The sequence below is a fragment of the Pseudomonas sp. BGI-2 genome, assembly GCF_004310295.1.
Lineage (GTDB): Bacteria > Pseudomonadota > Gammaproteobacteria > Pseudomonadales > Pseudomonadaceae > Aquipseudomonas.
In genome coordinates this window covers 1-57,671 of record NZ_SISB01000045.1, presented here as the reverse complement: position 1 = coordinate 57,671, position 57,671 = coordinate 1, and the positions used below count along the sequence as shown (strand labels likewise).

Genomic DNA, 57,671 nt, shown 5'->3' with positions numbered 1-57,671 from the left:
AAACACAGCGGGATGAAACCAGCGTCATGATGCCCATGGTGGCAGCATCCAGTTCGATCAGCAGTGCATGTGAGTGGATTCGACTTCGTCAAAGCGATCAAGGCGACCGGTCGCAAACAGCTGATCATCGCCGGCGTCGTGACCGACGTTTGCGTAACCTTTCCGACGCTGTCGGCCCTGGCCGAGGGGTTTGAGGTGTTCGTGGTCACGGACTCTTCCGGCACTTTCAACACCACGTGCAACAGGTTGCGTGGACCCGCATGACGCAAGCGGGTGCGCAAATGATGAACTGGTTCTCGGTAGCCTGCGAGTTGCAGGGCGACTGGCGCAACGACATTGAAGGCTTGGGCAATCTGCTGTCCCAGCGCATTCCGAACTACCGGAACCTGATGATCAGCTACTCGGTATTTACTGCGCGCCAGGCTTAAAGCCTTACTCGCAAAAACCAAAGCCCGCTTTAGCGGGCTATTGGCATGGCGTAAAGGTGAGCCTCAATCGAATTTTGAATATTTTTAATTAGGCAAGAAACGCAATCGAGTCGGCCCGACTACTATCGAAAAAGTTTTCTTTCAGTGTGAAATAACCATGTCCATTACCGGATAGCGCCACCGCTCCTCAATCCTTGCATCATCGGCGCGATAACCAAGCGCAATAACGAGCGGAATAACAGATCCCCGCGGAAGTCTCAGGAGCCTGGCAACCTGAGAGGCAGAAAAACCTTCCATGGGACAGGAGTCGATGCCTTTCGCTGCCGCCGCAAGCATCAGTGTCTGCGCAGCGAAGATGGCATTGCGCGCGGCCCACTGCCGACCGCCGATATGACCGATGGGAATCAGGGACAAAGTGGGCCGAATCAGTGCCGCAAGGAGAACAAGCGGTGACCACAGTGCGGAAGAACCTACTCCAAGGATTTTTTGAAACATCCCAACTTGTTTTCGGTAATAAGCTTTTGAGTCTTGTTCCAGCGTAAGGGAGCTTTCAACATGCGCGAGTTGCGCTCGGGCTGTACGTAGTCCTAACGCGGGATTGGCCACAACGACAATAAAGTCTGCTGCTGATGCGGCTGCTTTCTGTCCGTTGCAGGCCGTTGCGATACTGGCTTTCAAGGCCGGGGCTCGAATCCAGTGCAGCTCATAAGGCTGCATATCCCCGCTTGAGGGTGCAAAAGCCGCTTCAGCGAGCAGCGCATGAACCTCATCCTCTGGGATGGGAACGGAGTTGAATTTGCGAATCGTTCTGCGAAAACGATTCGCAGCCTGGAAGGCGTCCCAAGGACGTACGAAGTCTTGTGTGTTCATCGTTCAAATATCTCAAGGACAGAAGGCGCGTTGTGTTTTCACCCCTCAAATCGTAAGTTAAAGCTTATATTGTAAAAACTCATGTTCTGGGGCCTTCCGTGAGCAAAAGCCGATCGACCGTCAACCCCAGGAAAATCCCCTCCCAAGCGCGTTCTCGTGCCACGGTCGATGCGATTATTCAAGCGGCGACTTGCATTTTGACCAAGGTTGGCTGGGAGGGTCTGACAACAAACGCAATTGCCGAGCGTGCCGGCGTCAATATTGGTTCGCTGTACCAGTTCTTCCCGAACAAGGAGGTGGTGATTGCCGAGTTACAGCGGCGTCACGCCGTGGCAACGCGTGCAGATCTGTTAGAGGCGTTAGAGGTCTTGCCGCACCAGCCCTCTCTTCGAGGCGCGCTGACGCTTATTGTCGAGATGATCGTCAATGAACACCGCGTTGCGCCAGCGGTACACAAAGCCATTCACGAAGAGTTGCCGCGCACGGTACGACACCTGCCGGAGGACAATGATCAGCTTCGCAGACAGTTCTCGGATGTACTAAAACCGTTTATGAGTCACGTGCCTGATCCTGATCTGTCGATCTATCTGATGAGCATTGCAGCGCATGCAATCATCCACACCGTGACTGCTGACCAGCCAAAACTGCTTGGGCATCCAGGTTTTGTTACTGAGGTGGTGATCCTGCTGGAGAACTATCTATGCCGGAGTCAGCTGCAAGATGAAACGCACACACCTGTGAGGTCGCAGACTGACGCCAGTGCACGCCCAACGCTTGCCTCCAGGCCTGAGACATAAACGTTATCGACAAAGCGGTTTCGACTAGAAGCGCGCTACTTTCGCCGGAGCCCACCATTGAATGGCAACGTGCCGATTTTGTCTCGCCCGTGCCTCGCGCATGCACTCTGCGTTACTTGCGAATAACGTTCCAGCTTGTTGAACGAGTTTGCGCCACTCGGTACTGGTAATCAGGCCCTCGCACTCCATGTCGTCAGCAGACCTCAATAGCCTGTCGTACCTGTCCTCTGCATCGATGCGGTTTTCGGAGAGTGTAAAGAGCTCTTGCCAGGTTGTTAGGGCCAGCCTTCTTCGCGCCTCTTTCATCATGCTCCCCCCGGTTGTCGTAGGAAGTAGATATCAACAGCGCTCACGCGTTCAATTTAACTTGACTGCATCCAAAGAGCGCCGGCTATGTTCGCCAGCGAACAGACGAACAGCCCTCCAAGTCTCCACACTGAAGCTGAAAAGCTACGTCCACCAGGCGCTGCTCGGGGCTGGCGCACTGCGTTGGCGCACCTATCAAAACGCACGCAAATGCAATGCGTTTTCAGGCTCAAGACCTTATGAACAGCATATGGACACGCATACAGAAGGTATTTTCCCGCTCGTCCGGCTTTTGGCGAAGCCGACAGTTTCCCCGACCCCGATTCGAATACGAGCCCATATTGCGCTCGGAGCTATTCAGCGCCGACCAGATGGCCAGTCACGGCATCGCCCTGGCCGGGCAGCATCGCCTGACCACGCTGTCCGCACGGGATTCGATGCTGCACAGGCTCGATGATAACGAGGAGCTGCTCAAGCGCAGCTGCACGGCGCTGTCCAACGCGCAACTGTCCAGCCGACGCGTGACTCCGGCAGCGGAATGGCTGCTGGACAATTACTATCTGGTCGAGGACCACATCCGCACCGCCAGAACGCACCTGCCCAAAGGCTATAGCCGTGAGTTGCCACGCCTGATCAACGGCCCGTCTGCGGGGCTTCCTCGAGTCTATGACATCGCTCTGGAGACCATCTCCCATGGTGACGGTCGAGTCGATGAGGAAAGTCTGAGCCGCTTCATTCTTTCCTATCAGACAGTGATGCCCCTTGCGCTGGGCGAACTGTGGGCGATACCGATCATGCTGCGTCTGGCGCTGATCGAAAACCTGCGGCGAGTGGCCTCGCGGGTGATGGCCAACGCCGATGATCGCAATCTGGCTGATGACTGGGCCGAGCGCTTGATCGAAACCTCAGAACGAGACATCAAAAACGTGGTGCTGACCGTTGCCGACATGGCCCGCTCCGCACCGCCGATGACCCCCGCCTTTGTCGCCGAATTCACCCGCAGCCTGCAGGGCCAGAACGCAGCCCTGGCTCTGGCGCTGAACTGGATCGAGCAGATGCTGAGTGAGACAGGCTCCAGCATCGAACGTCAGGTGCAGCTCGATGCGCAACAACAGGCGGCGGATCAGGTGTCCATCGGCAACAGCATCGGCAGCTTGCGCCTCTTGTCCGCCACTGACTGGCGCGAGTTCGTCGAGTCGATGAGTCATGTCGAACAGATTCTCAATGAAGACCCGGCGGCGATCTACCGGGCGATGGATTTCAAAACCCGTGACAGCTACCGGCATGTCATTGAACGCCTTGCTCGAAGAAGCCCCCAGCACTCGGAAATCCAGGTCGCCCGCGCCGCGATCAATCTCGCTGCAACCGGAACCGCCTCAGTCTCTTGCGAGTTGCTGGCCCGCCATGTCGGGTATTACTTGATTAGCGCAGGGTTGCCGACGCTGGAGCGACGGCTCAACGCCCGGGTACCGCTTCATGAGCGCTGGAAACGGTTATTGCAGCAGTCACCATTGATGTTTTATCTGGCGCCTGTGGCTTTTCTGACGCTCATCTTCGCCTGGCCTCTACTGGCCTCTGCGCAGCGCGACGGGCTGCCCGATTCAGCGCTTCTGATGATGGCGATTCCATGCCTGATCATGACCAGCCGACTGGCGATCAGCCTGATCAATTGGCTGGTGACTTTCAGTATGTTGCCGACAACTCTGCCGAAAATGGATTTCGCCAACGGTATTCCCGATGAGGCGCGAAGCCTTGTAGTGATCCCGACGCTTATCGCCAGCCCGACAGATGTGGACGAATTGGTGGAAGGTCTTGAAGTGCGGTTTCTCGCCAACCGCGACAGCAACCTGTATTTCGCGTTGCTCAGCGATTTTCTGGATGCGACTGAAGAGTCACAGCCGCAAGACGCCGAGTTGCTGACACGGGCCCGCCGTGCAATCACCCTGCTCAACCGAAAATACGCGGACGGACTCAGCGACCGATTCTTTCTGTTGCATCGGCCGCGTCGCTGGAACGCGAGCGAACGCGTATGGATGGGTCACGAGCGCAAACGCGGCAAGCTGATTGAACTCAACGCCCTGTTGCGCGGCAATGGACTGGATCGTTTCAACGCCATCGTCGGCGACATCACACCATTGCGAGGGGTGCGTTATGTGATCACGCTGGACACCGACACCCTGCTGCCGCGCGATGTCGCTCGCCAATGCGTGGAGGCCATGATGCACCCGTTGAATCGTCCGTTGTTCGACAGTGCGGGCGAGCAAATCATTTCCGGGTACGCGGTGTTGCAACCGCGAGTGGGCATCAGCCTGACCAGCGCCACGCGGTCGATCTACGCCCGCCTGTTTGGCAGTGATGCCGGCGTCGATCCCTACACTCGGTCGGTATCGGACGTTTACCAGGACCTGTTCCAGCAAGGCTCCTTCATCGGCAAGGGCATCTACGACGTGGACGCGTTCACCTGCGCTCTGGAAGGTTGCTTGCCGGATAACCAGATTCTCAGCCACGACCTGATCGAAGGTTGTTATGCACGATCCGGCCTGCTCAGCGACGTGCAGGTCTACGAGCAATACCCCTCGCGCTATGGTGCCGATGTCAAACGACGGCATCGCTGGGTCCGCGGTGACTGGCAACTGCTGCCGTGGACACTACCTTGGGCGCGCAACGCCGATGGCAAATGGGTGCGCAACAGACTGAGCGTCATGGCACGCTGGAAGATTCTGGACAATCTGCGACGCAGCCTGGAACCGCTAGCGCTGTTGCTGATGTTTGCATGGGGGTGGTTTGCCAGCAGTCAGCCATTGAACTGGACCCTGACAGTCATCGGTTTGATGGTGATTCAACCGTTGCTTCGCGCGGTGACCGATCTGATGCAGCCTCCCGCCGATGTGCCCTACGGACAATACCTCAGGGCGCAGCTGGGTGATCTGGCACAGGATCTGGCCCGGGCGTGTCTGACGCTCGCCTGGCTGCCTTTCGAGATGTTCTACAGCGCCGATGCAATCCTGCGCTCGCTCTGGCGAATCGGCTTCAGCAGGCGCCGGCTTTTGCAATGGCAGCCCTCGCGCGAGGTGGAGCGCACCACCGATAATCAGCTGCTTGGCCTCTATCGCCAGATGGGGATCGCGCCGGTGTCGGCCCTGATCTCACTGGCCCTGCTGGCGAAGGATCCGCAGACGCTGGCCATCGCCAGTCCGCTGCTGTTGTCGTGGCTAGCGGGCCCCTGGATCGCTTGGTGGCTCAGTTCGGCACCCAGGCAGTCGGAGTTCGCACCGTCGACGGCGGATTTGCGCTTCCTGCGAGTGCTGGCGCGCAAGACCTGGGCATTCTTCGATCAATACGTCGGGCCTCAGAATCACTGGCTGCCGCCGGACAACGTGCAGGAAGAACCCAGGCCTGCCATTGCCCACCGCACCTCGCCGACCAATATGGGCATGTCCCTGCTCGCCCACCTGGCCGCTCACGATTTCGGCTACTTGAGTACCGAACGGCTGCTGTCCCGGCTTGCGGCGTCGTTGGACAGCATGGACGGACTGGAGCGTTATCGGCAGCACTTCTATAACTGGTACGACACGCAGACCCTCGAGCCGTTGCGTCCGCATTACGTCTCCACCGTCGACAGCGGGAACTTGGCGGGACTGCTGCTGACCTTGAGCACCGGCATTGCGCAACTTGCGGACGCCCCAATGTTCGGCCCTACCGTGATCAAGGGCCTGCGCGATACCCTGGATATCCTTGCAGACTCCCAGCGCGCCGCGGGCGCGGATGAAAACGCCCTGAACCAATTGAGTGAAGGCCTTGAACATGCCTCGCAAGCGGCGACCACCGAGGCGCTGGCAGACCTGCTACAAACGGCTCACATCACGATCACAAGCAAGCTAGCGGACACCGACAAGGAAAGCCTCTACTGGCGAGAAGCGTTTGCCCGTCAATGCATCGACTGGACAGAAGAACTGCAGCGCTATCAACTCCCTGCCCGCCTGGTCACGGCTGAGTCGCCATGCACCTTGCGCCAGTTGGCAGGTCTGAACCCCGCCGACTGGACCGTCGACCATCATCCTCAAATCGAGCGGGTGCGCAGTGACGCCGGGAAGCGTCTGGAGACCCTGGAGCGTCTGGCGCTATTAGCGACGTCGTTGGCGCAGATGGATTTCTCGTTGCTTTACGACAACCAGCGTGACCTGTTTGTCATCGGTTACAACGCCGAGGAGCGCAGGCTCGACACCGGTTACTACGACCTGCTGGCGTCCGAGGTGCGGCTGACCAATTACGTGGCCATCGCTCAAGGACAAATCCCCCAACGTGCCTGGTTCACCTTGGGAAGGCTGCTGAGTGAAAACGCTGGCGTACCAACGTTGCTGTCCTGGTCGGGCTCGATGTTCGAATACCTGATGCCAATGCTGGTGATGCGCAACTTTGAGGGCAGCCTGCTGGACCAGACTTGCCGCGCCGCCGTGTCGGTACAGATCGAACATGGCAACAGACTGGGCATTCCCTGGGGCGTTTCGGAATCGGGTTACTCCACCGTCGACGCGCACTTCAATTATCAATACCGCGCCTTCGGCGTTCAGGCCCTGGGGCTCCAGCGCGGGTTGAGCAATGACGTCGTGATAGCGCCCTACGCCAGCGCCCTGGCGTTGATGGTCGATGCCGATGCGGCCTGCAAAAACCTGCAACGCCTTGCCCAGGGCTCCTCTGGACGTTTCGGTCTGTATGAAGCAGTAGATTACACCGAGGCCCGCTTACCGCGCGGCCAACACTTCACCGTAGTTCGGTCGTTCATGGCTCACCACCAGGGCATGAGCTTGCTGGCCTTGACCAGCCGACTGCTCGATCAACCCATGCAACGGCGATTCGAGGCCGACCCGGCGTTGCGATCAGCCCTGCTGCTGCTACAGGAGCGCGTACCAAAAGCCGCCGCGCCGTACCTGCAAACCACACAGTCGCCCGTACTCGGCGATGTTGGCCAAAGCAAGGACACCGGGCTTCGGGTGTTCACTGATCCAGGACGCAAACGTCCGGCCGTGCAATTACTCTCCAACGGTCGCTACCACGTCATGCTGACCAGCGGCGGCGGTGGATATAGCCGGCACAATGAAATGGCCGTCACCCGTTGGCAGGAGGACACCTCACAAGACAATTGGGGGATGTTCTGCTACCTGCGCGATGTCCAGACCAACACGGTCTGGTCGGCGGCGCATCAACCGACGTTGCATAAACCTGAGAGCCATGAGGCAATCTTCTGCGATTCCCGTGCAGAGTTCCGTGCGCGCAACCTGGATTTCGACACGCATCTGGAGATTGTTGTCTCACCTGAAGACGACATCGAACTGCGCCGCCTGCATGTCACAAACCTAGCCTCATCGGCCAAAACACTGGAGATCACCACCTACGCCGAAGTCGTGCTGACATCCCCAGCCAGCGACGCGATGCACCCGGCATTCAGCAAGCTGTTTGTGCAGACCGAATTACTGCCTGCGCTTCAGGCCATTGTGTGCAGCCGCCGCCCCCGCGCCAGCGATGAACCAACGCCGTGGATGTGCCATTTGCTGGCGGCACACGGGGTGGACATTGATGCGATCTCGTACGAAACCGATCGCGCCCGGTTCATCGGCCGAGGACGCAGCCTTGTGTCACCTGCCGCCCTTGATGCCAATTGTCAGCGCTTATCAGGAAGTGCAGGCCCTGTGCTCGATCCGGTGGTCGCGATTCGCTGCAGGATTACCCTGCAACCCGGCCAGCAGGCCACTATCGACTTGGTCACCGGCGTAGCCGACAACCGTGACGGCTGCCTCTATCTCATCAACAAATACCGCGACCGCCACCTCGCTGACCGGGTGTTCGACCTGTCCTGGACCCATAGCCAGGTGCTTCTGCGTCAGCTCAATGCCTCGTTGTCCGACGCCCGTCTGTTCGAGCAGATGGCCTCGTCGTTGCTGTATGCGAACGCCTCGATGCGCACCGACAATGCGGTGCTGATTACCAATCGCCGCAATCAGCCGGGACTCTGGGGTCAGGCCATTTCCGGCGACCTGCCCATTGTTTTGCTGCAGGTCCAAAGCCTGGACAACATCGCCTTGGTGCAGCAGCTGATTCAGGCCCACGCCTACTGGCGACAAAAAGGCCTGGTGGTCGATTTGCTGATCTGGAACGAAGATCAGGCGGGTTATCGCCAGCAACTGCAAGACGCGATCATGGGCCTTATCACCTCAGGCAGTGAAGCCACTCTGCTGGATCGCCCGGGCGGGATCTTTGTGCGCCCCGCGCAGCAGATGTCGAATGAAGATCGCGTGCTGTTCCTCTCGGTTGCCAGGCTGGTGCTGAGCGAAGATCTGGGCAGCCTTGCCGAACAGATTCACCGCCGCAAAGTATTGCCGGTGCACGCGTCGTTTGTTGCGACCCGCAATTATCAGGCTCGGTCGGCATCGGTACCACCTAGCCCTCCCTCGCTGCTGCTGAGCAACGCATACGGCGGCTTCAGCGACGATGGCAGTGAGTACATCATCGACGGGCTGGCGACCCATCCGACACCCGCGCCCTGGGTTAACGTGATTGCCAATGCACACCTGGGCACGGTGGTCTCGGAAGCCGGCAGTGCCTATACCTGGGCCGAAAACGCCCACGAATTTCGCCTGACTCCCTGGCACAACGACCCGGTCACCGATCGCAGCGGCGAAGCCATTTACCTGCGTGATGAAGAGACCGGGCACTTCTGGTCTGCAGCGCCTCAACCCTGCCCCGGACAAGGCCCGTACCGGACCCGTCACGGTTTCGGTTACAGCGTGTTCGAACATGAAGAAGATGGCATTTACAGCGAGCTGTGGATCTATGTGGCGCTGGATGCGCCGATCAAGTTCTCGCGGCTGTTGCTGAGCAACCGCTCGGGACGCAGCCGATCATTGTCAGTCACTGGGTATGTGGAATGGGTACTGGGCGATCTGCGCAGCAAGTCGGCGATGCATGTGGTCACCCAATCGGATCCCGCCAGCGGAGCCTTCTTCGCCCGCAACGCTTACTCGGTGGAGTTCTCCGAGCGGGTGGCGTTCTTTGACACCGACACCGTCGATCACGGTGTCAGCGGTGACCGTACCGAATTCATTGGCCGCAGTGGCACCCTCGCCTCACCGGCGGCGATGCAGCACGCCGGGTTGTCCGGGCGCATGGGGGGCGGTGTGGACCCTTGTGCCGCCCTGCAAGTGTCGGTTGACCTCAACGATGGCGACAGCAAGGAAGTCATCTTGCGCCTGGGGGCTGCCTCTTCCAGCAACTCCGCTACCCAGCTGGTGCAACGCTATCGGGGCAGACTGGCGGCCGCAGCGGAGCTGCAGAAAGTACGGGAACACTGGCGCTCATTGCTCGGGGCTATTCGTATAGAAACGTGCGCGCCTGCGGTTGATGTCATGATCAACGGTTGGTTGATGTATCAGGTCATCGCCTGCCGTTTCCAGGCCCGAAGCGGCTACTACCAGTCAGGGGGCGCCATCGGTTTTCGCGATCAGTTGCAGGACAGCATGGCGATGATCCATGCCGATCCGGCAGCCATGCGGGCGCATCTGTTGCTGTGCGCCGGCCATCAATATGTGGAAGGCGACGTGCAACACTGGTGGCACCCGCCGATGAATCGAGGGGTTCGCACTGCCTGCTCCGATGACTTTTTATGGCTGGTGGCCGCCACCAACCGCTATGTTGAAATGACCGCAGACGTGGGTGTACTGGAAGAGACCGCCGGGTACCTGGAAGGACGTCAACTCGGGGCCGGCGAAGAGTCCTACTATGACCTCCCCGGGGTGTCGCACCTGCGAGAGTCCCTGTATCGACACTGCGTGCGTGCCATCGAACATAGCCTGCGTCGCGGCGATCACGGACTGCCGCTGATGGGCTCCGGTGACTGGAACGACGGCATGAATCGCGTCGGCCATCTGGGTGCAGGTGAAAGTGTCTGGCTGGGTTTCTTCAGCTACCAGGTGTTGGAGCAATTCGCGGTGACCGCCCGCCTGCACGGTGATCACGAATTTGCCAAGCGTTGCAGCGACGGCGCGGTGACACTGCAACGCAACCTCGAACAAAGCGCCTGGGACGGCGCCTGGTATCGCCGTGCCTGGTTCGATGACGGGCAACTGCTCGGCTCGGCGAGCAATGAAGAATGTCGTATCGATTCCATTGCTCAAAGCTGGTCAGTGCTGTCAGGGGCCGGCTCTGCGGTGCGCCAGATCCAGGCCATGCAGTCTTTGGATGAGCATCTGATCAAACGTGACATCCGCGCCGTGTTGCTGCTTGATCCTCCGTTTGACAAGGGCGCCCTGGACCCGGGCTATATCAAGGGCTACGTGCCTGGCGTGCGCGAGAACGGAGGTCAGTACACCCATGCTGCCGTTTGGGCGGGCATGGCGTTTGCGCAGTTGGGTGAAGCCGGCAAAGCGTGGGAACTGTTGAACCTGATCAACCCCGCCGACCCTGCCAACAATGCTCAAATCGACACCTATAAGGTTGAGCCCTATGTCATGGCCGCGGATGTCTACGGCGCCGCTCCCCATGCCGGGCGTGGTGGCTGGACCTGGTACACCGGTTCTGCCGGCTGGATGTACCGGCTGATAGTCGAGTCATTGCTGGGCGTACAACGCAGCGGCCGCACGCTTAGAATCGAACCGCTGATACCCGTCGATTGGCCGGGCTTTACCTTGCACTACCGCTTCGGCAAAACCCTCTACCATTTTGATGTGCGTCAGGGCAGTTCGACCTTCACCTCCATGACCCTCGACGGCCAGCCATTGCGTGACGCTACGCTGACACTGGATGACGACGGCCTGGAGCGTTGGGTTCGGGTGGATTGCCGCGCCCGATCACCCAGGCCTCAGGCGCTGGAATACGAGCGTGCCGCCGATGAGTAGACATTGATCACCAACCTTGGCGTGCATGGGAGTAACCTGAGCCGGCACACCCCTGCTCCGACACGGATGCTCTGCCATGCATGCCTCCCACGAACCAAGCGACAATCATCTGCTTGCTGCGCTACCGGCCGTAGACCTCCAGCGCCTTGTTCCGCATCTGGAGCAAGTCAGCCTGACGCTGGGCGATGTGCTGTATGAACCGGGCGACACCTTGCGGCACGTCTACTTTCCGACCGACGCCATCGTGTCCCTGCTTCATGTCACGGAAAACGGCTCGTCAGCCGAAATCGCCGTGGTCGGAAACGAGGGTTTGATCGGCATTGCGCTGTTCATGGGCGGGGAAAGCACCTCCAGTCGGGCGGTGGTGCAGAGTGCAGGTACTGCATTTTGCCTGCCTGGGCAAAAGCTCAAGAAAGAGTTCAACCGTCATGGTGATCTGCTCATGCTGATGCTGCGTTACACCCAGGCGCTGATCACCCAGATGTCACAGACCGCCCTTTGTAATCGCCACCACTCAATCGATCAGCAATTGTGTCGATGGCTGTTGTTGTCGCTGGATCGCCTGCATGGCAATCGCCTGAACATGACCCAGGAGTTGATCGCCAACATGCTGGGCGTGCGCCGCGAAGGCGTCACTGAAGCGGCCGGCAAACTGCAACGTCAAGGCGTCATCGAGTACAGCCGGGGCCAGATCACGGTCCTGGACAGAACGCGCCTTGAACAGCTCAGCTGCGAATGCTACCTGGTGGTCAAGACCGAAACCGATCGGCTGTTGCGTTACACCCGTCGTCAGGAGGAGTGATGCGTTCGAATTGATTGCCGGCGGCAATACCGGCTGTCCCTTAAACCTGTCAGCGAGCGGATATTGGTCCCGCTACATTGGTTCTCCTGCCCCGATTCATTTGAGTCTCGACCCAACACGATAGAGATCGCGTTTTAAAGCGCTGAGACGCGCGTACTTGACGCCTCACGCCGTTAAGTGGGAAAACGTGCGTGGCCCAAATGGAAGCGCTGGCTTACTTCACGCATCAAGGAAGACTCATGAAAACCCTATTGTGTTTGCTGATCGCCACCGGCGTTGGCGCCGCGCTGCAGTACGCCGGAATCCCCCACGGTCTGTTGCTGGGCTCGATACTCGCGAGCGCGTTGATCGCCAGCAACCTGCGATTTTCCCCCACTCTGCCCTTCGGTCTTGGCTACGTGCAAATCGTGTTGGGGATTGCGACCGGTCTGATGTTCACCTCCTGGAACAACCACACAGTGGCGGCCATGTTGCCCAGCCTCGGTTTCATGCTGCTGTGCCTGACGGTCCAGAGCAGCGTGGCCGGTTTCTGGTTGTTCAGAGTCTCGGGATGGAACCTCAAAGACTCCCTGTTATCCGTGTATCCCGGCGCACTCGCCGCCGTCTTCGACTTGATCGAGTCCGAACGCGCGTCCGGCAAAGTGATCGTCGTGCACCTGGTCCGACTGTTGTCGATCACCTTGCTGGTCAGTTTTTGCATTCCCGGGCATGTCGACGTGGCGCTTGTGCAGAGCAGCCCGCTGGACTTGAGCACGGCGCTGACCTTGCTGTCGCTGATCGCCATGTGCCTGCTGCTCGGCCGCTTGCTGTTGAGCGTCGGCGTGCCGGCACCGTTCATGCTCACCGCGATCGTCCTCACCGGCGCCTATATAAAGCTGGGCTACCTCCAGGCGTTCCACCTGCCGCAGTGGAGTGTCGATTCCGCCTCCGTTGTCATCGGCGTGCTGATTGGCTCGAAATTCAAGGACATCACCTTTGCCGAACTTGCCCGCCATGGCCGCGCCGGGCTGATCGCCGTCGGCCTGATGCTGGTGATCGCAGCGGCGTTTGCCGGCGTGGCCGGGCGGGCGCTGGGCAGCGATCCCTTGTCGTTGTGGCTGGCGTACATGCCGGGCGCTATCGAAACCATCGCCATCGTCGCGTTCAGTGGCGGGCTGAACGTGGTGTTCATCCTGACGCATCACCTGGTGCGGATGGTCGTGCTGCACTTTGCACCGGCGCTGATCGTCCAGGCGCGGCGCTGGCGGGCAGAGTGATTGCTTAGAACGGTAGATCGGCACTGAACGAGTTTCTTGCGCGCAAACTCGCAACGCCTCCCGATATGGAGGCGTTGTGCTTTTTGCTGACGGGAGGAAGGGACTAAACGGGAGAGATCGTGGCCAGGGCACCAATCAAAATGGTTAACACCAGAAATCCACCCAGGAAAATTGCCATCTTGCCCATAGGGCCTCCTACATAATGAGTTTACGGTGCAGTGACTGTGCGATTGCGGACCGTGCTGTCATTGTGAGCCGCTGACTGGGTGCATTACAGATGCAGATGGCGAAGGAAAATACGGATCAGAACGTTGATCGTGTAGCAGCTGTCGAGCAGCGCTATGTGGCGAGGGGGCTTGCCCCCGTTGGGTTGCGTAGCAGCCCCAAAATCTCGGCACCTAATGAAGATTTTTGGGAGTGCTCCGCACTCCAACGGGGGCAAGCCCCCTCGCCACATAGCCCCCTCGCCACAGGGTTGGTGATTTACGCTTTCGGCTCGACGTTATCCAACGCCTGATTCACCGCCAGTTCTCCCAGCATCACCACTTGGGTAATCCCCAGCAGGGTCTTGCGGTGTGAGTTGTCCAGCAATGCCGCAAAATTGTTGAGCATGGTGGTGGCCGAACCCAGTGATTCGCTGGCGTTGGTCAGCAGGGATTCGGTGTCGTACTTGGGGTTGGCGAGGAACATGGGTTCGGGTTCGTGGGTGCTGGCCATGATGTGAGCGCCCGGGTTGAGGTAGTGGTCGAGGGCGCGTTCGGCGGCGTCGTGGAGTTTTTTGGAATCGAGGGATTCGTAGGGGGATGCCGGATCGGTATCCGGTGGATTCGGCGTTGGCTTGAACATAGATGAAACTCCTGGAAGAACTAATGAGGAGCCATCACCCTTCGCTACCAAACGAGGGGTGGCGGCCATACGCGGGTTGGTAGACCGGTCCAGGAACCCGGCGCCCCCGAGGGAGCCCTGCGCATGGCCACCATAAAAACAGAGATTAAAACAACCTCTGCAAAAGGTGGCGCTATGCGTCTGGAATACCGGGCTACCAAACCCGATCACTGTTTTTCAGTGACCCAGCAACGATAAAACCCGTGCCCCAGACGCACAAGCCGGCGGATTCTGTCTTACGTGTAGGGGGTGGCGCAAGGCGTTGTAGCCTTGATGCAGTAACAGCAAGCTTCATTTAAACATGTCTGATTTTTCTGTTTAAACAGGCTGTAGGCGATACAAATTGAGAGTGTCATTTCAACAACCACCGCGACATCAAGCGGGTCGTCAACGGCATCAACCAATACACCATATTGAACGACACCAACCCCGCGACCGTAACCTTGAACAACCAGGTCGACAATCGCAGATCAGCCAGTTCAAGCACCACCGCCAACCCCCAAGGCAAAAACACCGTCAACGGCAAAACGATCATCCACGACAGTACCCATTGCTTCCATCGCGCAACAGCTACCCGCCCCTGCACCGGCTCAAACCAGAATTTCGAATCATCGTCTGTACGGTGATAATCCTGCCGCAACCAGGGCAAAGACTCCCCCAACAACGTATGACGCACTTGGGATTCCAGCCACGCCACGACATGCCCCTTGCTGACAAACCGCAAGATGATCGCGTAGCGCAGGTGCGAGCCAACAGGCTTGACCACATCCGTCGCCAGGTAACCCGGAAACTGCCGGTGAGCGTCGATGGCCTTGTTCATCCATTGCTCATACGACGCCTGATGCTGTGGATTGACCTCATGCACAATCACGCTGACGCCAATCTCGGCGTCAGCGCTCATGGTTGCTGCCGCCTGAGCATCGCCCGCTGGTAGATACGTTCGCGCGCCAGAATCATCGGGTCGATACTGGGTGCAATGCCGTCGGGCAAGCGCCCGGGATTGAAATCCAGGCGTTGCTGGGCGAGTTGTTGTTCCTCGACCGGGACAAGCGCATCGAGGGTCAGTATCCCCAGCTCGACTTCATCGTGGCTGCGCGACCAAGGGATCGAACCGTCTTCGATGGCATCCTCTTGCGCCGCCAGTTGCACCACCAGACGCAACTTCACAGATCCCCTGCCCAATCGTTCACCGATTTCATCCTGCAAATAATCGGTAGGCATCGCGGCGGCTTGCTGCTCGCTCAATGCAGGCTCTGCCCGCAACGGTTCAATCCGATAGCGACCGATGTGCTCTTCTCCCTGACGGTTGGTGAACACCAGGGCATTGATGCCAAAGTACTCGCTACTGGCGTAACTGCTCGGCGCGGGTTTGGGTGTCTGGAGGAAATGCTCGGCTCTGGGATGGCTGGCCAGAAAGGTTTGCAGCGGCAGTGGATCCGGCGGCGTGGCGACATTGGCTGCGATGCCTTGCAGAAAACTCAGGAAGTCTTCGGGCGTGGCCACCGGAAAGCCGTCGAACGAGTGGGTCACAATATCCGTGGAGACGCCGTCCGGCAGGGTGAAACGAACGGCCATTCCACGAGGACTGGCCATCGGGTCGCCGTCCTCGGTGGCAGGCACGCCGCTGAAGTTGGAGAACCTCAGCAACACCGGCACCGGCTGACCCTGCAAATGGGCCGCCCGACTTAATACCGGGGCTGATGGCGAAGCCATAAAGGTTCCGCTCAGCAACACACCCTTGGCATGGGTCGCGCGAAAGCCCGGGTGATGGCCGAACGTCGCGGAAAGCGCGTCAAGTAACGCGTCGTAAAGTCTGTCCTGGGACATGGAGATACTTCTCACATTATTCTCGTGGGCGGCAAAGGCAGAGGACGCGGTGAGCGTCCCTGCCAACAGCGCGCCGATCACTAATCGGGTTGGCCGCATCGGATTCAGCCTTGGCGCAGGCCGGGATTGAGGGCGATGTGTTTGTACTCGACAAAGTCATCCATGGCCGCCACGCCGTTGAGGCGCCCCTGCCCCGACTGTTTGAAACCACCCTCCTCAAACTCGTCATACACCACGGCCCAGTCATTGACCCACACCGTGCCCGCCTCCAGTTCGCGAGCCACCCGCAACGCGCGGTCGACATCGCGGGTCCAGACACTGGCCGCCAGACCGAACTCGCTGTTGTTGGCCAGTTCGATGCCCTCGGCTTCGCTGTCGAAGACTTGCAGCGTCAGCACCGGGCCGAAGGTCTCGCGCTGGACGATGGCCATCTCGGGGTCGCTGACCCGCAGCAGTGTCGGGCGATAGAACGCACCCTTGGCCAAAGGCCCCTCGGTCACCGGACCACCGCGAACGATGACTTGGGCTCCGGCGGTAATCGCCTCCTTCACGATTTGATTGACCCGTTGCACGTTAGGCTTATCGATCAACGGCCCCATCTCGCTGACCGGGTCCGCAGCGGGTCCGACGCGCACCGCTTCCAGCCGTGCGGCCAGGCGCTCGGTCAACGCAGTGGCGATATCCCGTTGCACCAGCAGCCGCGAACCGGTCATGCAGAACTGGCCGGCGAATACCGTCAGGGCTTTCACCAGGGTGGGCACAGCGGCCTCCAGATCGGCGTCGTTAAAGACCAGCATCGGCGTTTTTCCACCGAGCTCCAGGCCAAAACGCTTGAGGTGCTGGGCACCCGCCGCTGAAATCGCCCGACCGGTGCTGGTGCTGCCGGTAAAACTGATCACTGGAACCCGGGGCGATTCCACCAGATGGATGGAGCCCGCCGCGCCCTGCTCGCTGAACAGATTGATCACGCCGCGCGGCAACGACAGCGCCTCGCTCATGATCCGCGCCACCAGGCAGTTGGTCTGGGCTGTCTGCCCGGGCATTTTGATAACCGTGGTGCAACCCGCCGCCAGCGCCGGTGCCAGCGAACGAATCATCAGCACCACTGGCGAGTTCCACGGCACGATGATGCCCGCCACGCCTACCGCCTGACGAATCACCAGGGAAATCTTGCCGGGTTTGGGCTCGGCCGCACGCCCATATTCCGCACGCGCGAGGGCTGCGTAATAGCGCAACTTGGAGGGCACCATGCCGACCTCGAACGCGGCTTCGGGCCTGATCTTGCCGTTCTCCAGCGCCAGGGTATCGATCAGCTCTTCGGCGTTGCGTTCGAAGGCATCCGCCAGTTCCAGCAATACCTGTGCGCGCAAGTGGCGGTCATCTTTCCAGGGTGTTTCGGCAAACGCCCGTTGCGCGGCCTCAATGCCTTCTTGCGCTTCGTTCAAGCCGCCTTCGGCGTATCGACCAATCAGCTCGTAGGTCGCTGGGTCGATGGAGTCTTTGTAAACACCGGAGTCCAGCCATTGGCCGTCGATCCAGTTCAATACCGGGGTGCTGTTCATAGCGTCAGATTCCTGAGGGTCAAGCATAGAGACGGGCAATGTGCTCGGCTGTGGCAATCACGGTGATGTTGGTGGCGACCGAGGGCACGTCGGGGAAGATCGACGCGTCCACGACGCGCAGCCCCTGCACACCGATGACCCGCGCTTGCAGGTCGACCACCGCCCGCGCATCCCCCGGTTTGCCCATCGGCGCCGTCGAGGTCGGGTGGTGATAGGTATCGAGACTGGCTTTGACGCTGGCCAGCAAAGCCTCGTCCGAGTCGTTGCCTTGACCGGGGTTGAGCTCGGAATGGATCAACGTGTTCAACGGCCCCGTGGTTCCGATTTTGCGGGCCAGGCGGATGCCATCCAGCAGACGCTGGCGGTCCTTGGGCTCGGCAAGAAAATTCAGGTCGATGTTTGGTGCCACGAAAGGATCACGACTGGCCAGGGTCACCTTGCCCCGGGACAGTGGTCGGGTCAGGGCGACCGCGAGCACGAAGCCGACGCCGGTCGGGCTCTGATCATGAGGAAACAAGTGCGTGGCGGTGATGTGCAGATCCAGCTCGCCATTCTCGGCAGAACGGCTGTGCGTCCAGAGTTTGGCGCCGATGGCGGGCGACTGGCTGCCGATCGCGTCAGGCCTGGCGGCATAGGCGTTGTAGTAGAACGGGTGATCCACCAGGTGCTGCCCGACCGCCAGTTCGGCGACTTGTGGAATCTGCAAGGCATGCAGGTCCTCGCCAGGCCCAACGCCGGAGCGCAGCAGGATCGCGGCACTGCCATAGCTGCCAGCCGAAAGGATCACTTCGCCAGCCAACAACTTCTCACCGTTGGCCAACTGCACGCCGATCGCACGCGTCCCGTCGAACAGCACTTTGTCCACCAGGCTGTCGGTTTGGATATGCAGATTGTCGCGGGCACGCACCTCTTCGGTGAGATACGCCATGCCGGTGTTGACCCGCACGCCGTTGACGATGTTCATCGGGTACGGGCCCACGCCGTGGGCGTCAGCGCCGTCGAAGTCCTCGATTACGCGGTAGCCATTGGCGAAGGTCGCGTAGATGAACGCGCGCTGCATCGGGGTGACATCGGCCTTGCCGAGTTGATGCACCGGCAGCGGCCCTTCGTGGCCGTGCAGCGGGCTCGCACCGCCGCTGTGGGTTTCCAGTTTTTTGAACGACGGCAGCAGCTCTTCATAGCTCCAGCCCGGCAGATCCCACCGCTTGAAATCGGTGGCACGGGCGCGGATGGCCACCGCTCCGTTGATCGCCGAACTGCCTCCCAGCACCTTGCCGCGCAAGGCACCGATGGGGTGGTCGATGTAGCCCGGTCGGGTTTTGTAACCCCATTCGAACTCAGGATTGGCATTGGCACCGACAATGTCGCTGCTGGCAACGATCTCGGGGTAATTTTTCGGGCCGTAGCTATGGCCGGCCTCAAGCAATAACACCTGACGCGTGGTGTTCTCGCTCAATCGACGGGCCAGCACTGCGCCGGCCGAACCACCACCGACAATGATCACATCAACCGGTGCGCTGTCAGCGGCGCGCTTGCCGGCCATACCGCTTGATTCCAACGCCTGCGCCAAACCACTGCCCGCCGCCAACGTCGCAGCGGCCACAACTCCGCCGGCCAGAACCGCACGGCGAGCAGGATTGTTAAGGGTACTCTTCATCCGTCTTCTTCCCTGTCAGACGCCAGGATGCGTCTGTTGGGGAAAAGCATATGGAAGGAAGCGCCGGCTCATAAGCCGCTGAAAAACGATTCCACGTTTCGTTTTTCTCGAACGAAATCAACTTGGTGCCGGCGTGTGAGCCGAAAGCATTTGCTCCCACACTGGCGGGCTGCCGATCTGCTCGATCAGGAAGCTGGTCAGCGCATGCAGCTTGGGCGACGCGCGCTGGGATCGCCGGTAGACCGCCGAGATATTGCCGCCGCGAGGGGCATAAGGTGCCAGCACTTCTTTGAGTTCACCGGCCACAATCGCCTGCGCCGCGAGGAAGGTCGGCAGTATCGCCAGGCCCATGCCAGCCTTGGCGGCTTCCATGAGTTGATGGCCATTGTTGGTGCGCATCCGGCAGCGCACACGGAACGATTCCAGGGTGTTGTTCACTGGCAGCGTCCACATGCCGTGGGGCTCGCGATTCACATAAAGCATGGCGAAATGCTGGGACAACTCTTGTGGGGTTTGCGGTGTGCCGTGAGCGGCCAAGTAATCTGGACTCGCGCAGATGATGTGACGGTTGGGCGTAATGGTCTTGGCGACCAACGAGGAGTCAGGCAACTCCCCGATGCGGATGGCCGCGTCATAGCGCTCTTCGTGCAGGTTGACGTGGCGGTCATCGAACTCGATGTCCAGCCGCAACTCCGGGTAACGCACCGCGAAGGACGACAGAATCGGCGTCAAGTAGCGAATGCTGAAAGCCATCGGCGCTGCCAGCCGCAAGACGCCGCGCAAGCTCGATTGAAACGCCAGCACCGCGTCTTCTGCATCTTCGACGTCGGCCAGAATTCGCACGCAGTAGCGGTAAAACACATCGCCCGACTCCGTCAGCCGGGCCTGACGACCACGTTCCAGCAAGATGCTGCCCAGGCGTTTTTCCAGTTGCTGAATGCGCAAGCTGACCATTGATTTAGCGATACCCAAACGCCGAGCGGCTTCGGAAATACTGCCGGTGTCCACCACCATGACGAAAGAATGCATCTCGGACAGCTTGTTCAAGTTTTAGTAATCCAGAGAAAATCAGGGGCATACCCTGATGCAGATATTTGTGCGGCAATGCAATTTTTGTAGCAACTGGCGAAGCCTGCGTTCGGCTGCGAAGCAGTCGTAAAACCTGAGTTCGCGGTATTCCTGAAACACCGCATCGTCTGATTTCACGACTGCTGCGCAGCCGAACGCAGGCTTCGCCAGCTGCTACGGATCGCGATATGGCTTAACTCACTGGCATTAGGGCATGCCCTCCAGATGGGCATGCCTCCTCTAAGTTTTTATTATGTGAATCAGCGGAATTTTTTGATGGCATCGGCCAACTTTTCCGCCGTCATGATGACGGTCGGGTTCAAGTTGATCAGCGGGATCTCGGGGAAAATGGACGCATCAATAACGCGCAGTCCTTCGATGCCGTAAACGCGCCCTTCCTCATCCACCACGGCACCAGGGTCGTTCGGCAATCCCATCGGAGCCGTCGAACAAGGATGCTGCAAGGTGCCCACGCCTTTTGCCAGCACCGCACGGATTTGCTCATCGCTGTCGTCAGTCGCTGCGCCTGGATAGAGTTCTTCCACGATCAGGCTCTTGAGTGGTTCGGTGTTGGCCAGTTTCCGGGCCAGACGGAAGCACTCGATCATCCTGTTCATGTCCTCTTCACTGGTCAGGTGATTGAGTTCGATGACAGGTGCGTCTTTGGGGTCGCGACTGTTCAAACGCAGGCGACCGCGAGACGTGCAATGCATCAGTTCCAGACCCAGCGAAAAAGCGACACCGGTTGGACTGGTGGCGGGATCGAGCAGGTGTGAGGGAGAAATGCCGATGTCCAGTTCTTTGTCCGAACTGGCGTAGGAGGAATGAGTCCACAACTGCGCCCCCACCACCGGATGATCTTGCCCCTTCAACGCTTCTACTCCACTGAAGTTCATCCAGAAGAACGCATGATCGAGCAGTCGAACACCGACCGGCGCGTCTTTTACCAAGGGGATATCCAACGCTTCAAGGTCTGCCCTTGGACCGATGCCTGAGCGTAATAGAATGGCAGCAGACCCATAGGCGCCAGCGCTCAAAATGACTTCCTTGCCGTGGACTTTTTCACCGCCCGCCAACAGCACTGACTGGACCTTGCGGTCGTCAAACATCACCTTGTCTACGAGGCTTTGATCGAGGATCGACAGGTTCTGGCGATCGCGCACTTCACGCGTGAGGTAGGCCATCCCGGTGTTAACGCGTACGCCGTTGATCACGTTCATTGGATTAGGGCCGGCGCCGTTGTTGGCCTCGGGGTCATTGAAGTCGTCGACTCTGTTTGCGCCGCACGCCCATGCCGCCTCGACCATTGCGCGCTGGACCGGGGTGATGTAATCCAGTGACATCTGATGAATAGGCAGCGGACCGCTGCGGCCGTGCCATTTGTCTTCACCGTGGGCCGTGCGCTCCATTTTTTTGTAATACGGCAGCACCTCGTCAAAGCTCCAGCCTTTCAGGCCTTTGGCAGTGAAGCGCGCAAAGTCAAAAGGCAACGCACGGCAGGCGACGGCTCCATTGATGGCAGAGCTTCCGCCCAGTACTTTTCCACGCGGGGTGTAGACAGATTGCGGTTGCTCGACCGGCGTCGCGAAATAGCCCCACTCGTAACGCTGATCCGTGTTGGCGGCGATGATGTTGCTGTTGTAGATCTCTACCGGGTATTCATCGGGGTCGAAGGCTCGACCCGCCTCAACCAGCAGAACACTCAGTTTGGGGTCTTCCGACAATCGCGCCGCCAATACGGCACCGGCAGAACCGCCACCCAGAATGACGAAGTCGAATACCTTGCTGTGCACAATCATTTTCATATCCCTATTTATCCGGCGACTTTCATTTGCATTGCGGGTCATGTTCAGCGTGTGGTGTTGAGCGCTTCGGTAATGACCCTGGCCACGTCTGCAGGTCGAGACTGATGCGGCACATGACTGGTCGGCAGCGCCGTCGTTGTGGCGTTGATTTTCCGGGCGAGTGCGCGCTGCAGGTCAGGTGCAATCATGCGATCGCGCTCACTGACGATGTACCACGAGGGCTTTTGCTTCCAAGCGGCCACGCTAATGCGCTCGTCGAACGCTTTGGAGTTGATCGCGCCTTGCGTGGCAGCCATCACCCGGCCCTGCGCAGCGGGCACGTCCGGGGCAAAATCCTGCTCCATCCCTTGCTGCGAGAGCGACAGATACCCAGCCTTGTCGACCACGAACTCACGCATGCCCGGCGACGGCGGATAATCTTTGCCGACCTCGGCCGTGGTCTGCCCGACGTCAGGGGCGAACGCGGCCACATAGACCAGCGCCGCAACCTTGTCGTTTGCACCGGCCTCGGTGATCACACTGCCGCCCCACGAATGCCCGACCAACACGACGTTGCCCGGCGCTGCTTCAATAGCGCGGCGGGTTGTGGCCACATCATCGGCCAGCGAATTCAAACCGTTCTGCACGGCCCGTACCTTCACACCGTTGGCCTGTAGCAAAGTGATCACCTTCGCCCAGTCAGAACCATCGGCAAACGCACCGTGCACCAGCACCACGGAAGGATCGTTTGCAGCGTTGGCGCCCAGTGCGGCCAAACCCATAGACATGGCGAGAATCGTCCTGCGAAACATCTGAAGCTCCTTTAGTGAACCAACCGAACGGCGGCAATCTAGGCGCTTTGCTGTCGTGTGAACCAGTCCCGAAAAACGGGTTTCTCTTTCCCATCCATTGGACGATCGTTCTTGTATAGTTGGCCTCTTTTGGCCGAATGGATGCCGTCCGGTGCTCGACCTCAATGACCTTCAATACTTTGTGATGGTGGTGGACCACGGTGGCTTCGCGCCGACTGCACGGGCGCTAGGCATTCCAAAATCCAATCTCAGCCGACGGATTGCGTTGCTCGAAGAACGCTTGGGTGTGCGTCTGATCATCCGTAACACCCGCAGCTTCAAAGTGACGGAATTAGGGCAGACGTATTACGCCCATTGCCGTGCGATGCTCAAAGGGGCAGAAGCCGCTGAAGCGGCTGTGGCCATGACCCGCTCGGAGCCTGGCGGGTTGCTGCGCGTCACTTGCCCAACCGTCTTACTGGAAGAATGCGTCGGCGGCATCATCACGCGATTCATGGCCATGCACCCGCGTGTCGAGGTGCATCTGGAGGCCAGCGATCGGCAGGTCGATGTGGTGGCCGAGGGTGTTGACCTTGCACTCAGAGTACGCCCGCCTCCCCTTCAGGATTCGGACCTTGTGAACCGGGTCATGTCCCAGCGACCACAATGCCTGGTGGCCAGTCCTGCACTATTGAACCGCCTGGGTGAACCCCGAGAGCCGGAAGATTTGTCACGCTTCCCCAGCGTCCATCACGGCAGTCCGCAACGTGATTACAGCTGGACGTTGTTCCATCAACATGGCGGGGAATTTACGATTCAGCATCGTCCGCAACTGATTACCAAGGGACTGCCCATGCTGCGATGCGCGGCGATAGACAGTGTGGGTATTGCGCAGATGCCGATGTCGTTGGTGCATGACTTTATTGAGCGTGGGCAGCTCGTTGTGGTTTTGCCTGATTGGGCGCCGCGGACTGAGATGATTTATGCGGTGTTTGCGAGCAGGCACGGGATGCTGCCGTCGATGCGGGTGTTGATTGATTTTATGGTGGAGCAGTTCAGGTTGCTGGATGATCCGATGCGGGGGATGCGGGGGATGCGGGTGAGTCCGCTGGTTTGATGGTTTGTTTGCCCGCGAACTCAAAGTAACCGAATGCCAGACACAAAAAAGCCCACTGACCGTTACCGGTTCAGTGGGCTTTTTACTGCGTGACGCGTTGAAACAACGCCCTCCCGAGCCGCGCAGATGGACGCGCAATGATCAAAAAATCCGTGACCACTACGCGACAAGCTCAACGTAACTCGACTCCCCTCCTCCAGTCGCGCCCGACAACCAACCCCATACGAATGACAGAGTTGTACGCCCTGCCTGATCAACGCCGACCGTGCCACGAGACCAGCCGGCAAGAATCTCACCCTCCGTAGTCAAGCAATGATAAAGAAGCTCAATGGTATCGCGACCGGTCACGCGTCCGACTTGATTACCCGTGCGGATCCGACCACCTTGGTAAGTGCCCGAAATGGCATCTTCCTCAACATAGTAATGAAATACCGTGCCTGCTCCGGATAGCCCATGGGCGTTGCCCGCTACCGTAAATCTGCGATTGTTCAAACGCTCGCTGATTTGAGAAAAAGGAGTTTCCATAAATGTCGCGTCCTTTAGTCGATATGTTCCATTTCATCTTTCGATGGTCCTAACCTTTACCCGTTTGACCAGCTGCCCGTGAGTGTTCCCGAAAAGGTTCTCTCTACCGGCCCAACGAGAAAAACCGGTCCCACGCCATCCCATTGAACGGTGACTGTTCCGCCATCACATTCAACCTCAACGGAGTTGTCTAACAAGCCACGACGAATTCCATTAACAACGGCGCCACAAGAGCAGGAACCTGAACCGAGCGGAATACCGCCCCAGCGCTCCCAAATGCGCAACCGGATGTGTTTTCGGTCAATGATCTGGACGAAATGTACGTTCGTCCTGAGGGGAAACAGAGGGTTGGTTTCAATTGCCGGCCCGATAGTCGCTAAATCAATCGCCCTTAGATCATCCACAAAATAGGTGCAGTGCGGATTTCCCATGCTGCATGCAGCTGGATCACCCGAAAGTGGCAACACAACAGTATCCAGTTCCTGAGCCAGGGGAACGTCCGACCAGCCGAAAAGCGGGTCCCCCATGTTGACTGAAATGGCGCCGGTTGAGGTTCGTTGACAGGTGAGCAGACCACGGTTAGTTTGTAGCGCTATCGAATTGGAATTTGCTTCGCGCATCAGCATATCCGCGGCTCCCCGCGTTGCGCTGCCGCAAACATCCAGCGTGGAGCCATCTGCATTCCAAAACATCAAGCGCGCATCTGCATCATCGCAATCGAGCACCACTGCGAGTTGATTGAATCCGACGCCGCGGTTGCGATCACCCATTCGCCGGGCCATGGAGCTTGTCACTGGATTGGTCGAGTTTCGCGAGTCCACAACAACGAAGTCATCGCCATTTGCGTGCATCTTATGAAAACTCAGTGGCATAAATAGATCCTGGCGAGGAGACATTGGTGATTTAACGTTTGAAGGCGATCTAGCCCCATCAGCATAATTTTTTCAAGCTGTGTAAGAGCAAGCCTCTTCACCACAAAAAACTTGTCTACTTTCAGCATTTCGTAATCTGCAAGACTAGAATCCCAGGCACAAAAAAGCCCACTGACCGTCACCGATCCAGTGGGCTTTCTGATTCAGCTTCTACTTACAAAGCCATATCACTAGCAGCATTAGCCTTCAGCGCCTTCGCCTTATCAGCAGCAGCCGGAGCAGCAGCCGGAGCCACCACCTGACCAATCGCCGGCGGCGGAGTCAGCTGCAATACCTTCGCGGTGTAAGCCCACTCCTGCGCAACCTTCTCAGGACTGCCATTCAGCTGAGTGCCATAGCTCGGCACGATCTGATGCAGCTTCTCCTGCCAGGCAGGACTCGCAACCTTGTCCTTGAACACTTTCTGCAGCACGGTCAGCATGATCGGTGCAGCAGTCGATGCGCCCGGCGAAGCGCCCAACAGACCGGCAATCGTGCCGTCAGCGGAAGCCACGATCTCGGTACCCAACTTCAGCACACCGCCAGCCGCTTCATCACGCTTGATGATTTGCACGCGTTGGCCGGCTTGCCACAGGCGCCAGTCTTCGGCTTTGGCGTTCGGGAAGTATTCTTTCAGGGCGTTGAGGCGGTCTTCGTCAGACAGCATCAGTTGGCCGGCAAGGTACTCGACCAGCGGGTATTCCTTGATGCCGACTTTGGTCATTGGCCACACGTTGTGCGTGGTGGTGGTGGTCAGCAGGTCCAGGTACGAGCCTTCTTTGAGGAACTTGGTACTGAAGGTCGCGAATGGGCCAAACAGGATGACGCGCTTGCCGTCCAGGACACGGGTGTCCAGGTGCGGAACCGACATTGGCGGTGCGCCAACGGAGGCTTTGCCGTAGGCCTTGGCCAGGTGTTGCTCGGCGATGGTCGGGTTCTCGGTTACGAGGAACGAGCCGCCCACCGGGAAGCCTGCGTATTCCTGGGCTTCAGGAATGCCGGACTTCTGCAGCAGGTGCAGTGCACCGCCGCCCGCGCCGATGAACACGAACTTGGCGTCGGTTTCGGATTTGCTGCCGTCTTTCAGGTTTTTGTAGCTGACGCGCCAGGTGCCGTCTTCGTTCTTGATGATGTCTTGCACTTCGCTAGACAGTTTCAAGTCGAACTTCGGCGTGGTTTGCAGGTGCGCAACGAACTGGCGGGTGATCTCGCCGAAGTTGACGTCGGTGCCGATCGGGCTCCAGGTGGCCGCGATTTTCTGGTTCGGGTCGCGCCCTTCCATCATCAGCGGAACCCACTTCTTGATCACAGCCGGGTCTTCGGAGTACTGCATGCCGGCGAACAACGGGCTCGCTTGCAGGGCTTCGTAGCGCTTCTTCAGGAACTTGATGTTGTCATCGCCCCACACAAAGCTCATGTGCGGTGTGGAGTTGATGAACGACCGCGGGTTTTTCAGCACGCCTTGCTGAACCTGCCAGGCCCAGAATTGACGGGAGATCTGAAAGGCTTCGTTGATTTCAACGGCTTTCGGGATCTGTACGTTGCCCTTGTCGTCTTCCGGGGTGTAGTTCAACTCGGCCAGGGCGGAGTGACCGGTACCGGCGTTGTTCCAGCCGTTGGAGCTTTCCAGGGCGACGCCGTCGAGGCGCTCGATCATTTCCATCGAAGTGCCAGGTTCCAGCTCGTTGAGCCAGACACCCAGAGTCGCGCTCATGATGCCGCCGCCGATCAGCAGTACATCAACTTTCTTTGCCTCTTCCGCGTGAGCGGACGTGATCCCCATCGACAAAGCAAGCCCCAGCAGGGCCGTGTTCATTTTTTTAAACATGTGTAGCACCTATGATAAAACGCCATCCGCCCTTCCATCCTCATTCACGGAGCCCCGGGTTCACGACATTCAGGCAGGACGTCATGGGTGCTCGTACATAAGGATTGGAGGGTGGGCACACAAGGCCGACTGTCTGCATCGACCTCAGTTTATATGTCCCTACTGAACTGACTTTTTATCATTATTGGCTTCAGCTACTTGAGCGACATTGATCCTGTCGGCACGTCTCAAGGACGGGCAAACTGAATAGGTCAAACCAAGTTGGCGCGCAGAATATCACGGCTCGATGACCGCGCGCTTCCGAAAGGACTTATGAGTCTAGTCCAGACGAGGCTCGTTCGCCGCGTTCTGGCCCAAACGATTCAGCACAAACACCTTGGCGTTGTGGGTCATTTGGTCCAGATGCCGGTCGCGCTGCTTTTCAGCATCGACCATTGCGCGCTTTCCGTGTTTTTGCAGCAAGTAGGTATGTATCTGCCGGACCTCTAAAGAACTGTAGATAAATGTGACATCCAACAGTCCCATCAGGCCTTCACTGCTGTGGTCGCGGGTGTTCATCAGCACCTGCGTGCCGCGCACGCCCAGCACCTGAAAATCCATCGACTCGAACCACGGCACCTTGGCAACGGTGCAGGTCAGTTCGGCGTGCGGGTAGCGGCTGATCATGTCTTGCAACATGGCCCGTGCGACACCTCGACGACGATGACCCGCGTCGACGGCCATGTAGGCCACGCCACACGCTTCGGGATCATCCTTGACCGGCAGGTACAGCAGAAAGCCGATGACCTTTTCAGGGTCTTCATCGTCGGTGGCGACGATCAACTCGACCGCAATGCCCTTGGTCCCGCCGAGGGCCTCCAGGTACAGATGCACTTCGTAGCCGACCGCGTACTGATACACGTTGTACAGCGGGTTGCTCGGCGCGATGCCGACCATGCTGATGTCGGTCAGGTTGTCGACGACCATCTGCAGGATCTGGCTGTTGATGTGCTCCGGGCACGGGGTTTGAAAGTGGCTGAGCTGGGGCATTGCGTGACGGACTCCAAGGATCAAGGCGCACCCGTGACGTGAAATGTTGGCATCGGGCGCGCCTATGATAACTGCTGTGGCAGCTTTTCCCTCGACTGACTTACCGAACCTCTTCCACTTCACCCGGACGCCAGGCCTTGGTAAAGAACGGTTCAAGCGGCCCGTATAACCGCAAAAGCATGAACCAGCCTCTGCCCGGCAGCGTCTGAATCCAGTTGCCACGCTTCACGCCTTCCGGCTGTTGAGGGCCGAAGTAGACGGTGGTCGAGCCATCCGTATCGGCCTCGGCGGCTGGTGACGGGTAGCTCTGACTGCCGGCGCGCGGGTAACGTTGCGGGGTATCCAGCATCGATCGGGTCTGGTTGTCGTACACGGTGAACGACCAGAAGTTGGCTTCAGGAATACCTTTTGGCAGCGTCACCTTGTAGGTCTTGGCCCCGTCGAAATACTCCTTCTTCGAGTCCAGCATGGCGAACAAATATTGCGAGCCGATGCCTGGCAAACGCATCGCCATTGCCGGCGTGATGCCGGTGACGCCGTAGAAAAACGCCGAGCGCGCATCCAGGGTGCGGTAGCCCGTCGCCGGGAACGGCTTGGCACCTTCGGAGGTAATCATCGGAATGGGCGTTTCAAATTCACTGCCACTGATGAACAGGAAGTTGGACCAGGCAGAACAGCTATACATCACCGGAATAATGGCCGTTCAGCGAAGAGCGGCCTTGTTGAACCGATGTTTATCAGCCAGGAACGGCTTCATCGCCACAGATTGATCGCCATGCCGCTTGCGCCAGCAATTCCCTGTAGTCCTTCGGGCTGCCAGCCACCCTCCCCGACAACCATGCCCGGCAGTAACTGTCGGCCTGACCAATGATCAGCGACGGCAGCAGTTCGGCAGGAAATGCTCGCAGCTCGTCGCGCCGGCCGGGTTCTGCCAGCCATTGTCCGAGCTTTTGATTACGGGTTTTGTTACGGGCGGCAAGTTCGTCCTTGAATGGGCCTTTGGTGACGGCGAACCGCGCGTGGTACTGGAAACGTGCCCACTCGGGTTGGTTGTCCACCCAATCGACGTAGCTGTGGACCAGCGCGTGCACGCCCTCTTCAGTTGTCTGTGCTTCGGCGAGATAGTTGTCGCGAAGCAGTGCCTGATCGTCCAGTGCGGTGAAAAACAGCGCGGCCACCAAGCCTTCCTTGTTGCCGAAATGATGGTAGATCGCGCCCACGCTGGTATCGCATTCGGCGCGGATCATTTCGATGGTCGTGGCTTCGAGCCCTTGTTCGTTGAACAGGGCCAGGGCCTTTCTGAAGATGTCGCGCTTGAGCTCGGCTCTTCTGCCGGGGTAACTGCGCTCGAGTAAATCTGACGTTTCCATGCTGGACACAGGCCAAAAAAATCCATGACAAGGCAAGCGGCTGCCGATGAGAAAGCTGCGCTAGGTTGACAGATTTCACCGCGACAGAATACTGTTCCGTCACAGAATATTATTCTGTTACGGAACATCATTCTGCAAAACAATCCCTCAGCGAGGCTTCAAAATGAGTCAGTTTCTCAGCATGTTTAACAGCGCCGGCCCGGAAGCGTTCAGCAAAATGGCCTGCCAGGTGGCGCCCTACTTCAGCACCATCAACCCGCTGATCTCGGCGTTGCGTCCGGGCCATGCCACGGTGCAGGTGCCCTTCAGCCGGGAGATCACCAACCACTTGGGCTCGGTCCACGCGATTGCGATGTGCAATGCCGCCGAACTGGCCGCCGGGACGATGACCGACGTGTCCATTCCCGCGGGTGCGCGCTGGATTCCAAAAGGGATGACGGTTGAGTATCTGGCCAAGGCCAAAACAGACGTGACGGCGGTGGCCGATGGTGAGGCAGTGGATTGGCTAACGGAAGGCGACAAGATCGTGCCGGTGGATATTCATGACGCCGAAGGCAAGAAGGTGTTCACGGCGCGGATCACCATGAACGTGAAGCTCGCTTAACTCCCCTTAACAAAAAGCCAGCCTGTTAAAAAAGGTACTGTGAACACAAATCCTGTGGCGAGGGGACTTGTCGGAATGCCGCATCACCCCGTTCGGCTGCGAAGCAGTCGTAAAACCTGGCGACACGGTTAGGCTGAAGAATGCAGGGGGCCGCTTCGCGACCCAACGGGGACAAGTCCCCTCACCACAAGGTTTCACCAGGCTCGAGCTCTATGTGTTAGCAAAGGCCCTCGGTGCTGTACAGGCGCCGAGGGCTTTTATATGGGTTGAGAACGTTACCAGTCGTAAGACATTTCAACCGACGCAACCCGCTCCTGGCCGTAGTTGCAACCGAACGAATAATTGCAGTCCGAGACGCACTCGCGATCAAACACGTTTTGCACATTCAAGCGAGTTTGCAAACCACGCAGGCTTGGGTCGAGTTTGCCCATGTCATAACTAATCGTGGTGTCGTAGACCACATAAAACGGCACGTCGAAGGAGTTGGATGAATCCCCCGGTTTGCGCCCGGTGTATCGTGCGCCCGCACCGAACGTCAGGCCATTGAGCGCCGCTTGGGTGAAGTGATAATCCGCCCACAATGAGGCGGATACCGGCGACTGCGCTTCGTTGCGGTTGGGTTGCATCGGTGGCTGGATGCGGCCAAGGACTGGGCCAAGGACAATCGCCATTTGATCCGACTCGACTAAAGTTGTCCCCCCGCTCGCCGACTCCTTCTGGTGAATTCACCAACGAAGGACCGTGAAATGTATTACACCCGCGAAGCTGAAAAAGACCACCTGTTCAACCGGGTGATCCTGCTCACCGTGGCCTGCTGCGTCGTGCTGATCCTCGCCGGTATGGCCCGGCACGAGGGCATTGCTTATGCCGCCATCCGCTTGAGCCCTGTCGAGACCACTGGCACGGTGACGCAGCTGGACAACATCCTGATGAACAGCGACGGCAAAGTCATCCATTACCGCTACACCGATCACAACGGCCAAGTGCACGACGATCAATACGTCGACGAGCGCTACGCACAGAAAACCGCCTATGAAACCGGCGGCAGCATTGACCTGCTTTACTCGCGCTGGTTACCGGGACAGAACAGCATTGCCCGCGAGCTGAACGGCAATCGTCCGGGGTTTTACATCATGTCGGGTGGCGTGTTACTGGCGATGTTATTCCTGGGGATATCGGCCCGGACGCTGGGACGGATTTATACGATGAAAGAAGAAGACCGGTTTTATTGAGACGTGCCTGAAGGTGGTTCAACCATGAATCTGCAACGCGCAATACAGCTGTTTAATGGCCAGCCCAACCGGGAAGCTAAAGACCCATTGAGCCATCAAGACTTCACCCTTTACTCCGAAACAGCCACCTGATTCCGTCCACGCGCCTTGGCTCGATACAGCGCTTTATCCGCGTTATTCAGCAAACTCTGCAAATCGTTGTCACTGACCTCCATTTCCGCAACACCCAGACTCGCCGATATGCGGTGAACAGGTCCGGTCATCAATCCACCGATAGACTGGATAAGTTGGTCGGCGATGTTAAGGGCGATTTCAATGGACGTATTGGGAAGCAGAATCGCGAACTCTTCCCCACCCAGCCTGCCGAAGACATCGGTATCGCGGAAGGACCGGTTAATGATCACGCCCATTTGCCGCAAGACCTGATCGCCGACCTGATGACCGTAGGTGTCATTGATGTGCTTGAAGTGATCCATGTCCAGCATCACCGCGCACAGGGGTAACCGGTTGTTTTTGCAGTCATGGAACAATTGCTGGGCGTGCTCGAAAAAAGCGCGGCGGTTTTTCAGGCCGGTGAGTTCGTCGGTTTGTGCGGCATAAGTAGAGATGCGATGAGCGCGTTCCATTTCACGGGTTAACTGGAAGGCGGTTTCCAATGCTTCGGACAGTTTGCGTGTCGCGCTGGCCACGAACGAGGCGAACACAATAACGGCCAACGCCATGCCGACTTGCATCGCTGACGTTTGAAACAGCAGCCAGACGGTACACGGCAACAAGACCAGGCCAATGGACGCCAACGTCATGTATCGATAGGACGAGTAACACGACACGGCGCTGACCGACATGCCGACGGCAAAGAGCATGACCAACGCCTGGGACAACAGGTCGTTTGCCGGCATCACCGCTACAGCGCCCGCCCCCCAGATACTGGCGGACAACACCAGCGTGAACCAGTATCTCTTCTCCCAGCGTTGCGGGGTGCGTTCACTTTCAGGGCAGCGAAACCAGGCAACGAACATCAGGATGCGCAGCATCGAAGATGCTGTCAGCAGCCCCATCCACCAGAAAATGACGGTGTGATCAAAGCGCTCCCAGCACAGACCGCACAGCATGAGCGCGGCTAAAAAACTGCCGAAAATCGCAGGGAATGACTGGTGGAATAGCTGATGCAATCGATCACTGCGCACCTGAGCGGCGATGAAAGTATCCTGGTCGTGCCGAAATCCTGGGCCACCCATTTAATCCGCCTGATCATGATGCTGCGACAAAAAAAACGATTGTGGCACCTTGCCACTCAGGCAAACAAACAATTAAGACTCATGGGCACGCGCTAATTAACGGTTATGCGTCCATGCTTCTACTTGAAAGCCCCAAAAAGTAATAGCACACAAGTGCGCTCTCCATGCCTTGTAGTGATCAAGTCAAATGACATCCCGCCGTCACATGCAACTCGTCCGTCCTGCTACGCTTTTTTAGGCCTCGAATGGATTCTGGCGATCATCACCCAAAACGGTTGTTCCCCTGATTGTTGAGGTTGTGCAATGTGAGAGCCCAATTATTTAGCGCCATCCTCACCCTGGCCGTGATCAGTGTGACGACGTATGGGTTTATTGAATGGAAAGCGGTTGAGAGCGCACGGCAGGATGCAGTGTGCAAGACAGCACATCAGCATATGGAAACCCTGCAAATTCGCGCACGAGCGATGGCTGCCGGGCTGTCCGTCGACGCTTATGCCGATGCCGAGAAAGCGGAAGTCGACAAATTAGTCTCCGCCCTGGATACCGCGAAGAATGATGCCGAGGTTGAAGCCGTCATAGACGCACACGCTGCCGAGTTGCAGGCACAGGACGCCGCGTCCGACGCAGAGTTGAAAAACCAGGGGAGTCAGATATTCCTAGAACAGAAACACAAGGAACAACGCATCACCACTGACATCAAGCAGGAAATTGAACGCGCCGAGAAGGCCGTGGCTGATGCCTGTCGTTAACGCTGCGGCGCAACCATGCGGAACCGGATATTGATGTCGTCAGAAACGAAGCCATTGGCCCACTCACCCTCGCCGACCCTGAAGTCGCTACGTTTGAGCGTTAGCTGGCCATCGAAAATACCGATAGCATTCTCTGCCTTCAGGACGATCGGAACGGCCACCTCTCGGGTGACGCCTCTGAGCGTGAGTTTGCCGGTGATCGTGTAGTGGTTGTCAGCCAGCGCTTTCACTCCTGTCGACTCAAACGTCGCCTCGGGATACTTCTGCGCGTCGAACCAGGCAGGCTTTTGCAGCTCGGTGTTCGCGTCTTCGCTGCCGGCGTTGATGCTGTCGAGCTGAATGGTGAGCGCAGCGTGGCCCGCTGAGGGGTTGGCCGTGTCGAAATCAAGCGTGGCCTTGAACTTGCCGAAAGTGCCATACACCCGCGAGCTGAACTGTTTGTAGGTAAAGGAGATGGTGCTGGCGGTTTCATTCACTTGCGTGTATTCGGCCGCGTCGGCACAGGGGAAAAAGCCGAAGGCAAGCGCAGCAGCCAGTACGGATAACGACGGGAATCGAAAATTCATGGGGGCGCTCCGGTCGTGGCACTCGCTGGCCAGCGATAGGTGGACTAAAGCAAAGAACCACCGTTTATTCCACCTCGCGCCGAGACTTCCGACCACCTGTCGGCAACGCGAACCAGCGCCCGATACCGCCACCCGCGCAGGTGTTTAATGACTGAAGCACTCACCGCATCGGGAGACTGGACATGAAGATCGTCGTCATCGGTGGCACCGGGCTGATCGGCAGCAAGCTCTGCCAGAACCTGCAGGACCTGGGGCATGAAGCCCTGGCGGCGTCGCCGAGCACCGGCGTCAACGTCATCAGCGGTGAAGGGCTGACGGAGGCGTTAAAAGGTGCGGACGTGGTGGTCGACGTGGCGAACTCGCCCTCTTTCGAGGACCACGCGGCGCTGCACTTCTTCGAAACCGCCGGGCATAACCTGATCGCGGCGGAGAAGATCGACGGCGTCAAACACCATATTGCCCTGTCGGTCGTCGGCACCGAGCGGATGCTCGACAGTGGTTACTTCCGGGCGAAAATGGCCCAGGAAAAACTCATCAAGAAGTCAGGTATTCCCTACACCATCCTGCGGGCCACGCCGTTCTTCGAGTTTATCCATGCCATTGCTCACTCCGGGCGCGAGGAAGGCGACACCATTCATTTGACGTCCGCCGCGCTGCAACCGGTGGCCTCGGCTGATGTGGCGGCGGTTCTGACGGACATTGCGTTGAAAGCGCCGATCAATCAAACCGTCGAGTTGGCCGGCCCTGAAAACCGCCCCCTCATCGAGTTCGCGAGCGATTACCTGAAGCACACCAAGGACCCGCGCCAGACCGTCGCGGACGACACGGTTCCTTACTTTGGTGCGCCGATCAATGACCAGTCGCTGACACCGGGCGTCAATCCCATCGTCGGCGCGACGCGGTTTCAGGACTGGCTTGAGACTCATTAGATGACAAAGCCAAGTCAAACTGTGAGGCGTGGCCGTTGCGCTAGACCACCGCCTCAACCAGCTGCATCGGCGTCATCTTCGTGACCATCATCATCACGATCACAAACATCCCCGCAAAACCCGCCACGCCCATCCAGAACCATTTCTTGTAGACCGACCGGTATTGCGCGTCGAGCCCCTCGCCGGTTTCCACCGCGCTCAACGCTATCACGTGCAGGCGCTTCTGCAGCACCAACACCGGAAGCCACAGCGAACCCACGCACAGGAAAATGATCAACGAAGTCAGAATCCACTCCGTGGACATGGGCAGCCCGGAGACTTTCATCAGCAGATAACCCGTGGCGATCTGAATAAAGCCTGCCGGGGTGGTAATCCAGGTGTCGAAGCGCACCACCATCCTGGCCACGTGCGCGATGACTTGCGGGTTGGCCGTGCGACTGGCCGCGATCAAATAGAGGTACGAGCCCATGCCGAACCCGAACAGGAATATCGCGGCAACAACGTGCAGGTACTTCAGGCACAGATAGAGCATGCTCAGCCCTGCTCGTCAGTAAAGCGCACGGACAAGTGCAGATTGGCCGGGTCGTTGATCGCGGCCATGTACTCGTCGACGCTGATCTCGCCCACACAAGGACGGGCGCCGGGGGCCGGTGCGTAACCCGCGACCAGTTTTGCCGCCAACGCGACGGCCGCGCAGCTGGGGATTTCAGGGCCCTTGTCGTTGTGCGCCGTCAATTGCACGGTCATGGACAGCGGTTGCCCATCAACGCCCTGCCCTTCGACGTCGATGTACATCGCACTCAGGCCATCGCCGAATCGCTCGAACCACGTCCCCCAGCGATGCAGCCGTGCCGCCCAAGCCGCAGAATCACGCACCAGCCCGATTCTCAGCGCCTCGGCGAGCACGTAGTTGGCCACGCCACCGAGTTTCAGTCCCGAGCCTGCCTTGAAACTCAAGGTATGCGCGCCGTAGCGGCCGGCGAAAATATCCATGTCCGGCACATCGACATTGGACAGAACGCGGGTCCCCAATTGAGGCATCTTGCGCAAGGTCAGGTCCTGCCAGCCCGACACTTCGTGCACCTGGCCATTCTTGAGCTGCTTGATCGGTTTACCCGCGTAGGCCAACACACCTTCGACCGTCGAAAGGCCCGGCATCTGGGCCGAGGAAGAAATGCCATGCTCGATCGAGTCGATGCGTTTGAAGCGATAGCAGTATTGGTCGATGAGCGCCGACGACAGCGTCGGCACTGAACTGCAACCACTGAGAATGGCCACGCCGGCCTGCTTTGCGTGGGCGTCGAGCACATCAATGCCATTGACGAAGGTGCGGCAGTCCGCCAAATCGCAGTAGCTCACGCCCGCGTCGATGCAGCTTTTCGCTACGGCATAGGATTGCCCCTGAAACGGGCCGCCGGTATGGACCACCCACTGAATGCCCATCGCGCTCAGCGTTGCCCCGAACCCGGTGCCCATGGCATCGCCGCACCAACTCTCGCAGACACGGCCGGACTGGGTTTTGAGTTCATCAACCTTGCACTTCAACTTGTATGAGTCGCGGCCCGAGATCACCAGTTCTACGCCCGGCATCGCGACTAAATGCCTGCAAACGATGCTGCCGAAATTTCCGTAGCCACCGATCACCATCACCCTGAGTGCCATTTAACGCTTTCCTTGACCATTGGATCGTGTAGCTGATTCCTGCAACCGACACAGGACTTCGAGTATCAGTAATCAGCTGGGTTGAAAGTGGCTCTGGATATTTCTGAAGAGCCTGTCGAGGAACACTTCGTCCATCGTTTTGAATCCTGCCTTTAGAAATGCCGGCGTGCTTTCTCCTCCGACCAGTTCGTTTCGGATCTCTTCGAACACTTCCCTGTCCTCCGCCAAAACACCAACAACCACTTTATCAGCGCCGTGCTGGAACAAATTGGATCGCCTGGCACTATCCCACCGGGTCTGGTTCAAGGCGCAACATAACTCGAAGCGTGCAAATTGGACCTTCGCATTATGAGCAGCACCCAGAAAACTATCTGCCCATTGTGAAACGAGTACGCATACACGTTGACTCAACGGCGAAGAGAACTGCTCATAGCCGGCTAAATTTTTCCAGACCGATTTTGTCGATGCTTCAAAAGCGAGGGTCCAGAAAAGCGCTCCTGCAACTCGCGTCGGAGACGACCGAAGGACCAGTGAATAGTTGACCAGTTTATTCATGGTTTCCCAACGCCCTGCCCTCGAAAGACCTGCCCCGTAAGCGTTGAAGATCAGAAATGCCGGGTACATCCGCATCTTGTTTAACGTGAGGTCACTTGCACTGGACTGCTGAGCGAAACTCAATAACGCCTTGATCACTTCAAGCATTAGCGAGTGGTCGATGTCCTTCCCCCATCGTCCCAGAACCGTAGCAACGCGGGCCAGACCTTCGACTAGCTGCTCGCAGGTCGTAATCAAATGCGAAACCGGCTTTGCCGGCATATCTGCCATCAACACTTCCAGGTTTTCAGTAAGTCGCTTGGTCTCTTGCGCAATCAGCTCATCCAGCTGGATCAGGTGTTCCGGTTTGCCAAGAAAGCCTTTAACCATTCCGACAAGGAGTTCAATGCTTTGCGGACTCTCAAGCCTGGACTCGGCAATTGTGTGCACTTTGTTCTTCAACTGAGTGAAAAACCCATCAGCGTTGGTGCCCTTCACCAAGATGGCACTGCGATGTGCAATAAGCGCCGCAGCCCGTTCAGCAGGGGCGCCTTGCGTCAGCCAAAACGTTGTATAGCGCCGGCCGCCGGCACGCAGTATTGCGGTGCGCAAGGCCTCGTCCCACACACCCGACCAACCGGCAACGATCAAACCGAACTCATCAAACAGTCGATGAAGCAGTGTGTTTACTGCGTCCGGGTAACGATTAAGCTCATCTTCAGTATTCAGAATCCGCGTATCTTTGTAGTCACCATGCAGCTTCAGCACATAACATCTGGCGTGGATCAATGGCTCGGCACCTGAGAGCGCGTCCTCAGAGGAAATGACCGTCGGTTCGATACCAATCTCGCGCAGCGCATTTTCCATCAACCGGTCAAAGTTAGTCGTGATCACGACGCGTACATGACCCGACTTGACCAGCTGAGCCAGTGCTTTGTGAGCCGCGGTGGGAATCTTCTCGCCATTCTCATGCTCTTGCGCGGTCGGCTCCACGTAGGCCTGGATCAGCGCCCGACGCTCAGCCGCCGTCGTTGCCAGCTCTGCGAGCAATGTCGAATAGTTTGGCTCAACGTTTTCTGTCGCCCTGTACCAAGCCGCCCAATCAGGCTGCGGCCCAATACCGCGGGCCTCTGCTGCACGTCTGACCAAATCCAGGGTATTTTCCCAACCGGTCGGGATTTTGGCTGAACGGGACAGTCCGGAACCGATCAGAACAGCGTAAACGCCTTTATTCTCCGCCAAGGAGAATGCCAGTCGCGATGTAGCGTCATCAGAGATCAATGCCACCAGGTAATCCTTGAAAAGTTAATGTGCAACGACTTCAGCCGGCGCTGCATTGAAAATCGGAATGGGTATTGAATGTCTCGAACAGCCGCGCGAATTCGGCAATCGCCGGCTGGTTATCCCGTTCAAACACCTGATCAAAATCGTCGCGCCGCCTCAGGCACTCCTCACACAATTTAGACAGCCACTGAGGCGTAATAAGGGTGAAATCACACTTGTCTACGACAGTGCCAGGCTCATGATGCGTGGTTTGTGTGATCAATCTGAATCGTCGCCCCGGTGCGGGTTCAGGTGATTCGGCATTGAAGAGTTGATCCAGTCGCAGTTCTTCAGAAAAGACCGCTTCTTTCATCTCCAGAATCACGCTGACAAACGAATGGGTCCCGGGAAATTTTTCCAGGCAAATATGGCTGGCATAACCCACCGTACGGGCAACCAATGCGGTTGTTTCACGCAGACACCGCGCCACATTGGAAACATCGAAGGGATAGGTTGTTTGCCTGGACTTCCTGGAGTTCTCCCGACTTGCCGGTACACCCGCAGTCACTTGGACAGGCTTATGCACCACATTCCAGATCGGGTTCTCGCGGATGATTGCTTGCTTTTCCGCTTCGGCAGCCAACGCCTGAGTGGGGAACCGTTCGATTTTTATATAGGCAATGTCATCCGCCCATTGGGAAGACCGTCGGTGCTGCGATAGCCGCGAGGCGGTACTCAGAGAGATGCCGACATAAAGCATTTTATCGGTCTCATCAAAATGTCGGTAAAGCTCTCTGCCTTGTTTGTCTCGTGCAGTCATGATCGATTGGCGTCCCTGATCCCGTGTGAATACCCTTTAAGATGAAGCTTCCTGACCCAGCTACAGAGGGAACAGCGATCCAATGTTTTTCGCTTTAGGTTTAATGTTTCCACCCGGCTCATATATAGCGATCAGCAACGATTCAATCACCAGCCGATCGACATCACATTCAAGTGCAACAAAACGCATATACGACCAACTACTCCACCAGTCCTTACTTTTGTGTGGCGACATTTCATCATGAAGCCTTGCTTTGACTTTCCTGCCTGTCTCGCCCACGTAGACAGCCTTGCCTTTTTCCGAGAAGTAAACGTAAACAGCCCCCAAGCCTGCATCGCCCAACTCCCCGCGAGCTTCAAACTGCTTTCTGGTTTTAATTTCTGCACAGTCTTCAAACCACGAGCGCGCGATGGCTGCGGTGGTCGCCAGAGAGTCACGTAGTACAGTTGTGGAAATAGGCATCTTTCATCTCAAATTTTCGGCAGCTTCATGTTGCCGACAACATCGGCGGCCCGAGGCTACTAATTAGCCATCACTCTGTCCAGCGCTGAACCCTCTCCGATCCGCGCCTCAAAAACCCGACAAACGCCGTGACCTTCGGCGACGGCAAGTGCTCGCGCGCCGTGACAGCATTCAGATCCTGTGGCGGTCCAATCCATTCAGGCAACACCAGGCACAACCGCCCCGCTTCCACATCGGCCTGCATGCTTTGATCCATCCCCAGGCTCAGCCCTTCACCGGCACACAACGCATCTTTCAGCAGGGCCGGATCGAACAAGCGTTACCGTGGCACTCACGCAGGCCGAAGGTTTGGGCTGGTGATTATTAATTCATCGCTCATAAGGATGGGCCGCCCAGTGGCCCATTGCTACCCATGCTTTTAGCTCCGTTTCAGGATGTTTTCTGCCACGCCCGCTGCAACAACCTGATGACCTCCGCATCCGAAGTCTGGGAAAAATCCATGTACCAACGGCCAATCGACATCAGCCACTCGGGAATCAACGGACAAATCAGCTCATCCACTTCACTGCGCAGCGCCTCCGCCGTCTCAATCGGAGCAACCGGCACGGCGACGACAATCCGAGCCGGCGCATGCACCCGCACCGCGTGGACCGCCGCCATCATCGAGGCGCCTGTCGCCAGGCCGTCGTCGATCAGAATCACCACCTGATCCTTGAGCTGCACCGGCGCCCGCGTTCCCCGGTAAGCCTGCTCACGTCGCAACAGCTCCCGGGCTTCCCGGGCAACCACGGCATCGAACGTAGCCGTATCAATCGGGTGCACCCGCAGTGCGTGTTCGTTGAGGATCTGTATGCCGCCACTGGCAATCGCGCCCATCGCGAACTCTTCATGGGACGGCACTCCGAGCTTACGCACCAGCATCAGGTCGAGGCGAACCTCCAGGGCGATGGCCACTTCATAGGCCACCGGCACCCCGCCACGGGGCAAGGCGAGAACAATGACGTCGGGGCGATGAGCGTATTTGAGCAGCGGTTCAACGAGACGCCGACCGGCTGCGGCCCGGTCTTGCAGAATGGTGGGCGATGAGGGACTCATTGGAAAACCTCCTCAGGCGATCACGCCTGTCGGTTTGCGTCATAGGGTCACTCATGATTGTCAGTCTGAAGGTGGCTGACAGCAAGTTCAGCCACCCATGCACCGGAACGTATGCACCGGCGTCAGCGCGAACTCATACAGGGCTTTTTACAGAAGTGTTTAAAGTCTGGAAGCATCCGGCCTTCTGACTCAAAACAAAGCGACCTCCCCGATGCAGGTTTTAATAATCCCCTGCACAAAGAAGGTCGCACCTTTCAGACTCAGGACAAGCCCGCAAGTTTTACGCAGTGAACCGGCCTACCGTGCGTTCGCTACTGTCCGCGGAGAAATAACGATGGAGTCCTGTATTTTCAGACGCTGAGTCAATGCCAGCATCGTAACGAAACCCAGTGCAATCAGGAGCGGATACGCCATCAACAGTTCGGAGAGAGAGTATTTCCAGGCCAACGGGCGCCCGACCCCCAGCATGGCCGCATACATCCAGGACACGGCCGACAGCGAGCCGCAGAACAGCGCCATCATCCGTGCGCTGAACCCGAGATTGAGCAGGGAGCCCGCCTTTTGCAGTGCGGGCAATACCAGGCGATGCAACAAGATGCCGTTGTAACTCAGCAACACGACAATAATCACTTTGGCGTGAAGCTTTGGATTCATAAAGTAATTCATACCTTTTTCCAGGTAATCAATACCGATGACGGCGATGCCGGTCACCCACAACGCTATCAATGCAACGATGACAGACTTCTGAAGACTTTCCATGTGAGCATTATCATGTTCAGTCAATGTTTTTCGTTTTAACAGGTCTCTAACCATCGCCATATCACTGGTCAACACCAAGCCAATGGCCACACAACACGCCACTAAATGAACGTAAATAACGCCCAATCGCAACAACTCCATAAACTCTTTATTTTCGAGCAGGCTCATAATTGTATTTATCGCCACGGTACTTTCTCCACCTTATTCGATAGTACAGATCGATAGTTAACAGGGCATCCAACGTTTCAAAAGCCTGTGCGATCATACTTTTATAAGATATGCCAAATCATAGACTTGGCACTGCTTAGCCCATTGATTTGCCTGGCGAATCAATGACCGGCTATTTATTGCCTCCTGAATTTCAGGTAAAAAAATCCCCATTAGCATTCAATGCCCTTGAGGTTTATTTTCCACTTCTTTTCTGCGGCTGCAGGAGCAGGTCTTGGGTGACGTGCTGCAGGATCAGAGGCCAGGGATCCCGGAATGTTCATTTTTTGAGCAGCCCACCGACAAACGGCGGCTATTGTGAACGTCCCAAACGCCGGTACTAACGTATCAACTTCTCTGTCAGCCCCATGACAACTGAGCTGGTGAATTACAGGGACTTCCAATATTGTTTATTGGATCCATTAGTTGTTAGGTAACTTACGAAAAATTCAATAACGAGCGGCTCGCATTTAGGGCCTTCCCCTACTGAAACAGTCATACTTTTACCCTTCCACTCGCCGAGGAAGGTGAAGACCTGATTACTGGCAGAACTTGCGTCGCAGTGCCGGGCATCGATCAGGGACAGATCGCTGGGGCGCTTCCCTACACCAACCGCTCAATCCTCTGATGCTGCCAGACCAGTTTGTAATACGCCGTCTGCAACATCAGCATCCCCAGATACGCCACCGGAAACGCCATCCACACACCCTGCAAGCCGAACCGCGCGTCCAGCATATACGCCACCGGCAACTGCACCCCGACCACGCAAAAAATCGAAATCGCCATCGGCACCATCACAGAACCACTGGCGCGCATGATGCCGCCGACAATCGCCTGGAAGCCAAAGACCAACAGACTCCACAGCATGATGTGCAACAGATGCTCCGCCATCGCCCGGGTGGAATTCTCCGTGAGGAACAACCCCAGCAACCAGTGCGACAACAGATAACCCAACACCACCAGGCCACCGGTCAGGCACACATTGATCAACAGCCCCGTACGCAGAATCGGCGCCATACGCTCAAGCCGCCCTGCCCCAATCGCCTGAGCGCCAAGAATCGATGCGGTGATCGCAATCGACAACGCCGGAAACTGCACGTAATTGACGATCTGCGTCACCGCCCCATACGCCGCCGTCGCCTGCGAACCGTGCTGATTCACCAGCGCCAGAATCACCAATTCCGACACCGACAACACCACCATCTGCAACCCGGTCGGTAACCCGATGCGCAACACCTTGCCGAGAATCACCAGGTCCAGACGCATCGCCGCAAACATCTCCCGATCCGGCGCCAACGGATGTCCCTTGCGAATCAGCCTCCACGCCAACCACCCCATCGCCGACAAGTTACCCGCCAACCCGGCATACGCCGCACTCTGAATCCCCATCATCGGCAACCCGAACCACCCGCGAATCAACGCTGGTGTCAGCGCCAGGCCGATACACGTCGACACCACCAACGCGATCAGCGGCGACACCGTATCGCTCACCCCGCGCAGCAGTTGGGTGAAGAGCACGTAGACCAGCAGCGACGGCATGATCCACATCATGACGTGGGCGTAGGACACCGCGTCGTCGAGGACGTCGGCCGGAGTGCCGAGGCCTTGCAGGGCGGGTCTTGCGAAGACGCTGCCCAATATCGCCGCTACCAGACCGATCATTGCGCCCAGCAGCAAGGTAGTGCCAGCGATGGATTTCACCAGATGCGGCTCGCGGGCGCCCCAGGCTTGGCCGATGAGCACACCCGCGCCCGCGCCGAGGCCGATGACCAGCGCAATGAAGAAGAAGACGATGGGGAACATGCCGGAGACGGCCGCCAGGGCTTGGGTGCCGAGCATTTGGCCGATGTAGATGCTGTTGATCGTGCCCGACATGGATTGGAGGAAATTGGAGAGGACCATGGGGGCCAGGAAAAGGAGGTAGGTTTTCCAGAGAGGGTGGTTGGTTGTGTGGGTTTGCATTGAGGGTCCGTCTCGGGGTGGGGCTGGCAATTTGCGAATTCTACGCTAGGGAGCGGACACCAACTCGCTCCGATTTCGAAGATTTGGAGAGTATGGACGATGTCAGCTTTCGGCCAGAAGCCTGTCTCTACGCATCAAAATAATCTGAACCGCTTTTAGACGCGCTCACCTAATGATCAGCGTGTGGATAATCCCACAGGCAATTTGCCAATACCGGCATACTCTAAGAGGTGTTCAACGTGGCTAAAGACGAGAAGAAAAGCAAAGGTGACGCTTCGAAAGCCAGCAAGGATTTGAAAGACAAAAAGTCATCACCGGCAAAGAAATCAGCTGCGGCCTCGGCTCTTTCGAAATCTTCCGAAAAGAAAGACAAGAAAAAAGACGCCGAACCAAAGAAATCTGCAAAAAAAGCTGATAGCAAGCCAGAAAAGGCTAAGAAATCAGAGAAGGCAGAAAAGCCGGCGAAAAAGAAAAAGTGATATCTGCTATCTGCTAGGGCTTTACGCCCTAGCTACTTCAGGCTGTGTTGCCTTCGATAGCTATCAATAGCCGTAAAATTTCAGGCTTGGTTAGTTACGTGTTGGTTGCAACCGCCAACCCGGCGGTGACCTGCGGCCGAAGTAAGTGGCTTTACGCTTCACGGTCACCCACCATCGATTGCACCCCGCTGCCCGCTCACATCTCTCCTGCTGCGCTCCCCACACCCTCACACCTGATCCATAGCCTCGACCACTCCCTTATCCTCACCCAGGAACCCTCCGCTTTGATGGTGCCACAGCCGCGCATAGACACCGTTCTTCCCAAGCAATTCGGTGTGAGTGCCCTGTTCGATGATGCGACCGTCATCCATGACAATGAGCCGGTCCATGGCCGCGATCGTGGACAGCCGATGGGCTATCGCGATCACGGTCTTGCCCTGCATCATTTCATCAAGGCTTTCCTGAATGGCCACTTCGACTTCCGAATCCAGCGCGCTGGTGGCCTCGTCAAGAAGCAGGATCGGGGCGTTCTTGAGCATCACACGGGCAATCGCGACGCGTTGGCGCTGGCCGCCCGACAGCTTGATGCCGCGCTCACCCACAAGGGTGTCGTAGCCGGTATGGCCTTGCCGGTCGCTCAGTTGGCTGATGAACCCGTCGGCCTGGGCATTGGCCGCGGCGCTGCGAATTTGCGCGTCGGTCGCATCGGGACGACCGTAAGCGATATTGTCGCGAATGGAACGGTGCAGCAGGGAGGTATCCTGCGTGACCATGCCGATGGCGCCGCGCAGGCTGTCCTGCGTCACGTGTGCAATGTTTTGGCCATCGATGCGAATCTCCCCGCTGTCGACGTCATAGAAGCGCAGCAGCAAGTTGATCAGCGTGGATTTGCCGGCGCCAGAGCGGCCAACCAGGCCGATTTTTTCGCCCGGACGGATGCTCAGGTTCAGGCCATCAAGCACCTGGCGTTCGCCATTGTAGTTGAAGCTCACCTTATCGAAGGTTACCGCGCCGCCGGAGGTCACCAGCACGCCCGCTCCCGGCGCGTCCTGCACCTTGGCGCCTTGGGTCAGCGTCTCCATGCCATCCTGAACGGTGCCGATGCACTCGAACAGTGAGGTCATTTGCCACATGATCCAGTGCGACATGCCATTGATACGCAACGCCATGGCGGTGATTGCCGCTACGGCACCCGCGCCGACCTCACCCTGGTGCCAGAGCCACAGGGCATAACCACCTGCTGCCATGATCAACGCCACCACCAATGCCTGGTTGACGATCTCGAACTGGCTGACCAGGCGCATCTGGCGAAAGCCGGTTTGCTTGAAATCCTCCATCGCTGCACGCGCAAAGTGCGCTTCACGATTGGAGTGGGAGAACAGCTTCACCGTCGTGATGTTCGTGTAGGCGTCTGAGATACGCCCGGTCATCATCGATCGCGCATTGGCCTGCTCCTGCCCGACTTTTCCCAGGCGGGGTACGAAGTACAGCATGGCCAGACCGAACAACACGATCCAGGCAACGAAAGGCAGCATCAGTTTCAGAGCGAAGCCGCCGGCCAGTGCGATGATCGCAATGAAATACACCCCGATCCCGGGTGCGATCTCGATAAGGGTGAATAGCACGTCGCGCACCGCTAGCGCAGTCTGCATCACCTTGGTAGTGACTCGGCCGGAAAACTCATCGGAAAAAAACGACAGGCTTTGCCGCAGCATCAGGCGATGGAAGTCCCAGCGCAGCCGCAACGGCAAGTTAATCGCCAATATCTGGTGCTGCACCATGGTGCGCAACGCCACCAGCCCGACACTGGCCACCATGACGATGCCCATGCCCCACAACACGCGGCTCTCCTGTTCTGCCGCTTCACCGCCTGCCTGCCAGGTCGAGAGCAGGTCCACGACCTGCCCGAGGAAGGAAAACAGCCAGGCTTCATAAATCGACACACCGGCACTGAGCAGCGCAAGCGCAAGGATGTAACCGCGGGCGCCCCGGGTACAGGCCCACAGGAAGCGAGCCAGGCCGTCGGGTGGCGGTGGTACCTCGTCAGGAGGAAAAGGGTCGAGTCTTCGTTCAAACGCACGAAGCATGGTGGTCTCCAAAACGATCAAGTGTAGGAGATTCTGTCATTGAACGGTTGCTTTGAGGGTTTTGCGAAGTTGAGGTATGGCGCTGAACAGCAGAAGGCCCCTTGACCGGTTACAACGCAACGCATCGGAACGGCTAAGCTTTTTCGAATGAACCTCGTCTTTCAAGGAAGACTCCATGAGCAGCGCCCCCCTGTCTGAACTGGATGCCGCTCTACCCGGTCTGGCTCGCAAGATCCGCGTACTGGATGCCCTGTCCTGGCCGGATGGCGTCGAGGAAGTCTTCCTGGCACATTGGCGCGCAGGCAAAGCAGCATTGCCTGAAGTCGAGCAGCACCCACGCGAGCACAGCGCCGACATAGCCGCCCTGGAAGCTTTTATCGGGCGTTGCGATCAGGGGCATCCAGCCGGGAACTACCTCGCCATGACAGCGCGTAGCTATGCCACGGCTGGACGTATGCTCGGTGCGATTGGCACTCCCGCCTTCACTCAATATTCATCCGCGTTGTACCGGCGCCCGGATTTCTATTATCCGGGCCAGAAACTCAGCATGCTGGACGCGGCCCATTTCTTTCTCACGACCACCGACGCCCTGCTGGGGGGGGCCCGGATTCCACCGACTCAGGCTGATATCCCGGCCGAGGCCTTCGCTGCCTGGATGCAGCCGGAACTGGACCGTTTCTTTGGCGAGGGCCGGGTCGCGGTCGTGCTTGACCCGACCCTCGCTGCCAAGGCGATCGCCGGGGCAAGCCGCATTCGTCTGCGTAGCGGCGCACTGTTCTCTGAGCTGGATAAAAATCAGCTATTGCAGCATGAGGCCTTCGTGCATGTCGCTACCGCCCAAAATGGCGCGCTCCAGCCCAACCTAAAAAGCCTGGGTTTGGGAGCGCCCCGCACGACTCAAACTCAGGAAGGTATTGCCACCCTGGCAGAACTGTTCACCGGCAGTATGGACATCAGCCGCTTGCGCCGCCTGGCCCTGCGCGTGCTGGCGGTCCAGCAAGCGTTGGACGGCGCCGATTTCATACAGGTCTTCGAGGGTTTTCTTGCTGCCGGCCAGTCGCAAGAGGAGTCCTTCCGCTCAACCCAGCGGGTCTTCCGTGGCGCCGACCTGCGGGGTGGTTCGGCGTTTACCAAGGATGCCGCCTACCTGACGGGTTTGCTGGGTGTCCATACCCTATTGCGCATCGCGATCCGCGACAATCGGCCGGAACTGGTGGGTCATTTGTTTGCGGGACGCCTCAGCCTGGCGGATACCGTACGCCTGGCGCCTCTATTCGAGTCCGGCTGGCTGCAGGGACCCACCTATGTACCGGCCTGGGCCTGCGATCTACGTCTACTCGCCGCCAACCTGGCCTTCTCCGCTTTTATCGCCCAGATAAAACTGGATGTGCTCGATCTGGAAGTGCTCATGGTCTTTGCCGATGACCACGAAAGCGATGCCAGCGCGATGTGATCACGGTACCGATACATTCGCACTGTTTCAGGAGGGAAAAATCATGCGAAGGATTATCGCAACGGCAGCGCTCTTGCTGGCTTTGGGCGGGTGCGCAACATCACCTATGCGGGTTTCTGAAGCTCGGTCAGTGCCGGCCGACAAGATGTACGCGTTCAAAAGCCAGGGTACGAAAGATCCGGGACGCCTGACCATCCTCCGTGATGAAGGGTTTGTCGGTGCGGGATGTGACGCCGTGTTCTACATTGATGGTCAGCGCGCAGCCAAGATAGGTCCCGGTCAGAAGGCGTCTTTCGTTTTGCCGGCCGGTGAAGTGAATCTCGGTGCCGGGCTCGCCGAATCTGGATTATGTGCGGGTGCAGCGATCAAAACCGTTGCGGCCAAGATCAAGTCAGGGAAAGAAGTGGTTTATCGAATCAACTGGGATACGCAAGGTTTCGACTTGGGCCCCTACGTTGAATATGGACGTTGAGCCCGGACAGCTCCAGCCTGTTTCGCACGCCACCTTCAGTGAGTGATCGGCAACACCACACCACTTGTCTTATTTCAGTTCCGTTCTTATCTCGGTTCCGGGTACGAAAAGTTTACTGGGATCATCAACCTTCTTCAGGTCAACCAAGGCTCGGCAAATGCAATGTGAGAATTGTTTCTGCAACGTTTCGGGGTCTTTCCAAGCCATTTCCGATGCTTGCAAATGTTGCCCCTCGGGCGATTTATAGCAGACACAATTGTCCAATCGGGTGACGCCATTATCATTTGTGCTCTGACAAGCAGTAGTAAGCAAAGAGATCGCGATGAGCATGACGAAACGTTTCATTGGCTCCCCTCCGAGGCTGTGGTGAAGGGCTGACTCTCAGCAGGATGTTGTAACGGCGTGGTGGCCGCTGAAGGCGGTTATACGCCATGGACGGAAAGCCCAATCTGCTCAATAAGCCCGACAGTAGGTGGAAGCTTAGCTCTCATTTTGCGTCGCTCCATTCACTGGCTAAATTTGGCCGAATACAGTCATTAAAGGATCGTGTTCAACACCCATTTTCTGTCCCTCCCCACTCGGCTGTTTTGCAGAGCGTGGCAGCTTTGGCATAGACAACGGCTCGGCTTGATCTAGCCTTGAATGAGATCACGCGGGAGAAAAATGCCATGCCCCTCGCTCTCAGAAATCTACCCACATTTGCTTTGGGTGCCTTCTTTTGTATAGCCGCGTGGGGTCAAGAGGTAGCAGACACCCATTCCCCACCGGCCATACTCCCATTGGAGTCTGAGACGGGACCAAAACTCATTGCCTATCCGCCGCTCCCCGCGCCGCTCGCCCGCGGAGTTGTCATCATCCAGTATCGAACCGAGCACGCCCGGATGATGCCGGTATTTGGCAAAACGGCCGTTGAAGTATCACCACGGCTCGGTCACCTTCACGTGACCGTCGACGACTGGAAAGGTACATGGGCGCACACCAGTGAAGACCCGATTATTTTGGTTGGGCTGACGCCTGGTTCTCATAAGGTGCTTCTTGAAGTGGCTGATCCGAGTCATAAGATTCTGACCAGTACGGAGGTGAGTTTTGTGGTTCCGGAGAAGAAACCTTGAAACAAAGGGGAATGACTTATTTCGGTCACCGCTGGCAATCCTGCCGTATGTGGTTCAACAGTAGACAACCGCGTTACTGGACCTCACTGAACCCACTGTTACTGCTTGCAATCCAGGAGTAGATTATGGCAAATATCGCATCTCCCGCAGAGCTCTCGTTTTTCTCAGGCATATGGCCTGTCCTCCCCTCAATTCTTTGGATATCACTAATACTGTTCGCAATATTATTATTTAAAAAAGAAATCCAACAAATACTTCACCATTTCTCATGGAGACTTAGAACCGGGGCAGCTTTAAAATTATTTTCCATAGAGCTCGGACAAAGCTATGTATCACCATCGGCCGACCTCATCAAAGACGAGTCAGCACTTGATAGTTACGTTGACAAAAATAATGAGCGCAAGATTCAGAGGCAAATGTACTATCAACCCAATCGAAACATCCAGCTTGTACATCGTATAGCTCCATCCGAAAACCCCGGAATGTTATATGACATCCATCTCTACTTAATCACTCATAAGGACGGGACTTTATGCAACGTTGCTAAAGTCGAGTACTACTTTGGGCCGCACTGGGGGAACCTAATTTTCATCTCCGTCGACCGCGGCAGGGGTTTTCCAATTAGCACCTCGGCTTTCGGCACTTTCATCTGTACCGCAAAACTTTATTTCACTGATCATGATGAGGCATTCGTTAGTCGCTATGTCGATTTTGAAATGGGCGCTATTGGCAATAAAAAATAATAACGCAGTAGCTATCCACCTACCAGATGCGCCGCCAGCGCTCGGAAAACGTCGGCGACAAGCAGAAACTTAAAACCAGATGAAGTGACTAACAAAGGACAAATAGAGGCGACCCAATATCAGATATGAAATCTAATTAAACAAAAGCACATTTAGCAGCTTAATGGGTACACGGCTCGGTATTCAGTCATTCGAAGCTGCATCGCTTCTAGCCTATGCTTCGATCATCCAGATCTCGAAAATTGGCAACCCAATGAAACCCTGTGATGAGAGACGATGAACACAGCGTTGGAGTACACCTACCTATGCATGAAAAATGGAACGGACCTTTTCCTTCGTAATGTTCGGTACATTCTGGATCTCTGTTTTCCTGGTGAATCATTTGACGACCAACTTCGCAAGACATGGATGACAGAATCGCTCCTATGTTCTGCTCCCGAAGAAGGTAAATCGGTCAAAGCATCATGTTGGCGAGCTTGCTCTTCGTGCTATCTGACGCCGCAGCTAGACTTACTTTCTGATGCATTTATAGTCGCATTGGGTACCAAAGCGCAGACACGCTTGAGGTCTCTCGGCTTGCATTTTTTCCCCGCTGCTGCAGCTTCTCCTCCGGGTTGCAATTTTACTGGCTCAAGAGACTCCTGGCGTGAAGCGGCTACGATTTTGCGTGAGCTGCGCACGATTTGAAGGCTATACGGATTGGAGGCAGCAAATATCGCTTGTTTAATGGCCATGCCAATCCTGGTCTCAACTCCTACGATAATCTCGGAATCGGCTCCTTGCTCGCCTAACCTAATGAAGCTTATAGTCCGCCCCGTCGCCCAAAATGGCGATTCAGGTTTGGCGACCTGATCATAGAGAATGCGAAGGCTATCCGCTTTATTGCAGGGGTCAACGCACCCGCAAAGCCGCTATTATGGCGGCTGTGCGCGGGAGATCTTCGGGTCTGCCGGTTTTCTCTGTGCCGGTTCGCCAACCTGCGCACAGCTGTCACCCAATCGTTTGGCGACGACTGAGTGTCGGCCTTGAGCCAATCAAACAGAGATCTTCAAATGAATAGATATATGCCCCTCACCGGAATCGACCTGATCCCGGCCTCCCTGCTCATCGACACCCAAGCTCCACTCGACGTCCTGCAAGCCATGGCCGATTACCGCATCCGCACCGTCACGCAGGTGCTGGAAAACATCGCCTTCCGCGCCGAGCTCGGTTGCGACACGGTAGTGTTGACGGACTTTTCCAAACTGCTGGCCATTCCGTTGCGCGATGGCTGTGACTTGATGGATGTGATCGGCCGGCGCTTGCGGGCGCAGGCGGCGGAGTAACGAAAACGGGCGCCTTATCAGGCGCCCGTTTTGTTTGTACTCCGCAATGCTTTACTGGGACGTAGCATCAGACGACACGACGAAACCCACCGCTCACTGCAAAGGATTGCCATGTGAACACTTCCGTCATCCCGCCCTCCCTACTCAACGCCCTGATTTGGCTACTACCGCTAATGCTGGTGTTGACGCTGCTGCAAACTCGCCTGTTCAAAGGCTGGTTCGGTGAACAGCTAGTACGGTCGCTCGCGCACTTTCAATTGGATCGTCAGGTTTACCGCCGCCTGCATGACGTGACGCTGATCACCCCGGACGGCACCACGCAGATCGACCATGTGTTTGTTTCACCCTTCGGCATTTTCGTGCTGGAAACCAAGAACATGAGCGGCTGGATCTTTGGTGGTGAAAAGCAGGCTCAGTGGACGCAACAGATCTACAAGAAGCGCTTCCAATTCCAGAACCCGGCCCACCAGAACTACAAGCACTTGAAGGCACTGCAAGCCGTGCTGGGTATCGGCCCGGAATATGTGCATTCGGTTATCGTGTTTGTCGGCCCGAGCACCTTCAAGACCAGGATGCCGGCTAATGTCATCCGCGGCAGGGGCTGGGTCCGTTACATCAAGTCTTTCCAGCAAACGGCGTTCAGCGAGGCGCAGGTGACGGCCATGTTGGATACCCTGCAAGCAGGTCGCCTGGCGCCGACGCTCGCGACCCGGCGTGAGCATGTGCAACGTCTCAAGCAGCGCAACGATCCATCCGCCTCTCGCCAATGCCCGCGCTGCGGCAGTGCGCTGGTGGTGCGTACATTCAAAAGCGGTCCCAGGGTCGGTCAACAGTTTTGGGGATGCAGCACATTTCCCAAGTGCCGGACGATGCAGCCCATCGCGCCCAACAACTAAGCTTTACCAAGAGGCCACTTCGCAACTCTGAAAGTCAGGAGGCGAACAATGAGCAAACAACCTCAACCCCGTAGCCGCTCCAACCCTCAGCCCAGATCCCGCCCGGTTGTGCCCAACCTGCCTGGCAAAACGGGCGACAAGTCCGGGGGTTTACGCGGTAACTACCCGCCGAAGAAGCATTGAACTCCGGTACAGGCAATAAATCCGAGAATCATCTGGCCGGCCTCCCCTACCTCACGGTATTTACCGACGAACCCGCCCCGTCCCCAGAGGTCAAAGCAGTTGATGGCATCGCCAATGATCAAAGGCTTCTAGCCTATTTCATCCAAGGACGAAGCCAGTCGTTCACACACTGTAGGGTGCGCCGGATCATTTCAGTAGGCTCGGATTCTGCCGGGGGCAGGTGCAGACTGCTGCTCACATCCAATGCTCCCGTATCGGAGTACGAAAATGACTCAGTCAATGCGGTTCTTCCTATCCATCGTCCTCGCGACTGCCTCACTGGCATCGGCGAGTTTCATGAACTCTGCCGGTGCGGCAACCGCCGAGGATCTGGATACCGACTCTCGGCAAGCGTTGCAAACGCTCTACAAGACTCATCCCTTTGCCGAGACCATGTCGCACAACGCCAAAGCGATACTTGTTTTCCCGAAAATCATCAAGGCCGGCCTTGTGTTTGGTGGCAGCTATGGCGAAGGCGTTTTGTTCAAAGGCAAGACAGTTGAGGGTTATTACAACTCCGTCACCGGGTCATGGGGGCTGCAGGCAGGTGCCCAGTCGTATGGCTATGTGGTTTTCCTCATGACCGATAAAGCCGTGAGCTATGTTCGCGAGACCAAGGGGTGGGAAATCGGCGTAGGGCCCACCGTCGTTGTAGTGGATGAAGGGATCTCGAAGAACCTGTCCAGTTCGACGCTGAAGGACGATGCCTACGCGTTCATATTTGACCAGCAAGGGTTAATGGCCGGAGTCAGCATCGAGGGCACGAAGATTTCCCTGATCAAGCGCTGAAAGCCGTCTATCAAGGCGCCTTGCGTTGTCTGCAAGACGCCCCGACAGAGCGTTATCACCGTCCTCGCCAAGAGGTGGCCTGATGAATCTTCTAACCAGATGCAAGGGTGTATGTATTCTTCTGGCGCTGTGCGTGGCGGTGTTCCTGACACTGGTGATTTCCTGCAGCACATTGCCGAGAATAGTGCCCGACATGGCTCGCGCGCCCTCTGCGCCAGTGCAACTCGACGGGGTCCACGGACCTCTGTCAGCCGAGCGCAGCAAAGCCATTCTCGACCGACTCAAGTCCACAGGCGCAGAAACCAACATCTTTGATGTGCACCTCGCTATCGAAGAATCCGTTGTCGGTAGTCCGCTAACGGAAGGAAACAAGGTCGACTTGCTGCAGGACGGCCCCTCCACCTACCAGTCGATGATCAAAGCCGTGGAAGGTGCGCGCGACCACATCAACATGGAGACCTACATCTTCGACGATGATGAAGTCGGCCAGCGCTTCGCCGCCGCACTGATCGCTCAGCAACACAAAGGGGTGCAGGTCAATCTGATCCGTGACAGCGTCGGAACCCTTGGAACACCCTCAGCGTTTTTCGCTCGATTGACCGAAGCGGGCATCAAGGTGCTGGAGTACAACCCGGTCAATCCGGCGACGGCCAAAGCGGGCTGGGACGTGAACCAGCGCGACCACCGAAAGCTGCTGATAGTGGACGGCCGTATTGCCTTTCTTGGCGGGATCAACATCAGCAGCGTCTATTCGGGGGGCTCGTTCAGCTCTCACTCGAAGACTCGCCCCAATGGTGATTTGCCCTGGCGCGATACCGACTTGCGCGTCGAGGGGCCAGTGGTTGCGGATCTTCAGAAGCTGTTCATCGAAACATGGACGACCCAGAAAGGTGAACCGCTCGCCGCTCGCCAATACTTTCCGCCACAGGAGCGCAAAGGCACCGAGGTTGTTCGCGCCATCGGCAGCTCGCCAGATGAGCCGTTCAGCCTGATCTACGCGACCCTGATTTCGGCGCTGCATAGCGCGCAGACCGAGATATGGCTGACGAACGCCTACTTTGTGCCCGATCCGCAGTTGCTGGCGGCACTCAAGGAGGCGGCGGCACGTGGCGTCGACGTCAAACTGGTGCTGCCCAGCAGCACTGATTCGTCGCTGGTGTTTCATGCAGGACGCGCTTACTACAGCGAGCTTCTGAAGGCCAACGTCAAGCTTTACGAACGCCGTGACGCGCTGCTCCACGTCAAGACGGCAGTCATCGATGGCGTGTGGTCGAGTGTCGGCTCCACCAACTTCGACTGGCGCAGCTTTCTGCACAACGATGAAGTCAACGTGGTTGTGCTGGGCACCGGGTTTGGAAAAAAGATGCAGGCGGCATTCATGGCTGATCTGGCCAAGTCGAACGAAATCAAGCTGGAAAAGTGGCAGCGTCGCTCGCTCGCGGTGAAAGCCAAAGAGCAGATGGCGCTACTCTGGGAATACTGGCTCTGAGTCGAGTGGCGCATCGCCGGGATGCGCTCTCCTGCTCCCTGATGGGTATTTCGTCAACTTACCGAGTCACTGCCGCACTCCGAGTACCCCCAAACGCACTCGTACCCAACCAGCGCCACAAACTTTCCGCATCCTTCACCGCGCCATCCACACGCAACTCTCGCGACTGAAGCACCTCCCGCGGTGTGCGGTCGCCCGTCCACACTTCGGTCAACGCGCGTACGCTGGAGTCCACGACCAGCGTCAGTTCGCGGCCCGGGTCGTCGCGACATAGATCCGCCACACCCTGCTCCACCACCAGCCACCACGCTTGCTCGCCGGGCCGCGCGTCGCGGAACGTGAACTGGATGACCACCGGTCGGGACGGGAACGTTTCGATGCGCACAAACCGGCGCACGTCCCACATCAGCAATCCGGCGTCGAGTTCGTCATCGCGCAGGCGACTGCCGATCCAGCGCGCGCCCCAATGCCCTAGCGCCATGATGATGGGGCGCAATTCCTCGCCCGCCTCGGTCAGGCTGTACTCCCAGACTTTACCGGTGGCCGTGCGGTGTATGACGCCGATTTCTTCCAAATGGCGCAGCCGCTGTGTCAGCAGGTTGGTGGACATCCGTGGTACGCCGCGGTGCAGTTCATTGAAGCGTTTACTGCCACACAGCAACTCGCGCACGACTAAAGGTGTCCAGCGCTCGCAAAGGGCTTCAGCACCGCGCGCGACCGTGCAGAACTGACCGTAGCTCTCTTCCATCGCCTGGACTCCGCAACTGTAACGCTTCAGTTTTTGAACTAGCCCCGCTTCTCCGCCACGCGCACGCTCAAGCCTTCGAAAGCCAAGAGCCAAAGGAGAACGCCATGACAACGGTAGCCATCATTCAGCGCCCGCCCGTGCTGCTCGATCGCAGCGCGACGATCGCCCGGGCCGTGCAATCGGTCGCTGAGGCTGCGACGGCGGGAGCCTCGCTGATCGTTTTGCCCGAATCGTTCATTCCCGGTTACCCGTCCTGGATCTGGCGGCTGGCGGCGGGAAAGGACGGGGCTGTAATCGGCCAGTTGCACACGCGGCTGCTGGCCAACGCCGTCGATATCACCAACGGTGACCTGAGCCAATTGTGCGAGGCCGCAAGGGTTCATGCCGTGACGATCGTGTGCGGCATCAATGAATGCGACCGGTGCAATGGTGGCGGCACGCTCTATAACAGCGTAGTCGTTATCGGCGCGAACGGCGCCGTGCTCAACCGCCACCGCAAGCTGATGCCGACCAATCCGGAGCGCATGGTGCATGGCTTCGGTGATGCCTCCGGGTTGCGCACGGTCAATACACCGGTCGGCCGCGTGGGTGCGCTGATCTGCTGGGAAAACTACATGCCGCTGGCGCGCTATTCGCTGTATGCCCAAGGGGTGGAAATCTACGTCGCGCCCACCTACGACACCGGCGAGGGCTGGATCAGCACGATGCGTCACATTGCGCTTGAAGGCCGCTGTTGGGTGCTCGGCAGTGGCACCGTGCTGCGCGGCAGTGACATCCCCGAGGATTTCCCGGCGCGTACGCAGCTGTTTGCCGATCCGGATGAATGGATCAACGACGGCGACTCGGTGGTGGTCAGTCCTCAAGGCCGGATCGTGGCCGGTCCCTTGCACCGGGAGGCCGGCATTTTGTATGCGGACATCGACGTCGCACTCGTGGCGCCGGCGCGGCGGGCGCTCGACGTCACCGGGCATTACGCGCGCCCTGACATTTTCGAGCTGCAGGTGCGGCGCACGCCGGCGACAACGGTGCGCTATATCGACGAGTGAACAAAGGCAACGTCGGTATCACTGGCCATTGATAAAGGAGTCATGTCATGAGCAATGAACGGTCTTACAAGGGCAGTTGTTTTTGCGGCGCAGTCGAGTTCACCGTCAGCGGCGAGCCGGCCGGAATGGGCTATTGCCATTGCGAGTCGTGTCGGCATTGGTCAGCAGGGCCGGTCAACGCCTTCACGTTGTGGAAACCCGACGCGGTGCAGGTGACACGGGGCGCCGACAACATCGGCACCTACAACAAGACACCGCGCAGTTATCGCAAGTGGTGCAAGACGTGCGGCGGGCACCTGTTCACTGAACACCCCGAGATGGGTTTGATCGATGTGTATGCCGCGGTCATTCCGGATCTCGCGTACTCGCCGGGGGTTCACGTTCACTATCAGGAGACGGTGCTGCGGATCAAAGATGGATTGCCGAAGTTGAAGGATGTCCCCGGTGAATTAGGCGGATCGGGTATCAGCGTGGAGGAATAGCGCGGGCAAGCTAAGTGTCTGGAATCCCATACCGGTTGCTGTCTGTTCGACGCTCAAGCAGCGGAACAAATAAAAACGGGCACCCTGAAGGCGCCCGTTTTTCCATCATCGCCGCTGAGTTAAACCGATGCGATTTCACCGCCTGGCCAATTCACACACCGATGCTCAATCTCGCGATCAGTGCGATTTTTTTGATCCTGAGGTGGCAGCGTTGTGCAACCCTTTGGTGTTGTGATCGCCTGGGGTCGAGGTCGAAATGGCACCGGCCTTTGTGACGCCGCGGGTATCTCGGGATTGGGCGATGCCTGAAGTCGTAGAGCCATGACCGCGACTTTCTCCGCGATCATTGCCGTAGTGGTTTCCGCTTTCACCACGGTCTCGAACCGCCTTGCCGGCATGATCGCTGGCCAGTCCATTACCACGGCCATTACTGTCAGCGTTGCCGGAGTGACCTGAACCGCTGTGACCGCCACCCGTGCCACCGCCATGGCCGCCGCCATTGCCACCGCCGTTACCGCCTCCGTTGCCACCACCACCACCACCAC

At 57.7% G+C, this 57,671-nt stretch carries 50 protein-coding genes and 2 pseudogenes; 21 read left to right on the top strand and 31 right to left on the bottom strand.

Features of this window, described 5'->3' with window-relative positions; genetic code table 11:
• Positions 1-81: 81 nt before the first annotated feature.
• A pseudogene (locus tag EYC95_RS25040) lies at positions 82-428 on the top strand (isochorismatase family protein); the annotation flags it as partial.
• Positions 429-569: 141 nt separating this feature from the next.
• On the opposite strand, the gene EYC95_RS25035 reads toward EYC95_RS25040, so the two are convergent.
• Positions 570-1,298 carry a nitroreductase family protein gene (locus tag EYC95_RS25035; protein ID WP_131062702.1) on the bottom strand — a complete coding sequence of 243 codons (729 nt, stop codon included), beginning with the start codon at positions 1,296-1,298 and terminating at the stop codon, positions 570-572.
• Positions 1,299-1,396: 98 nt separating this feature from the next.
• Here EYC95_RS25035 and EYC95_RS25030 point away from each other — a divergent pair, with 98 nt between their 5' ends.
• The 4 genes from EYC95_RS25030 (at position 1,397) to EYC95_RS25010 (ending at position 13,347) form a co-directional block, all read left to right on the top strand.
• On the top strand, positions 1,397-2,095 hold the full coding sequence (locus EYC95_RS25030) for a TetR/AcrR family transcriptional regulator (protein ID WP_131062701.1): 699 nt from the start codon (positions 1,397-1,399) through the stop codon (positions 2,093-2,095).
• A 545-nt stretch (positions 2,096-2,640) separates the two neighbouring features.
• Entirely contained in the window at positions 2,641-11,289 is an 8,649-nt protein-coding gene (locus EYC95_RS25020; RefSeq protein ID WP_131062700.1) for a GH36-type glycosyl hydrolase domain-containing protein, read from the top strand.
• 76 nt (positions 11,290-11,365) lie between these two features.
• A complete protein-coding gene (locus tag EYC95_RS25015) occupies positions 11,366-12,091 on the top strand; it encodes a Crp/Fnr family transcriptional regulator (RefSeq protein ID WP_131062699.1) in 726 nt (241 codons plus the stop codon).
• 239 nt (positions 12,092-12,330) lie between these two features.
• A complete protein-coding gene (locus EYC95_RS25010) occupies positions 12,331-13,347 on the top strand; it encodes an AbrB family transcriptional regulator (RefSeq protein WP_131062698.1) in 1,017 nt (338 codons plus the stop codon).
• Positions 13,348-13,830: 483 nt separating this feature from the next.
• Here EYC95_RS25010 and EYC95_RS25000 read toward each other — a convergent pair whose 3' ends face one another.
• From EYC95_RS25000 to EYC95_RS24965, 8 genes are all read right to left on the bottom strand, one after another.
• A complete protein-coding gene (locus tag EYC95_RS25000) occupies positions 13,831-14,193 on the bottom strand; it encodes a DUF6124 family protein (protein WP_131062697.1) in 363 nt (120 codons plus the stop codon).
• A gap of 391 nt (positions 14,194-14,584) precedes the next feature.
• Positions 14,585-15,133: a hypothetical protein gene (locus EYC95_RS24995; RefSeq protein ID WP_131062696.1), complete on the bottom strand. Its 549-nt coding sequence runs from the start codon at positions 15,131-15,133 to the stop codon at positions 14,585-14,587.
• On the bottom strand, positions 15,130-16,059 hold the full coding sequence (locus EYC95_RS24990; protein ID WP_131062695.1) for a catalase family peroxidase: 930 nt from the start codon (positions 16,057-16,059) through the stop codon (positions 15,130-15,132). Before EYC95_RS24990 ends, EYC95_RS24995 begins: the two co-directional genes overlap by 4 nt.
• A 104-nt stretch (positions 16,060-16,163) precedes the next feature.
• Positions 16,164-17,621: an aldehyde dehydrogenase family protein gene (locus EYC95_RS24985; RefSeq protein ID WP_131062694.1), complete on the bottom strand. Its 1,458-nt coding sequence runs from the start codon at positions 17,619-17,621 to the stop codon at positions 16,164-16,166.
• Between the two features lie 19 nt (positions 17,622-17,640).
• Entirely contained in the window at positions 17,641-19,278 is a 1,638-nt protein-coding gene (locus tag EYC95_RS24980; RefSeq protein ID WP_131062693.1) for a GMC family oxidoreductase, read from the bottom strand.
• Between the two features lie 117 nt (positions 19,279-19,395).
• Positions 19,396-20,325, bottom strand: a complete 930-nt coding sequence (locus EYC95_RS24975) for a LysR family transcriptional regulator (protein WP_131062692.1) — start codon at positions 20,323-20,325, stop codon at positions 19,396-19,398.
• 281 nt (positions 20,326-20,606) lie between these two features.
• A complete protein-coding gene (locus EYC95_RS24970; RefSeq protein WP_131062691.1) occupies positions 20,607-22,145 on the bottom strand; it encodes a GMC family oxidoreductase in 1,539 nt (512 codons plus the stop codon).
• Between the two features lie 50 nt (positions 22,146-22,195).
• Positions 22,196-22,942, bottom strand: a complete 747-nt coding sequence (locus EYC95_RS24965) for an alpha/beta fold hydrolase (protein ID WP_131062690.1) — start codon at positions 22,940-22,942, stop codon at positions 22,196-22,198.
• Positions 22,943-23,093: 151 nt separating this feature from the next.
• Here EYC95_RS24965 and EYC95_RS24960 point away from each other — a divergent pair, with 151 nt between their 5' ends.
• Complete coding sequence (locus tag EYC95_RS24960; RefSeq protein WP_131062689.1) at positions 23,094-24,038, top strand: LysR substrate-binding domain-containing protein; 945 nt, start codon at positions 23,094-23,096, stop codon at positions 24,036-24,038.
• A 159-nt stretch (positions 24,039-24,197) separates the two neighbouring features.
• Here the strand turns inward: EYC95_RS24960 and EYC95_RS24955 are convergent, their stop codons facing one another.
• The 6 genes from EYC95_RS24955 to EYC95_RS24930 all read right to left on the bottom strand — a co-directional run bounded on the left by EYC95_RS24955 (position 24,198) and on the right by EYC95_RS24930 (position 29,701).
• Positions 24,198-24,563, bottom strand: a complete 366-nt coding sequence (locus tag EYC95_RS24955) for a hypothetical protein (RefSeq protein WP_131062688.1) — start codon at positions 24,561-24,563, stop codon at positions 24,198-24,200.
• Between the two features lie 56 nt (positions 24,564-24,619).
• Entirely contained in the window at positions 24,620-25,435 is an 816-nt protein-coding gene (gene dapF / locus EYC95_RS24950; protein WP_131062687.1) for a diaminopimelate epimerase, read from the bottom strand.
• Between the two features lie 214 nt (positions 25,436-25,649).
• Positions 25,650-27,302 carry a malate dehydrogenase (quinone) gene (gene mqo, locus EYC95_RS24945; protein WP_131062686.1) on the bottom strand — a complete coding sequence of 551 codons (1,653 nt, stop codon included), beginning with the start codon at positions 27,300-27,302 and terminating at the stop codon, positions 25,650-25,652.
• A 318-nt stretch (positions 27,303-27,620) separates the two neighbouring features.
• Entirely contained in the window at positions 27,621-28,331 is a 711-nt protein-coding gene (locus tag EYC95_RS24940) for a GNAT family N-acetyltransferase (RefSeq protein ID WP_131062685.1), read from the bottom strand.
• A gap of 100 nt (positions 28,332-28,431) precedes the next feature.
• Positions 28,432-29,016 carry a DUF1214 domain-containing protein gene (locus EYC95_RS24935; RefSeq protein WP_131062684.1) on the bottom strand — a complete coding sequence of 195 codons (585 nt, stop codon included), beginning with the start codon at positions 29,014-29,016 and terminating at the stop codon, positions 28,432-28,434.
• 52 nt (positions 29,017-29,068) lie between these two features.
• Positions 29,069-29,701 (bottom strand): TetR/AcrR family transcriptional regulator, encoded by a 633-nt coding sequence (locus EYC95_RS24930; RefSeq protein WP_131062683.1) that lies wholly within the window; start codon positions 29,699-29,701, stop codon positions 29,069-29,071.
• 163 nt (positions 29,702-29,864) lie between these two features.
• Between EYC95_RS24930 and EYC95_RS24925 the strand changes: the two genes are divergently transcribed.
• A complete protein-coding gene (locus EYC95_RS24925) occupies positions 29,865-30,305 on the top strand; it encodes a hotdog fold domain-containing protein (RefSeq protein ID WP_131062682.1) in 441 nt (146 codons plus the stop codon).
• Between the two features lie 275 nt (positions 30,306-30,580).
• Here EYC95_RS24925 and EYC95_RS24920 read toward each other — a convergent pair.
• Positions 30,581-30,928: pseudogene (locus EYC95_RS24920) on the bottom strand (TonB-dependent receptor domain-containing protein); the annotation flags it as partial.
• A 123-nt stretch (positions 30,929-31,051) separates the two neighbouring features.
• On the opposite strand from EYC95_RS24920, the gene EYC95_RS24915 reads away from it, so the two are divergent.
• Positions 31,052-31,537 carry a DUF3592 domain-containing protein gene (locus tag EYC95_RS24915; RefSeq protein WP_131062681.1) on the top strand — a complete coding sequence of 162 codons (486 nt, stop codon included), beginning with the start codon at positions 31,052-31,054 and terminating at the stop codon, positions 31,535-31,537.
• A 110-nt stretch (positions 31,538-31,647) separates the two neighbouring features.
• On the opposite strand, the gene EYC95_RS24910 is transcribed toward EYC95_RS24915, so the two are convergent.
• Positions 31,648-32,775, bottom strand: coding sequence for a diguanylate cyclase (locus EYC95_RS24910; protein WP_131062680.1), 1,128 nt, complete (start codon positions 32,773-32,775; stop codon positions 31,648-31,650).
• Positions 32,776-33,080: 305 nt separating this feature from the next.
• Between EYC95_RS24910 and EYC95_RS24905 the strand changes: the two genes are divergently transcribed.
• Positions 33,081-33,524 carry a hypothetical protein gene (locus tag EYC95_RS24905; RefSeq protein ID WP_305955877.1) on the top strand — a complete coding sequence of 148 codons (444 nt, stop codon included), beginning with the start codon at positions 33,081-33,083 and terminating at the stop codon, positions 33,522-33,524.
• Here the strand turns inward: EYC95_RS24905 and EYC95_RS24900 are convergent.
• Positions 33,521-34,090, bottom strand: coding sequence for a YceI family protein (locus EYC95_RS24900; protein WP_131062679.1), 570 nt, complete (start codon positions 34,088-34,090; stop codon positions 33,521-33,523). The two genes, EYC95_RS24905 and EYC95_RS24900, sit on opposite strands and share 4 nt — an antisense overlap.
• A gap of 182 nt (positions 34,091-34,272) precedes the next feature.
• Between EYC95_RS24900 and EYC95_RS24895 the strand changes: the two genes are divergently transcribed.
• A complete protein-coding gene (locus EYC95_RS24895) occupies positions 34,273-35,019 on the top strand; it encodes an SDR family oxidoreductase (RefSeq protein ID WP_131062678.1) in 747 nt (248 codons plus the stop codon).
• 40 nt (positions 35,020-35,059) lie between these two features.
• On the opposite strand, the gene EYC95_RS24890 is transcribed toward EYC95_RS24895, so the two are convergent.
• From EYC95_RS24890 to EYC95_RS24850, 9 genes are all read right to left on the bottom strand, one after another.
• Positions 35,060-35,551: a DUF2269 domain-containing protein gene (locus tag EYC95_RS24890; protein ID WP_131062677.1), complete on the bottom strand. Its 492-nt coding sequence runs from the start codon at positions 35,549-35,551 to the stop codon at positions 35,060-35,062.
• Positions 35,552-35,553: 2 nt separating this feature from the next.
• Positions 35,554-36,681, bottom strand: coding sequence for a saccharopine dehydrogenase (locus EYC95_RS24885; protein ID WP_131062676.1), 1,128 nt, complete (start codon positions 36,679-36,681; stop codon positions 35,554-35,556).
• A 72-nt stretch (positions 36,682-36,753) separates the two neighbouring features.
• Positions 36,754-38,502: an SIR2 family protein gene (locus tag EYC95_RS24880; protein ID WP_131062675.1), complete on the bottom strand. Its 1,749-nt coding sequence runs from the start codon at positions 38,500-38,502 to the stop codon at positions 36,754-36,756.
• A 34-nt stretch (positions 38,503-38,536) separates the two neighbouring features.
• A complete protein-coding gene (locus tag EYC95_RS24875) occupies positions 38,537-39,298 on the bottom strand; it encodes a GIY-YIG nuclease family protein (RefSeq protein ID WP_131062674.1) in 762 nt (253 codons plus the stop codon).
• Between the two features lie 60 nt (positions 39,299-39,358).
• Positions 39,359-39,760 carry a GIY-YIG nuclease family protein gene (locus tag EYC95_RS24870; RefSeq protein ID WP_131062673.1) on the bottom strand — a complete coding sequence of 134 codons (402 nt, stop codon included), beginning with the start codon at positions 39,758-39,760 and terminating at the stop codon, positions 39,359-39,361.
• Between the two features lie 70 nt (positions 39,761-39,830).
• Complete coding sequence (locus EYC95_RS24865; protein ID WP_256656998.1) at positions 39,831-40,076, bottom strand: LysR substrate-binding domain-containing protein; 246 nt, start codon at positions 40,074-40,076, stop codon at positions 39,831-39,833.
• A gap of 113 nt (positions 40,077-40,189) precedes the next feature.
• Positions 40,190-40,855, bottom strand: a complete 666-nt coding sequence (locus tag EYC95_RS24860; RefSeq protein ID WP_131062672.1) for a phosphoribosyltransferase — start codon at positions 40,853-40,855, stop codon at positions 40,190-40,192.
• Positions 40,856-41,152: 297 nt separating this feature from the next.
• Complete coding sequence (locus tag EYC95_RS24855; protein ID WP_131062671.1) at positions 41,153-41,800, bottom strand: hypothetical protein; 648 nt, start codon at positions 41,798-41,800, stop codon at positions 41,153-41,155.
• 624 nt (positions 41,801-42,424) lie between these two features.
• The gene (locus EYC95_RS24850; protein WP_131062670.1) at positions 42,425-43,783 is read right to left on the bottom strand and encodes an MATE family efflux transporter; all 1,359 of its coding nucleotides are present in this window, start codon (positions 43,781-43,783) and stop codon (positions 42,425-42,427) included.
• 239 nt (positions 43,784-44,022) lie between these two features.
• On the opposite strand from EYC95_RS24850, the gene EYC95_RS24845 reads away from it, so the two are divergent.
• On the top strand, positions 44,023-44,262 hold the full coding sequence (locus tag EYC95_RS24845) for a hypothetical protein (RefSeq protein ID WP_131062669.1): 240 nt from the start codon (positions 44,023-44,025) through the stop codon (positions 44,260-44,262).
• Between the two features lie 227 nt (positions 44,263-44,489).
• Here EYC95_RS24845 and EYC95_RS24840 read toward each other — a convergent pair whose 3' ends face one another.
• Positions 44,490-46,349 (bottom strand): ABC transporter ATP-binding protein, encoded by a 1,860-nt coding sequence (locus EYC95_RS24840; RefSeq protein WP_131062668.1) that lies wholly within the window; start codon positions 46,347-46,349, stop codon positions 44,490-44,492.
• A 175-nt stretch (positions 46,350-46,524) separates the two neighbouring features.
• On the opposite strand from EYC95_RS24840, the gene EYC95_RS24835 reads away from it, so the two are divergent.
• Positions 46,525-47,802, top strand: coding sequence for a flavohemoglobin expression-modulating QEGLA motif protein (locus EYC95_RS24835; protein WP_131062667.1), 1,278 nt, complete (start codon positions 46,525-46,527; stop codon positions 47,800-47,802).
• On the top strand, positions 47,771-48,274 hold the full coding sequence (locus tag EYC95_RS24830) for a hypothetical protein (protein WP_305955876.1): 504 nt from the start codon (positions 47,771-47,773) through the stop codon (positions 48,272-48,274). The genes EYC95_RS24835 and EYC95_RS24830 overlap by 32 nt, the downstream gene beginning before the upstream one ends.
• A gap of 69 nt (positions 48,275-48,343) precedes the next feature.
• Here the strand turns inward: EYC95_RS24830 and EYC95_RS24825 are convergent, their stop codons facing one another.
• Positions 48,344-48,619, bottom strand: coding sequence for a hypothetical protein (locus EYC95_RS24825; RefSeq protein WP_131062666.1), 276 nt, complete (start codon positions 48,617-48,619; stop codon positions 48,344-48,346).
• A gap of 323 nt (positions 48,620-48,942) precedes the next feature.
• On the opposite strand from EYC95_RS24825, the gene EYC95_RS24820 reads away from it, so the two are divergent.
• The 6 genes from EYC95_RS24820 to cls all read left to right on the top strand — a co-directional run bounded on the left by EYC95_RS24820 (position 48,943) and on the right by cls (position 54,850).
• Entirely contained in the window at positions 48,943-49,386 is a 444-nt protein-coding gene (locus EYC95_RS24820) for a DUF6130 family protein (RefSeq protein ID WP_131062705.1), read from the top strand.
• A gap of 125 nt (positions 49,387-49,511) precedes the next feature.
• Positions 49,512-50,129: a pYEATS domain-containing protein gene (locus EYC95_RS24815; protein ID WP_131062665.1), complete on the top strand. Its 618-nt coding sequence runs from the start codon at positions 49,512-49,514 to the stop codon at positions 50,127-50,129.
• Positions 50,130-51,181: 1,052 nt separating this feature from the next.
• Positions 51,182-51,454, top strand: a complete 273-nt coding sequence (locus EYC95_RS24805; RefSeq protein WP_077749846.1) for a hypothetical protein — start codon at positions 51,182-51,184, stop codon at positions 51,452-51,454.
• 173 nt (positions 51,455-51,627) lie between these two features.
• A complete protein-coding gene (locus EYC95_RS24800) occupies positions 51,628-52,350 on the top strand; it encodes a nuclease-related domain-containing protein (protein ID WP_131062703.1) in 723 nt (240 codons plus the stop codon).
• Between the two features lie 450 nt (positions 52,351-52,800).
• On the top strand, positions 52,801-53,361 hold the full coding sequence (locus tag EYC95_RS24795) for a YSC84-related protein (RefSeq protein ID WP_131062664.1): 561 nt from the start codon (positions 52,801-52,803) through the stop codon (positions 53,359-53,361).
• A gap of 82 nt (positions 53,362-53,443) precedes the next feature.
• A complete protein-coding gene (cls, locus tag EYC95_RS24790) occupies positions 53,444-54,850 on the top strand; it encodes a cardiolipin synthase (protein WP_131062663.1) in 1,407 nt (468 codons plus the stop codon).
• Between the two features lie 58 nt (positions 54,851-54,908).
• Here cls and EYC95_RS24785 read toward each other — a convergent pair whose 3' ends face one another.
• Positions 54,909-55,598 carry a helix-turn-helix domain-containing protein gene (locus EYC95_RS24785; RefSeq protein ID WP_131062662.1) on the bottom strand — a complete coding sequence of 230 codons (690 nt, stop codon included), beginning with the start codon at positions 55,596-55,598 and terminating at the stop codon, positions 54,909-54,911.
• 104 nt (positions 55,599-55,702) lie between these two features.
• On the opposite strand from EYC95_RS24785, the gene EYC95_RS24780 reads away from it, so the two are divergent.
• Positions 55,703-56,644 (top strand): carbon-nitrogen hydrolase family protein, encoded by a 942-nt coding sequence (locus tag EYC95_RS24780; protein ID WP_131062661.1) that lies wholly within the window; start codon positions 55,703-55,705, stop codon positions 56,642-56,644.
• A 47-nt stretch (positions 56,645-56,691) separates the two neighbouring features.
• Positions 56,692-57,126, top strand: coding sequence for a GFA family protein (locus tag EYC95_RS24775; RefSeq protein WP_131062660.1), 435 nt, complete (start codon positions 56,692-56,694; stop codon positions 57,124-57,126).
• A 177-nt stretch (positions 57,127-57,303) separates the two neighbouring features.
• Here EYC95_RS24775 and EYC95_RS30380 read toward each other — a convergent pair.
• On the bottom strand, positions 57,304-57,671 hold a 368-nt coding region (locus tag EYC95_RS30380; RefSeq protein WP_218568854.1), incomplete at its 5' end, for a hypothetical protein.

What these genes read in the sequence shown, in the direction of transcription:
- EYC95_RS25035 (WP_131062702.1), bottom strand. Translation starts at nt 1,298, where the DNA reads ATGAACACACAAGACTTCGTACGTCCTTGGGACGCCTTCCAGGCTGCG.
- EYC95_RS25020 (WP_131062700.1), top strand. Translation starts at nt 2,641, where the DNA reads ATGAACAGCATATGGACACGCATACAGAAGGTATTTTCCCGCTCGTCC.
- EYC95_RS25015 (WP_131062699.1), top strand. Translation starts at nt 11,366, where the DNA reads ATGCATGCCTCCCACGAACCAAGCGACAATCATCTGCTTGCTGCGCTA.
- EYC95_RS25010 (WP_131062698.1), top strand. Translation starts at nt 12,331, where the DNA reads ATGAAAACCCTATTGTGTTTGCTGATCGCCACCGGCGTTGGCGCCGCG.
- EYC95_RS25000 (WP_131062697.1), bottom strand. Translation starts at nt 14,193, where the DNA reads ATGTTCAAGCCAACGCCGAATCCACCGGATACCGATCCGGCATCCCCC.
- EYC95_RS24995 (WP_131062696.1), bottom strand. Translation starts at nt 15,133, where the DNA reads ATGAGCGCTGACGCCGAGATTGGCGTCAGCGTGATTGTGCATGAGGTC.
- EYC95_RS24990 (WP_131062695.1), bottom strand. Translation starts at nt 16,059, where the DNA reads ATGTCCCAGGACAGACTTTACGACGCGTTACTTGACGCGCTTTCCGCG.
- EYC95_RS24985 (WP_131062694.1), bottom strand. Translation starts at nt 17,621, where the DNA reads ATGAACAGCACCCCGGTATTGAACTGGATCGACGGCCAATGGCTGGAC.
- EYC95_RS24980 (WP_131062693.1), bottom strand. Translation starts at nt 19,278, where the DNA reads ATGAAGAGTACCCTTAACAATCCTGCTCGCCGTGCGGTTCTGGCCGGC.
- EYC95_RS24970 (WP_131062691.1), bottom strand. Translation starts at nt 22,145, where the DNA reads ATGATTGTGCACAGCAAGGTATTCGACTTCGTCATTCTGGGTGGCGGT.
- EYC95_RS24965 (WP_131062690.1), bottom strand. Translation starts at nt 22,942, where the DNA reads ATGTTTCGCAGGACGATTCTCGCCATGTCTATGGGTTTGGCCGCACTG.
- EYC95_RS24955 (WP_131062688.1), bottom strand. Translation starts at nt 24,563, where the DNA reads ATGGAAACTCCTTTTTCTCAAATCAGCGAGCGTTTGAACAATCGCAGA.
- dapF (WP_131062687.1), bottom strand. Translation starts at nt 25,435, where the DNA reads ATGCCACTGAGTTTTCATAAGATGCACGCAAATGGCGATGACTTCGTT.
- mqo (WP_131062686.1), bottom strand. Translation starts at nt 27,302, where the DNA reads ATGTTTAAAAAAATGAACACGGCCCTGCTGGGGCTTGCTTTGTCGATG.
- EYC95_RS24940 (WP_131062685.1), bottom strand. Translation starts at nt 28,331, where the DNA reads ATGCCCCAGCTCAGCCACTTTCAAACCCCGTGCCCGGAGCACATCAAC.
- EYC95_RS24935 (WP_131062684.1), bottom strand. Translation starts at nt 29,016, where the DNA reads ATGTATAGCTGTTCTGCCTGGTCCAACTTCCTGTTCATCAGTGGCAGT.
- EYC95_RS24930 (WP_131062683.1), bottom strand. Translation starts at nt 29,701, where the DNA reads ATGGAAACGTCAGATTTACTCGAGCGCAGTTACCCCGGCAGAAGAGCC.
- EYC95_RS24925 (WP_131062682.1), top strand. Translation starts at nt 29,865, where the DNA reads ATGAGTCAGTTTCTCAGCATGTTTAACAGCGCCGGCCCGGAAGCGTTC.
- EYC95_RS24915 (WP_131062681.1), top strand. Translation starts at nt 31,052, where the DNA reads ATGTATTACACCCGCGAAGCTGAAAAAGACCACCTGTTCAACCGGGTG.
- EYC95_RS24910 (WP_131062680.1), bottom strand. Translation starts at nt 32,775, where the DNA reads ATGGGTGGCCCAGGATTTCGGCACGACCAGGATACTTTCATCGCCGCT.
- EYC95_RS24900 (WP_131062679.1), bottom strand. Translation starts at nt 34,090, where the DNA reads ATGAATTTTCGATTCCCGTCGTTATCCGTACTGGCTGCTGCGCTTGCC.
- EYC95_RS24895 (WP_131062678.1), top strand. Translation starts at nt 34,273, where the DNA reads ATGAAGATCGTCGTCATCGGTGGCACCGGGCTGATCGGCAGCAAGCTC.
- EYC95_RS24890 (WP_131062677.1), bottom strand. Translation starts at nt 35,551, where the DNA reads ATGCTCTATCTGTGCCTGAAGTACCTGCACGTTGTTGCCGCGATATTC.
- EYC95_RS24885 (WP_131062676.1), bottom strand. Translation starts at nt 36,681, where the DNA reads ATGGCACTCAGGGTGATGGTGATCGGTGGCTACGGAAATTTCGGCAGC.
- EYC95_RS24875 (WP_131062674.1), bottom strand. Translation starts at nt 39,298, where the DNA reads ATGACTGCACGAGACAAACAAGGCAGAGAGCTTTACCGACATTTTGAT.
- EYC95_RS24870 (WP_131062673.1), bottom strand. Translation starts at nt 39,760, where the DNA reads ATGCCTATTTCCACAACTGTACTACGTGACTCTCTGGCGACCACCGCA.
- EYC95_RS24860 (WP_131062672.1), bottom strand. Translation starts at nt 40,855, where the DNA reads ATGAGTCCCTCATCGCCCACCATTCTGCAAGACCGGGCCGCAGCCGGT.
- EYC95_RS24850 (WP_131062670.1), bottom strand. Translation starts at nt 43,783, where the DNA reads ATGCAAACCCACACAACCAACCACCCTCTCTGGAAAACCTACCTCCTT.
- EYC95_RS24840 (WP_131062668.1), bottom strand. Translation starts at nt 46,349, where the DNA reads ATGCTTCGTGCGTTTGAACGAAGACTCGACCCTTTTCCTCCTGACGAG.
- EYC95_RS24835 (WP_131062667.1), top strand. Translation starts at nt 46,525, where the DNA reads ATGAGCAGCGCCCCCCTGTCTGAACTGGATGCCGCTCTACCCGGTCTG.
- EYC95_RS24830 (WP_305955876.1), top strand. Translation starts at nt 47,771, where the DNA reads ATGACCACGAAAGCGATGCCAGCGCGATGTGATCACGGTACCGATACA.
- EYC95_RS24825 (WP_131062666.1), bottom strand. Translation starts at nt 48,619, where the DNA reads ATGAAACGTTTCGTCATGCTCATCGCGATCTCTTTGCTTACTACTGCT.
- EYC95_RS24820 (WP_131062705.1), top strand. Translation starts at nt 48,943, where the DNA reads ATGCCCCTCGCTCTCAGAAATCTACCCACATTTGCTTTGGGTGCCTTC.
- EYC95_RS24815 (WP_131062665.1), top strand. Translation starts at nt 49,512, where the DNA reads ATGGCAAATATCGCATCTCCCGCAGAGCTCTCGTTTTTCTCAGGCATA.
- EYC95_RS24805 (WP_077749846.1), top strand. Translation starts at nt 51,182, where the DNA reads ATGAATAGATATATGCCCCTCACCGGAATCGACCTGATCCCGGCCTCC.
- EYC95_RS24800 (WP_131062703.1), top strand. Translation starts at nt 51,628, where the DNA reads ATGCTGGTGTTGACGCTGCTGCAAACTCGCCTGTTCAAAGGCTGGTTC.
- EYC95_RS24795 (WP_131062664.1), top strand. Translation starts at nt 52,801, where the DNA reads ATGACTCAGTCAATGCGGTTCTTCCTATCCATCGTCCTCGCGACTGCC.
- cls (WP_131062663.1), top strand. Translation starts at nt 53,444, where the DNA reads ATGAATCTTCTAACCAGATGCAAGGGTGTATGTATTCTTCTGGCGCTG.
- EYC95_RS24785 (WP_131062662.1), bottom strand. Translation starts at nt 55,598, where the DNA reads ATGGAAGAGAGCTACGGTCAGTTCTGCACGGTCGCGCGCGGTGCTGAA.
- EYC95_RS24780 (WP_131062661.1), top strand. Translation starts at nt 55,703, where the DNA reads ATGACAACGGTAGCCATCATTCAGCGCCCGCCCGTGCTGCTCGATCGC.
- EYC95_RS24775 (WP_131062660.1), top strand. Translation starts at nt 56,692, where the DNA reads ATGAGCAATGAACGGTCTTACAAGGGCAGTTGTTTTTGCGGCGCAGTC.